We start from the raw sequence: 57671 nt of genomic DNA, 5'->3' as shown, positions 1-57671 counted from the left end.
GAACACCACCAGGGTCATGGCGTTGGGATGGAACGGCAGGTTTTCGTCGAGTAGACGCATGTCCCGTGACCATATGAACGGCACCGGCAAGCGACCGTCGAGCAACAGGGTGTCGGTTTCGCGCAGCGTGTGGATGCGCACGCCAATCTGGGACGGGTCGATTGCGTCCGGCCACTCGCCCATCAGCCCCATAATGGTGGCGGTGTCGCTGCCATGGCCGATGCCGGTGGCCGACAAGGAACCGTAGAGTTGCACTTCGACACGCCGAACCTGTTCCAACAGGCCACGTTCGCGTAACGTTTGAACGAACAACGCCGCAGCGCGCATGGGGCCGACGGTGTGAGAGCTGGAGGGCCCGATGCCGATCTTGAACAAGTCGAAAACGCTGATAGCCATTAACCTGAAACTCCTCGATAAGCGCGGCCAGGCTTGAACGAGGTGCTACGCTCAGATCGCCCAGATGGCGGCATCATCCAGCTTTTATCCGCCGTCACGGCGTCTCACACCGACGCACCCATGCTCACCAGCGTCGCTAACGTGCGATCGCCTGTTTTGGCCGTTTTTAGCGGTGCAGATGAGTAAAAACTGCAGTTTCACTGTGGTAAAAATCTGTAAGCGACGTCACCGACACTGGATGCGACCCTCCCTGTACTGGATACGACGCCCCCTGTAGGCGTCAGATTTTCACTGGTACATGATCAGTCTCGACTCGTTTGCAAGGCACCGTGCCAGAGCTGTCCGACGCATACTCCAATAGCAGCACCTATAAAGCGCGGCGAATGCCGCCAGAAAAAACACAGGAGTCTACCCCGATGAAAGGTTCACCCTCGTTGTTGTTGGCCGCCATGCTGAGTCTGCCGGTCATGGCGCACGCCGCAGAACCGGAACAATGCAAGACCGTCAACTTCTCCGATGTCGGCTGGACCGACATCACCGTCACCACCGCGACCACCAGCGAAATCCTCAAGGGCCTGGGCTACAAGCCGCGCACCACGATGATTTCGGTCCCCGTGACCTACAAGTCCCTGGCTGACGGCAAGAACATGGACATCTTCCTCGGCAACTGGATGCCGACCATGGAAAACGACATCAAGCAGTACCGCGATGCCGGCACCGTGGAAACCGTACGCGCCAACCTGGAAAACGCCAAGTACACCCTGGCGGTGCCCGAAGCGCTGTATGACAAGGGCCTGAAAGACTTCGCCGATATCGCCAAATTCAAGGATGAGCTGGGCGGCAAGATCTACGGCATCGAGCCGGGTAACGACGGCAACCGCACCATCCAGACGCTGATCGACAAGGATGCCTTCGGCCTCAAGAAAGCCGGTTTCAAAGTGGTCGAGTCCAGCGAAGCGGGGATGCTCTCCCAGGTTGAACGCGCCACCAAGCGCGGCCAGGCCATCGTGTTCCTCGGCTGGGAACCGCACCCGATGAACACGCGTTTCAAGATGAAGTACCTGACCGGGGGTGACGATTCGTTCGGCCCCAACTACGGCCAGGCCACCATCTACACCAACACCCGCAAGGGCTACACCCAGGAATGCAGCAACGTGGGCCAGTTGCTGAAAAACCTGCAGTTCACGCTGAACATGGAAAGCACCCTGATGGGCAACGTCCTGGACGACAAAATGAAGCCCGATGCTGCCGCCAAGGCCTGGCTGCAGAAGAACCCGCAAATCCTCGACACCTGGCTGGCCGGTGTCACCACCGTTGATGGCCAACCAGGTCTCGATGCCGTTAAAGCTTACCTCGCCAAATAGCACCCGCTGACCCCGGGGCGGTGCGCTGCCCCGGGATGTTTTCCTCTTCGCATGTGGACATTCACTACCATGCTGACTGAACAGAAAATCCCACTAGGCCAGTACATCGCTGCCTTCGTCGACTGGTTGACCCAACACGGTGCCAACTACTTCGACGCAATCGCATCGACACTGGAAACGATGATCCACGGCGTGACGTTTGCGCTGACCTGGTTCAATCCGCTGGCATTGATCGGTCTGATTGCGCTGCTGGCTCACTTTATCCAACGCAAATGGGGCCTGACCGTCTTTGTCATCGCCTCCTTCCTGCTGATCCTCAACCTGGGGTACTGGCAGGAAACCATGGAAACCCTCGCGCAGGTGCTGTTCGCCACCCTGGTCTGCGTGGTCATCGGCGTGCCGCTGGGCATTGTTGCCGCGCACAAGCCGATGTTCTACACCATGATGCGGCCGGTTCTCGATCTGATGCAGACCGTACCGACCTTCGTCTACCTCATCCCTACCCTGACCCTCTTCGGGCTGGGTGTGGTGCCCGGCTTGATTTCCACCGTGGTGTTCGCGATTGCCGCGCCGATCCGCCTGACCTACCTGGGCATCCGTGATGTACCGCAAGAGTTGATGGATGCCGGCAAGGCGTTCGGCTGCTCGCGCCGCCAGTTGCTCTCACGCATTGAACTGCCCCACGCGATGCCGAGCATTGCCGCCGGTATTACCCAATGCATCATGCTGTCGTTGTCGATGGTGGTGATCGCAGCGCTCGTCGGCGCCGATGGCCTCGGCAAGCCGGTGGTCAACGCACTCAACACCGCTGACATCGCCCTGGGCTTCGAAGCCGGGCTGGCCATTGTGTTGCTGGCCATCATGCTCGACCGTATCTGCAAACAACCCGATGCCAAAGTAGGGGGTGATGCATGAGCATTATCCGATTCGACAAAGTCGACGTGATCTTTTCCAAAGACCCACGCGAAGCGCTCAAGCTGCTGGACCAGGGCATGAGCCGTAACGAAATCCTGAAGAAAACCGGGCAGATTGTCGGCGTTGAAAACGCCAGCCTGGATGTGGAAAAAGGCGAGATCTGTGTGCTGATGGGCCTGTCGGGTTCCGGCAAGTCGAGCTTGCTGCGCTGCATCAACGGCCTCAACACCGTCAGCCGTGGCCAGCTGTTCGTGGAGCATGAAGGTCGCCAGATCGACATCGCGTCCTGCACCCCCGCCGAGCTGAAAATGATGCGCACCAAACGCATCGCCATGGTGTTCCAGAAGTTCGCCCTGATGCCCTGGCTGACGGTGCGCGAGAACATCAGCTTCGGCCTGGAAATGCAGGGCCGTCCAGAGAAAGAACGGCGCACCCTGGTCGATGAAAAACTCGAGCTGGTGGGCCTGAGCCAATGGCGCAACAAGAAGCCCGATGAGCTGTCCGGCGGCATGCAACAGCGCGTGGGCCTGGCCCGTGCGTTGGCGATGGACGCCGATATCCTGCTGATGGACGAACCCTTCTCCGCCCTCGACCCGCTGATCCGCCAGGGCCTGCAGGATGAGCTGCTGGAGCTGCAACGCAAGCTGAGCAAGACCATCGTGTTCGTCAGCCACGACCTCGACGAAGCCCTCAAGCTGGGCAGCCGCATCGCGATCATGAAAGACGGCAAGATCATCCAGTACAGCGTGCCGGAAGAAATCGTGCTGAACCCGGCGGACGACTATGTGCGCACCTTCGTCGCCCACACCAATCCACTCAACGTACTGTGCGGCCGCAGCCTGATGCGCACGCTGGATAACTGCACGCGGGTGAACGGTTCGGTATGCCTGGACCCAGGCGGAGATTCCTGGCTGGACCTGGCCGAAGGCAACACCATCCAGGGCGCACGCCAGAATGGCGTGGTAATGAACCTGCAGAACTGGGCGCCGGGCCAAGCGGTAGAAGGCCTGGACCGGGTGCCGACGCTGGTGGATTCCAATATCGGCATGCGTGATGCGCTGCAGATTCGCTATCAGACGGGAAACAAGCTGGTGTTGCATGACAACAACAAGGTGGTGGGGATCCTGGGCGACAGCGAGCTGTATCACGCCCTCCTAGGCAAAAACCTGGGCTGACCAACACCGCAAAACAACTGAAGGAACCGGGCCAATGTGGGAGGGGGCTTGCTCCCGATTGCGGTGTATCAGCATCAAATGTGCTGACTGACACACCGCAATCGGGGGCAAGCCCCCTCCCACATTTAGGGCATTGCTTGGCTTCAGCTATAAACCCGGCCAAGGAGCTGCCGATGGCTTTCGAACTGATCGAGCACGTCACGGCTGATCTGCTCCTGGGTGAAGCCCATCAGGTCGTATTCCTGCGGCCCGTTGTGCAGGTACACCTCGGCGCGGTAGTAGCGGGTGCGTTCTTCTTCGGGCAGGTCAGTGGGCGCCGAGGAATAAGCATCCAGGCTGACTTCGTAGACGAACGGGTTGCCCTCTTCCATCTCGATCCGCACACCGATGCAGCGTTTGGATTTGCCCAGCAAGGTCTGCACTTCCAATCCCTGCTCGCGCAACGCTGTGGCGGCTTCTTCCAATGCCGGCGTGACGTGCTTGTCCATAAAGCGTTGCACGGTGCCCTGGCTCGGTTGCAGGTCGAGCGCGGTCAGGCGCTCGCTGAACCCCCGGCGCCCGCGTTCAGCCAACTGCGCCTGCTCTTGTTCGATGGCCACATCCTGGCGCATGGCCTTGTGCAAACCGAACATGAACAGAATCAGCACCACCGAGAACGGCAACCCCGCCAGCACCACCATGGTCTGCATGGCTTCGAAGTTGCCGGCGAACAGCAGGCCAATGGTCACCAGGGTGATCACCGCCGACCAGAAGATCCGCAGCCAGTGCGGCGCATCTTCATCCACGTTGCCGCCTTTGCACGACAGGTTGGCCATCATCACCGCGCCGGAATCCGCAGGCGTCAAGAACAGCACGAAGCCCACGAAGATCGACACGCCAATGACGACTTTCGACGCCGGGTAATGCTCAAGCAGCTGGTAGATGGCCATGGACGGCTGTTCCAGCGCAGTCTTGCCCAGCTCCACCGCACCATGGTTCAGCACCAGGTCCAACGCCGAGTTACCGAAGATCGACAACCACGCCAGAGTGAAGCCCAGCGGGATCAGCAGCACGCCGGCGACCAGTTCGCGCACGGTGCGGCCACGGGAAATGCGCGCAATGAACATGCCCACGAATGGCGCCCAGGAAATCCACCAGGCCCAGTAGAACAGGGTCCACAGGCCCATCCAGCGCTCGGTCTTGTCGGCGTCGCCTTCGTACACATAGAGGTCGAAGGTTTTCAGAATGATGCCGTTGAGGTAGTCACCGGTGTTTTGCACCAGGCCGTTGAGCAGGTGCAGGGTGGGGCCGAACAGCAGCACGAAGATCAGCAAACCGCTGAACAACACGATGTTGAGGTTGGACAGGCGGCGAATGCCATTCTCCACACCCGACACCGCAGCGATGGTCGCCACCGTGCTCATCACAATGATCACGATCAGCAGGTTGGTGTTGCTGTGCGCCATGCCGAACAGGTTTTCCAACCCGGACGACACCTGCATCGAACCGATCCCCAGGTTGGTCACCAGGCCCAGCAGGGTCACGAACATGCCGAAACCGTCCACCGCATGGCCGGCCGCGCCCTTCACCCAACGCTCGCCCACCAGCGGGTACAGCGCCGAACGCAGGGCCAGCGGCTGGTTGTGGCGGTACGCGAAGTACGCCACGGCCAGGCCGACCAGCGCATAGATCGCCCAGCCATGCAGGCCCCAGTGCAGGAAGGTCAGTTGCAGCGCCTGACGTGCCGCGCCATTGCTGGCGGCCGTGCCTTCGGGCGGGTTGAAGTAGTGATCCAGGGGCTCAGAGGCGCCGAAGTACAGCAGCGAAATGCCGATGCCCGACGAAAACAGCATGCCGGCCCAGGCGCCGTAGCTGAAGTCCGGGGTGTCGTCCTTGCTGCCCAGTTTCAACTTGCCGTAGGACGAAAACGCCAGGCCGACCACGAACACCAGGTAGGCGGCGATGACCACCATGTAGTACCAGCCGAAGCTTTTCGACAGCCAGGCCTGGGCGACGCCGAGCATGCGCCCGGCCTCCTGCGGGGCGATGATCAGGATGGCGGTCAACAACAGAATCAGCGCGGTGGAGGTGTAGAACACCCAACCGTTGACCCGGACCTTTTCCGGCGGGGTCTTTATAAGAGAGGCAGAACTCATGGCGCAGATGCTCCGGGCAGTGCGAGAGAGAAACACAAGGCAACGGTTATCCCGGGACATCGATTTTTCGGCAGTCGACGGACGGGTGTTATAAAGACACCCCGAAAATCCTCAACCCCGCCGAAGCGGTAGCCAGGCCCTGATACGGCCTGTTTCAGGGGTTTTCGCAGGTGTCAGAGGTCGCGGCTGCCAGGTAGGAAATATCTGTAGGCAGCGACCATTTGTCGCAGAGCTTATTCTTTGTTGATTGAACGTTCAATCAAAACAAAATAGACTGGCCTTCAAGCTGATGGACGTGATCGCCCGCCAGCAGGCCTAAGGAGAGGTGCTACATGCCCAAGGTCGGTATGCAACCCATACGCCGCCAGCAGTTGATCGAAGCCACCTTGACGGCCATCGATCAGGTTGGGATGGGAGATGCCAGCATTGCGCTGATCGCCCGTCTGGCGGGTGTCTCGAATGGCATCATCAGTCACTATTTTCAGGACAAGAACGGCCTGATCGCAGCGACGATGCGTTACCTGATGAACGCGCTGATCGAGAACGTCCAGGAACGCCGGCGTGCCCTGAACGATGACAGCCCACGGGCGCATCTGCGGGTGATCATCGAAGGCAACTTCGACGCCAGCCAGGTCAACGGCCCGGCAATGAAAACCTGGTTGGCCTTCTGGGCCACCAGCATGCATCACCCGTCTTTGCACAGGTTGCAGCGGATCAACGATCACCGCCTGTATTCCAACCTGTGCTGCCAGTTCCGCCGTGCGATGCCGTTACCCGAGGCTCGCAGCGCAGCTCGAGGCCTGGCGGCCCTGATCGACGGTTTGTGGTTGCGCGGCGCCTTGTCGGGAGACGCTTTCGACACGGAGCAGGCGCAACGGATCGCTTACGACTACATGGATTTCCAATTGGCCAAGCAGGTGAGTTAGAGCCCTTATAAACGCTCAACCCCTGAACGTCCGCCGCGCAGTATTGCCACATCCACATGGCCCACTGTTCGGCGGGTAACGCCAACCACTTATGCACTTGCGAGGACTTTATGGCCCGTTTCGACCTGCAAAAACTCTACATTGACGGCGGCTACAGCGACGCTGGCAGCGATGCCACCTTCGAAGCCATCAACCCGGCTAACGGTGAAGTTCTCGCCCAAGTGCAACGCGCAACCAAGGAAGACGTCGAGCGTGCCGTGGTCAGCGCTGAAAAAGGCCAGAAGATCTGGGCCGCCATGACCGCCATGGAGCGTTCGCGCATCCTGCGTCGCGCCGTCGACATCCTGCGCGAGCGCAACGATGAGCTGGCCGCCCTGGAAACCCTGGACACCGGCAAAGCCTTCTCCGAAACCAAATACGTCGACATCGTCACCGGCGCCGACGTGCTGGAGTACTACGCCGGCCTGGTGCCAGCCATCGAAGGCGAGCAGATTCCGCTGCGCGACACGTCCTTCGTCTACACCCGCCGCGAGCCGCTGGGCGTGGTTGCTGGTATCGGCGCGTGGAACTACCCGATCCAGATCGCCCTGTGGAAATCCGCACCGGCCCTGGCCGCCGGCAACGCGATGATCTTCAAGCCGAGCGAAGTCACCTCGCTGACCACCCTGAAACTAGCCGAGATCTACACCGAAGCCGGCGTTCCAGCCGGTGTGTTCAACGTATTGACCGGCAGCGGCCGTGAAGTCGGCACCTGGCTGACCGAGCACCCGCGCATCGAGAAAGTCTCGTTCACCGGTGGCACCGACACCGGCAAAAAGGTCATGGCCAGCGCTTCGAGCTCGTCGCTCAAGGAAGTGACCATGGAACTGGGCGGCAAGTCGCCGCTGATCGTGTTCGAAGACGCCGATCTGGATCGCGCCGCCGACATCGCGATGATGGCCAACTTCTACAGCTCCGGCCAGGTCTGCACCAACGGCACCCGTGTGTTCGTGCCCAAGCACCTGCAAGCGGCGTTCGAAGCCAAGATTCTTGAACGTGTTGCGCGCATCCGTGTGGGCGACCCGCAAGATGACAACACCAACTTCGGCCCGCTGGTCAGCTTTGCGCACATGGAAAGCGTGCTGGGCTACATCGCCAAAGGCAAAGAGCAAGGCGCACGCCTGCTGTGCGGCGGCGACCGCCTGACCGACGGCGACTTGGCCAAGGGCGCGTTCGTGGCACCGACCGTGTTCACCGACTGCACCGATGACATGACTATCGTGCGTGAAGAAATCTTCGGCCCGGTGATGAGCATCCTCACCTATGAAACCGAAGAAGAAGTGATCCGCCGCGCCAACGACACCGACTTCGGTTTGGCTGCGGGCCTGGTCACTAAAGACCTGAACCGCGCGCACCGCGTGATTCACCAACTGGAAGCGGGTATCTGCTGGATCAACGCTTGGGGCGAATCCGACGCGAAGATGCCGGTCGGTGGCTACAAGCAATCCGGTGTGGGCCGTGAGAACGGGATCAGCTCGCTGAATAACTTCACGCGCATCAAATCGGTACAGGTTGAGCTGGGCGATTACGCCTCGGTGTTTTAACACCCGGGATTTGTATTGCCTTTGAGGCCGCCATCGGGGGCAAGCCCCCTCCCACACTTTGATTTGTGAATACATTCAAATGTGGGAGGGGGCTTGCCCCCGATGAGGCCCGACCTGACCACACTTCAAAGAGGGTGCATTCAATGTCCCAAGAATACGACTACATCATTGTGGGTGCCGGCTCTGCCGGTAACACCCTGGCGACCCGTCTGACCGAAGACGAAGGCGTCACCGTCCTGTTGCTGGAAGCCGGTGGCCCGGACTACCGCCTCGACTTCCGTACCCAGATGCCCGCCGCCCTGGCGTTCCCGCTGCAAGGCCGTCGCTACAACTGGGCCTACGAGACCGACCCAGAGCCACACATGGACGGTCGCCGGATGGAATGCGGTCGCGGCAAGGGCCTGGGTGGCTCTTCCCTGATCAACGGCATGTGCTACATCCGCGGCAACGCCATGGACTACGACAACTGGGCGAAATTGCCGGGCCTGGAAGACTGGACCTACCTGGACTGCCTGCCGTATTTCCGCAAAGCCGAAACCCGCGACATCGGCCCCAACGACTACCACGGTGGCGAAGGCCCGGTCAGCGTGACCACGCCCAAAGCCGGCAACAACCCGCTGTTCCACGCCATGGTTGAAGCCGGCGTGCAGGCCGGTTACCCGCGTACCGAAGACTTGAACGGTTACCAGCAAGAAGGCTTCGGCCCGATGGACCGCACCGTCACGCCGAACGGCCGTCGCGCCAGCACCGCACGCGGTTACCTGGACGTCGCCAAGAAGCGTTCGACCCTGACCATCGTTACCCACGCCCTCACCGACAAAGTGTTGTTCGAAGGCAAGCGTGCGGTCGGCGTGCGTTACCTGATCGGCGCTGCTGAAGAGCGTGTCGAAGCCCGTGCGCGTAAAGAAGTGCTGGTCTGCAGCGGCGCGATCGCTTCGCCGCAGCTGCTGCAACGCTCCGGCGTCGGCCCGGCCAAACTGCTGGAAAGCCTCGACATCCCGGTGGTCCACGACCTGCCAGGCGTCGGCGAAAACCTGCAGGACCACCTTGAGCTGTACCTGCAATATGCGTGCACTCAGCCGGTGTCGCTGTACCCCTCGCTGCTTTGGTACAACCAGCCGGCCATCGGTGCCGAGTGGCTGTTCAACGGCACGGGCATTGGCGCCAGCAACCAGTTCGAAGCCGGCGGTTTTATCCGTTCGCGTCCGGAATTCGAATGGCCGAACATCCAGTACCACTTCCTGCCGGTCGCGATTAACTACAACGGCAGCAACGGGGTGAAAGAGCACGGTTTCCAGGCACACATGGGCTCCATGCGTTCGCCGAGCCGTGGCCGTGTGCAGTTGAAGTCGAAGAACCCACGGGACTACCCGAGCATCCTCTTCAACTACATGGCCACCGAGCAGGACTGGCAGGAATTTCGCGACGGCATCCGCCTGACCCGTGAAATCATGCAGCAGCCGGCGCTGGACCCATACCGTGGCCGCGAAATCAGCCCGGGTATCGAGGTGCAAACCGATGAACAGCTCGACCAGTTCATCCGCGAGCACGCCGAGACCGCGTTCCACCCGTCCTGCTCGTGCAAGATGGGCACCGACGAGATGGCGGTGGTCGATGGCGAGGGTCGCGTGCATGGCATGCAGGGCCTGCGTGTGGTGGACGCGTCGATCATGCCGATCATCACCACCGGCAACCTGAACGCCCCGACGATCATGATCGCCGAGAAAATCGCCGACAAGATCCGTGGCCGCCAGCCGCTGCCGCGCAGCACCGCCGACTACTACGTGGCAGGCGATGCGCCGGTGCGTGGCAAGCCGCTGCGTGAAGTGGGGCCACTGCGCAATAACTGATACACCGCCAACCGATCGTTCCCACGCTCCGCGTGGGAATGCCGCCCTGGACGCTCTGCGTCTGCTCTTGAGGTCGTGACGCGGAGCGTCACAGGATGCATTCCCACGCGGAGCGTGGGAACGATCACCTCCCCCTCCTTGATCAGCCCCCCAGCCCCGGCCTACTCTGTTGGCCTGCCCCGCGCTGAGCTGCCCACAAGGAAGGCCCCATGTTCGAACACCACGCCACGCTCAAACAACACTTCAGTGCCCTGCACACCACCGCCCAATTCTTCTCCCTGCGCTATGTGCGCGAATCCGGCCGGTACCTGTCGGTGCGCAAGAACGTCGCCGAACCGCCACACCTGAGCCATGACGAAGGCGCCATGCTCACCGTGCGTCTCAACGGCGTCGAAGCTTACGCCGCGACCAATGATCTGTCCCTGGCCGGCCTGCAAGCCGCCCTCGAACGTGCCGAGCAGCAGGCCCGGCGGATCAAGCCCCACGCGCTGCTCGACCTGCGCGAGCAAGCGGTCTCGAGTGACGTTGCCGACTACCTGTCTCCCGACTTCGACCAGCCCTTCCCGTCCCTGAGCGACTGCTACCAACTGCTCGGCGATGAGTCGGCCGCCGTGCCCAGGGATGAGCGCCTGGTGAGCTGGGACGTCAGCCTCGGCCAGACCACGGTCGAACAGATCTACCTCAACACCGCTGGCGCGCAATTGCGCCAGGCCCAGCGCTTTGTGTTTCCCGGCGTCAATGTCACCGCCTTCGATGGCAGCGACAGCCAGACCCGCACCCTTGGCGGCAGCAACTTCGGCCAGCAAGGCGGTTTTGACGTGATCAGCCGCTTCGGCCTGATCGGCGCCGCGCCGCGTGTGGCCGATGAGGCCCTGCAACTGCTGCTGGCACCGAACACGCCCCAGGGTCCGCGTGACTTGTTGCTGATGCCCGACCAGATGATCCTGCAGATCCACGAGTCCATCGGCCACCCACTGGAACTGGACCGCATTCTCGGCGATGAGCGCAACTACGCCGGCACCAGCTTCGTGAAGGCCAGCGACTTCGGCCATCTGCAATACGGCTCCAACCTGCTCAACGTGACGTTCGACCCGGACATCCCCGAACAGCTCGCCAGCTACAGCCATGACGATGACGGCAGCCGCGCCAGCAAACAGTTCCTGATTCGCGAAGGGCTGCTGCTCAAGCCGTTGGGCGGCGCGCTGTCGCAATTTCGCGCGGGGCTGGGCGGTGTGGCCAACAGCCGTGCCAGCAGTTGGAATCGCCCGCCGATCGACCGCATGGCCAACCTCAATATCGAGGCAGGCGACCAGAGCCTGGCCCAACTGATTGGCGGTATCGAACACGGCATCCTGATGTCGACCAATCGCTCCTGGTCCATCGACGACGCGCGCAATAAATTCCAGTTCGGCTGCGAATGGGGCCAACTGATCGAAAACGGCGAGCTCAAGGGCGTGGTCAAGAATCCCAACTACCGCGCCATTTCCGCGCAGTTCTGGCGCAAGCTCAGCGCGGTCGGCGATGCCAGCACCTTCAAGGTGCTGGGCACACCGAACTGCGGCAAAGGCGAACCCAACCAGGTGATCCGCGTCGGCCATGCTTCGCCGGCGTGTGTGTTCAGTAACGTCGACGTATTTGGGGGAGATGCCTGATGAACGACTTCAAGGCACTGGTGGACTGGCTCAAACAGGCCATCACCGAGCAGGAACAGTTTCACCTCGGCTTTGCCGCTGAAGCGTCCGAGTTCGTGCGTTTCAACCACGCCCAGGTACGCCAGGCCGGCCAGGTGCAGCAGGCCAGCCTCAACCTCAAGCTGATCAACGCCGGTCGCCATGCCGACCTCGGCATCACCTTGGCGGGTGATCCGCAATTGGACCGCCAACGCCTCGCCACAGGCCTGCAGCAATTGCGTGAAACCTTGCCGTTGCTGCCGCCAGACCCCTACCTGCTGCTGAACCACAACGCCTGGCGAAGCCACAACGAACAACTGCGACCCTTGCCGGAACTGACCCAGGTGCTGCACGACATCAGCCAGGCCGCCGAAGGCGTGGACCTGGTCGGCTTCTATGCCGCTGGCCCGATCAGCCGTGGCTTTGCCAGCTCCGACGGCGCGTTCGGCTGGCACCAGGCCAACAGCTTCAACTTCGACTTCAGTCTGTTCCATGCCAATGGCGAAGCGGTCAAGGCCAGCTACGCCGGGCACACCTGGGACAGTGCCGAGTTCGCCCGGCGCGTCCAACAGGCCCGCGACCAGCTTGAATTCCTCGGCCGACCGTTGCACCCGCTGGCACCCGGACAATACCGCGCCTACCTCGCTCCGGCGGCGCTGGAAGAAATCATCAGCATCATTACCTGGGGCGGTTTTTCCGCGCAGGCCATCGCCAGCAAGGGCAGTTCGCTGCAACGCCTGTATGCCGGCGAACAACACCTGAGCCCGCTGGTGACGGTGACCGAGCAGATCAGCGGTTCGCTGAGCCAGGCATTTTCCACCGAAGGCTACCCGCGCAGCGACGTCACGTTGATCAACGCCGGCCAGGCCGACGGCCAATTGGTCAACTCGCGCAGCGCCGCCGAGTATGGCCTGAGCGCCAATGGCGCCAGCAGCGACGAGTCCCCCAGCGCCTTGCAAATGGCCGCCGGTAACCTGGCCCAGGCCGATATCCTCAAGCAGTTGGGCACCGGGTTGTACATCAGCAACCTGTGGTACCTGAACTACTCCGACCTGCCGGCGGCGCGCCTGACCGGAATGACCCGCTTCGCCACGTTCTGGGTGGAAGACGGCGAGATCAAGGCGCCGGTCAGCACCATGCGCTTTGACGACAGCGTGTTCAGCCTGCTGGGCTCGCAGTTGGAAGCGCTGACTGTGGATCGGGAACTGCTGCTGTCGGCGAGTACGTATGGCCAGCGCAACACTTCATCCAATTTGCTTCCCGGCGCACTGGTCAAACGCCTGACACTGACCTTGTAAACCAAGGAAATCCCCTGTGGGAGGGGGCTTGCCCCCGATGACGGTGGGTCAGCCAAGTATTTATCGACTGGCACACCGCTATCGGGGGCAAGCCCCCTCCCACATTGTCCTGTGTTGATTTCGGACACTTCGCTGAGCCCCTTCCTACCGTTCAATCCCATACTCCGGGCAGCCTGTTGTCGCCCGCAAAAAACCCCGTTATAAAAGCTAATGGCATACCGCCACACGACAGGGAGTGTTGCGATGACCCAGGCAAGTTTTGTCATAGACAAGCTGTACAAGCACTACAACGTCCACGTAGAGCAACTGGGCAACGACCCACACAGAAAAACCGTGCTGATGGTCAATGGCGCCCTGTCCACCACGCGCTCCTTTGCCCGCACCTGCAAATGCCTGGCCGAGCATTTCAATGTGCTGCTGTTCGACCTGCCCTTCTCCGGCTATTCCCGCGAGCACAACACCGACCTCGACCTGGTCACCAAAGATGACGAAGTGCAGATCCTACGGGCGCTGGTGCAGCGCTTTGCGGTCAACCATCTGGTCTCGGCCTCGTGGGGTGGCATCTCCACGCTGCTGACCCTGGCCCATAACCCGCCCTCCATCGAAAGCTCGGTGGTGATGGCCCTGGCGCCGAACCTCAACCAGGCGATGCTCGAGTATGTGGAGCGCGTACGCGTGTTGATCGAGGCCGATGACAAATCCGCCGTCGGCCATCTGCTCAACGAGACGGTCGGGAAATACTTGTCGCCCCGCCTCAAGCGCAACAACCATCGCCATCTGGCGAACATGGCCACCACCGAGTATCGCCAGGCACGCTTTCATATTCATCAGGTGCTGGCATTGGGCGACGGCAACTACCTGCCGGCGCTCAGGCAGATTGAAACGCCGGTGCACTTTCTCAACGGTACGCTGGACGAATACACCCCCGCCGCCGATGCACAACTGTTCGGCAGTTACGTGAGGCGCAGCAGTTTCGCCGTGGCCGAACATACTGGCCATTTGCTCGACCTGGAATCCCGCGAGGCGGCACTGGCAGTGCACCGCGCCTTGCTGGATTTTTTGGTCGGCGAACACGCGGCCTTGTCGGACTTAGACGAACCGCCAGTGGGAAAAGCAGCGACGGATGGCGCATAATCGCCGACACATAGCCTGCTAACAAAAGGGATCCCATGCCGAATCGTGCCCCTCTCGACGCCAAGACCGCCCGCTGGCTCCCCTGGGTGGTAGCGATTGCCTTCTTCATGCAGTCGCTGGACGGGACGATCCTCAACACGGCTTTGCCGGCCATGGCCCGGGACCTGGCGGAAAACCCGCTGCGCATGCAGGGCGTAGTCATTGCCTACATGCTCACCGTCGCCTTGCTGATCCCGGCATCCGGCTGGATCGCCGATCGCTTCGGTACCAAGAAAATCTTCTTCGGCGCCATTTTGCTATTCAGCATCGGATCATTGCTGTGCGCGCTGTCCAGCAGCTTGAGCATGCTGGTGGGTGCGCGGGTGATCCAGGGTTTGGGCGGGGCGCTGATGCTGCCGGTCGGGCGCCTGGTGGTACTGCGCGCCTATCCCCGTTCCGAGCTGGTGCGGATCATGGGTTTCATCACGATCCCCGGCCTGCTCGGCCCGTTGCTCGGCCCGACCCTGGGCGGCTGGATGGTGCAATACCTGACCTGGCACTGGATCTTCCTGCTCAACCTGCCGGTGGGCATGATCGGCTGCTATGCCGTGTGGAAATTCATTCCCGACCTGCGCGGCAGCGAGCGCACGCGCTTCGATGGCCTGGGTTTTGTGCTGTTCGGCGCGGCGATGGTGCTGATCACCATCGCCATGGAAGGCCTGGGCGAACTGCACTTGCCGCACCTGCGGGTGATGTTGCTGCTGTTCGGTGGCCTGGCGTGCCTGGCGGCATATTGGCTGCGCGCCGGGCATGTCGATAATCCGCTGTTCTCCCCGGTGCTGTTCAAGACCCGCACCTTTGCCGTGGGCATCCTCGGCAACCTGTTCGCACGCCTGGGCAGCGGCGCCCTGCCGTTTCTGGTGCCCTTGCTGCTGCAGGTGGCGCTGGGTTATTCGCCGTCGGAAGCCGGCATGAGCATGCTGCCGCTCGCGGCGGCGGCGATGTTTGCCAAGTCCATCGCCCGGCCGCTGATCGAGCGCCTGGGTTATCGCGTGGTGCTCACCGGCAATACCCTGGCCCTGGGCGCGATGCTGGCGAGCATGGGCCTGGTCAGCGAGCAGACGCCCTATCCCGTGCTGCTGGGCATGCTCGCGGTGCTGGGCGCGATCAACTCCCTGCAATTCACCGCGATGAACACCGTGACGCTGATCGACCTCGACGACGCCCAGGCCAGCAGCGGCAACAGTTTGCTGTCGGTGGTGGCGCAACTGTCCCTGAGCCTGGGCGTGGCCTGCGCCGGTGCGCTGCTCGGCGGGTTTACCTTGGAGACCGGCAACGATGGGGTGAACACGGTACTGGGCGCGTTCCAGCTGACGTTCCTCACGGTGGGCATCATGGCCATGCTGGCGGCGGCGATCTTCCTGCAATTGTCGCCAAAAGATGGCAAACGCGTGGTCAGCCGCGAGCACGACCTGGAGCATTGAACGGCGGCTCGTCTAGAACTTGCGGGGAAATTCCCACGAGACTGGTACACTGCGCGACATTTTGTTTTGCAGAGCCAGTCCCGTGACCACCATCGCCACCGCTTTTAATACTTTGCCCCTGTCCGCCGCCATGCTGGCTAACCTCGACTCGCTGGGTTATGTCGAGATGACGCAGATCCAGGCGCAGAGCTTGCCGGTGATCCTCAAGGGGCTGGACCTGATCGCCCAGGCCAAGACCGGCAGCGGCAAGACCGCCGCCTTCGGTATTGGCCTGCTGAACCCGATCAACCCGCGCTACTTCGGTTGCCAGGCCCTGGTGATGTGCCCGACGCGCGAGCTGGCCGACCAGGTTGCCAAGGAAATCCGTCGCCTGGCCCGCGCCGAAGACAACATCAAGGTGCTGACCCTGTGCGGTGGCGTGTCCCTCGGCCCACAGATCGCCTCCCTTGAGCACGGTGCCCACGTGATCGTCGGCACCCCGGGGCGTATCCAGCAGCACTTGCGCAAAGGTTCGCTGGTACTGGACGGGTTGAACACGCTGATCCTCGATGAAGCCGACCGCATGCTCGACATGGGTTTCTACGACGCCATCGAAGACATCATCAGCAAGACCCCGCCGCGCCGCCAGACCCTGCTGTTCTCGGCCACCTACCCGGTGAGCATCAAGCAGCTGGCCTCCAAGTTCATGCGCGCGCCACAACAGGTGAAAGCCGAAGCCTTCCACTCCGACGACCAGATCGAGCAGCGTTTCTACGAGATCTCGCCGGAAGAGCGCATGGACGCCGTGACCAAGGTGCTGGCGCATTTCCGCCCGGCTTCGTGCGTGGCGTTCTGCTTTACCAAGCAGCAAGTGCAGGAAACCGTCGACCACCTGACCGCCAAGGGCATCTCCGCCGTTGGCCTGCATGGCGACCTGGAGCAGCGTGACCGCGACCAGGTGCTGGCCATGTTCGCCAACCGCAGCACCTCGGTCCTGGTAGCCACCGACGTGGCCGCCCGTGGCCTGGACATCGACGCACTGGACATGGTGATCAACGTCGAACTGGCCCGCGACTCGGAAATCCATATCCACCGTGTCGGCCGTACCGGTCGCGCGGGTGAGACCGGCATCGCCATCAGCCTGGTGGCGCCGTCCGAAGCGCACCGTGCCCAAGCCATCGAGCAGTTGCAAAAGTCGCCCTTGAACTGGGACCAGCTGGACAACCTCAAGCCGCAGAGCGGCGGCCCGCTGCTGCCGCAGATGAGCACCCTGTGCATCGCCGCTGGGCGTAAAGACAAGGTTCGCCCAGGCGACATCCTTGGCGCACTGACCGGCGATGCCGGCATTCCGGGGGCCCAGGTCGGCAAGATCGCGATCTTTGACTTCCAGGCCTTCGTCGCCGTGGAGCGCGGAATCGCCAAGCAGGCGCTGCAGCGTTTGAACGACGGCAAGATCAAGGGCCGTTCGTTGCGCGTGCGGATTCTGTAACACAACCGTTGATCCAATGAAGATCCAATGTGGGAGGGGGCTTGCTCCCGATTACGGTGTGTCAGTCAGTACATCTGTTACTGACACACCGCCATCGGGAGCAAGCCCCCTCCCACATTTGACTGTATTCCAATTCAGAATTTGTATGAGGACATTGCTGTGCGCTCGACCGAAGTTGTGATCATTGGCGCCGGCGCCGCAGGCTTGATGTGCGCGCTGACCGCCGCCGGGCGGGGACGCGAGGTGATGCTGATCGACCATGCGAACAAGGCCGGCAAAAAGATCCTGATGTCCGGCGGTGGCCGCTGCAATTTCACCAACCTGTACACCGAGCCGGCCAACTTCCTCTCGCACAACGCGCACTTCTGCAAATCGGCACTGGCGCGCTATACCCAGTGGGATTTCATCGGGCTGGTAGCCAAGCACGGCGTGCCGTATCACGAAAAGAAACTCGGCCAGCTGTTCTGCGACAACAAGTCCAGCGACATCCTCGGCATGCTGCTCGACGAATGCATCCAGGCCGGCGTGAACCTGCACCTGGACACCTCGATTGAAGCCATCGCCAAGGTCGACAACGGCTACCAGTTGCAGACCACCCTGGGCGAACTGCGCTGCGAGTCCTTGGTGATCGCCACGGGCGGCCTGTCGATCCCGACCCTCGGCGCCACCGGCTTCGGTTATCAAGTGGCCAGGCAATTTGGCCATGAGCTGCTGCCGACCCGCGCGGGACTGGTGCCGTTCACCATCACCGATCAGCTCAAGGACTTGTGCGGCGAGCTGTCGGGCACCTCGGTGGACTGCCTGGTCAGCTGCAACGGCCAGAGCTTTCGCGAAAATATTCTGTTTACCCATCGCGGTCTGAGCGGGCCGGCGATCCTGCAGATTTCCTCCTACTGGGAATCCGGCGACACCGTGGAAATCAACCTGCTGCCCGACCACGACGCCCACACCTGGCTGCAACAGCAACAGGCCGAGCGCCCCAACAGCGAGCTGAAAACCCTGCTGGGCGAGATTTTCACCAAGAAGATGGCTAATCTGCTGGCGGAGACCTGGTTCGCGTCCAAGCCGATGAAGCAGTACACCCATGCCGAAATCGCCGACATCGCTTCGATGCTCGGCAGCTGGCAGTTGGTACCGGCGGGCACGGAGGGCTATCGCACCGCCGAGGTAACATTGGGCGGGGTGGACACGCGGGAAGTGTCCTCCAAGACCATGGAGTCGCTGAAAAGCCCAGGGTTGTACTTTATCGGTGAAGTGCTGGATGTAACCGGGCACTTGGGCGGGTTCAACTTCCAGTGGGCCTGGGCATCAGGCTATGCGGCTGCGCAGTACGTCTGACTCAACACGGTAAAAAATGTGGGAGGGGGCTTGCTCCCGATAGCAATGTGTCAGTCACCTGATGAGTTGACTGGTCCACTGCTATCGGGGGCAAGCCCCCTCCCACATTTGGTCTGTGGTGAGCCAGGGAAATATTTTGCGGGTGGATGTGATCACCACCCTTGCCGTGGCGTCCTTGATAGCTCAATTTAGCGGCATCGTCCCGGAAGACTCCCGACTTCATGTCATCGACCTCGTTCAAGCAGTCCCTGCGGCGCCTGTGGGCACTGGATAAATTCAGCTACAGCATTCGGGTATTCATCGCCCTCACCGGCAGCATGGCGCTGTGCTGGTATCAGGATGAAATGACGCTGTTGATCCCGCTGTTCCTGGGGATTATCGCCAGCGCCCTGGCCGAGACCGATGACAGTTGGCAAGGCCGCCTCAACGCCCTGGCGGTGACGTTGGTGTGCTTCAGCATCGCGGCGCTGTCGGTGGAACTGCTGTTCCCTTACCCCTGGATTTTCGCGGCCTCCCTGGCCCTGGCCACGTTCGGCCTGACCATGCTCGGCGCGCTCGGCGAACGCTATGGCGCGATTGCCTCGGCCACGTTGATTCTGTCGGTCTACACCATGATCGGCGTGGACCAGCGTGGCGGTGCCGTCAGTGATTTCTGGCACGAGCCGCTGCTGCTGGTGGCGGGCGCGGCCTGGTACGGCGTGCTGTCGGTGCTGTGGCAGGCGCTGTTTTCCAACCAGCCGGTGCAGCAGAGCCTGGCGCGGTTGTTCCGCGAGCTGGGGCGTTACCTCAAGCTCAAGTCGTCGCTGTTCGAACCGATTCGCCAGCTTGACGTAGAGGCGCGACGCCTGGAATTGGCCCAGCAGAATGGCCGGGTCGTCGCCGCCTTGAACGCCGCCAAGGAAATTATCCTGCACCGCGTCGGCAATGGCCGCCCGGGCTCGAAGGTCAGCCGGTACCTGAAGCTGTACTTCCTGGCGCAAGACATCCACGAGCGCGCCAGTTCGTCCCACTATCCGTATAACGCCCTGGCCGAAGCCTTCTTCCACAGCGACGTGCTGTTCCGCTGCCAACGCCTGCTGCGCCAGCAAGGCAAGGCGTGCCAGGCCCTGGCCGAGTCGATCCAGCTGCGCCAGCCGTTCATTTATGACGACAGCTTCGCCGAAGCCCTGGGCGATTTGAACGCCTCCCTGGAACACCTGCGCATCCAGAGCAACCCGGCCTGGCGCGGCTTGCTGCGCTCGTTGCGCGCCCTGGCCGCCAACTTGTCCACCCTCGACCGCCTGCTCGGCGACGCGAGCAACCCCGATGCCCTGGCCGACGCCACCGACAGCAACCTGTTGGACCGCGCCCCGCGCAACCTCAAGGAAATGTGGACGCGCCTGCGCACCCAGCTCACGCCGACCTCGCTGCTGTTTCGCCACGCCCTGCGCCTGTCCCTGGCACTGACCGTCGGCTACGCCACGCTGCATGCCATCCACGCGTCCCAAGGCTACTGGATCATCCTCACCACGCTATTTGTTTGCCAACCGAACTACGGCGCGACGCGACGCAAGCTCGGCCAGCGGATCATCGGCACCGCCATCGGCCTCACGGTGGCCTGGGCGCTGTTCGACCTGTTCCCCAGCCCGGTGGTGCAGTCGATGTTCGCCATCGCTGCCGGCCTGGTGTTCTTTATCAACCGCACCACGCGCTACACCCTGGCCACGGCAGCGATCACCCTGATGGTGCTGTTCTGCTTCAACCAAGTGGGCGATGGCTACGGACTGTTCCTGCCACGCCTGTTCGATACCCTGCTCGGCAGCCTGATCGCGGGCCTGGCGGTGTTCCTGTTCCTGCCGGACTGGCAAGGCCGGCGCCTGAACAAAGTGCTGGCCAATACCCTGACCTGCAACAGCATCTACCTGCGCCAGATCATGCAGCAGTATGCCGCTGGCAAGAGCGACGACCTGGCCTACCGCCTGGCCCGTCGCAACGCGCACAACGCCGATGCGGCGCTGTCCACCACCCTGGCGAACATGCTGATGGAGCCGGGGCATTTCCGTAAGGAAGCGGATGTGGGCTTCAGGTTCCTGGTGCTGTCGCACACCCTGCTCAGCTACTTGTCGGGCCTTGGCGCACACCGCGACACCCAGCTGCCGGCCGAGGTGCGGGAGCAGTTGATCGACGGTGCCGGGCACGCCCTGGCGTTGAGCATCGACGAGATCGCCAGTGGGCTGGCGAATAAACAGCCGATTGCGATTCAGAGTGATGAGGAGGAAGCACTGGCGGCGCAGCTTGAGCAGATGCCGGATGAGATCGACGAAGGCCAGCGGCTGGTGCAAACGCAGTTGGCGTTGATCTGTCGGCAGCTGGGGCCGTTGCGGACGTTGGCGGCGCATCTGATCAAGGATACCCGCGCGGCTTAGAACGCCATCGGGGGCAAGCCCCCTCCCACATTTTGACTGTGTTCACAAATCAAAAGTGTGGGAGGGGGCTTGCCCCCGATGAGGCCCTCACAGGCACTACATCCCATGCGCCTTCATCAACCTGGCATAACTGCCATCCGCCTTCATCCTGGCAATTTCCCGATCAAAGCCGGCCACGATCTGCGCATGCTCGGGGTTCTTCAGGCTGACCAGAATATGCAGGCTGTTCTCGCTCAGCGGCTTGCCCAGGAACTCCACGGCATTGCGCACCCTCGGCGACTCCCGCGCCAGGTAGTAACGCGCCACGTACTCGTCTTCCAGGGTCAGCCGCACACGGCCCGCCGCCAGCATGCGCACGGCCATGGCAAAGTTATGCACCGGGACTTTCTGTAACAGCGCATCCTGGTCGAACGCCGCCGAATAGGCATAACCGCGCACCACGGCGATGCTTTCGTCGTGCAACTGTTCCAGGTTCTGATAATCGATAGCGTCGTCGCGACGCTTGATAAAACGCACACGGTTGACCAAGTATTGCTCGGAAAACTGCCCCAGCTGCGTGCGGGCATCGTCGTACCACGCGTTGATCAGCACGTCGTAGCGCCCATCGCCTACACCCTTCAGCGCGCGCGCCCAAGGCACCTGCTCAAAATCACTGGCGTACCCCGCCCGAGCCAGCGCGGTGCTGACGATATCCGTGGCCAGCCCGCCGTTGACCAGGGTGACATCGGTGAACGGTGGCCAACCATCCGCCACCAGGCGCAGACGCTGCGCCACCACCGGTTGAGCCAGCAGCAACACTGCAATCAAAGCAACGGCACGAGACAATCGCGGCATGCTTAAAATCCTTGGCGGGCAGGCGATGGCCTGATAACAGTAGCTCATCAATGAGCGTGCATTGCTTATTACACAAAGAAGTCGGCCGTGCATGCACTGAATGATGGCAAATTGACGCCATTCACAAAATAGTCGGTTTTAGACAGCAGCGCCGGTCGCGCTTACTATCCCTGCCAAGCCTTTGACAAGAGCGCACATCATGACGGTTGATTGGGTCTGCAAACATCACGACGATCTGGGCAAGGAACAGCTTTACGCCATCCTGCGCCTGCGCGGCGAGGTGTTCGTCGTTGAACAGAAATGCGTTTACCAGGACATTGACGGGCAGGACCTGTCAGGCGATACCCACCACTTGATGGCCTGGAACGACAATGAGCTGGTGGCCTACCTGCGGCTGCTGGACCCAGAGACCCAGGGCGGCGATGTGGTGATCGGTCGAGTGATCGTCGCACCATCGGCACGCGGCACCGGGCTGGGGCATTTGATGATGGAAAAAGCCCTCAAGCAGATCGAGGATATCTGGCCCGAGACACCGATTTTTCTGTCAGCCCAGGCGCACTTGCAGGGGTATTACGGACGGTACGGGTTTGTGGTGGCGGGAGAGGAATACCTGGAAGACGATATTCCACATATCGGGATGCGACGGGTTTGAGGGCCTCATCGGGGGCAAGCCCCCTCCCACATTTGAATGTATTCACAAATCAAGTGTGGGAGGGGGCTTGCCCCCGATAGCGTCAGGCCAGGCACTGCAAGCCTTCAGGGATAACCCAATACCCGCTTGATCGACACCAGATTCCCCTCGATCCACCGTCGATCAATCGCCCCCCAATCACGAATCCGATAACGCCCGGCATGGTTACGGGCGCCATCCTCCTGCTCGAATTCGCACACAATATCCAGATCGGCCAACGCCGCAATCGTGTCCTGCGCCGTGCGCCGGGGCATGCCAGTGGCATCGGTCAGGGCGGGGACGCTGCTGGCCAGGCCGCTGTCGATCAGGTACGCCACATACAGGCGGCGGTAGAAGCTGCTCTTGGTCTTGCTCACATCCATGGTCAATCGCCTTGTGATTAGGGCTTGCCCTGCAGATCGCGCCAGGTGAGGTACACCCGCAGGTCGAATTCCACCTGGTGGTAGCCGGGCATCATGTATTCACAGAGTTTGTAGAACGCCTTGTTGTGGTCCGATTCCTTGAAGTGCGCCAGCTCGTGCACCACGATCATGCGCAGGAACTCGGGAGCCGCTTCCTTGAACAGCGAGGCGATGCGGATCTCCTTCTTGGACTTGAGATTGCCACCCTGCAACCGGGAAATCGTGGTGTGCAGGCCCAGGGCGCGGTGGGTCAGGTCCAGGCGGTTATCGAACAGCACCTTGTCGATCGACGGCGCATTGCGCAGGTGTTCCTGCTTCAAGGCCAGGGCGTAGCTGTACAGGGCCTTGTCGCTCTGCACGGCGTGCCGCTCGGGATAACGCTGCTCCAGGTAGGCACCCAACCGGTCCTTGGCGATCAGCTGGCGAACTTGCTCCTGAAGGGCAGCGGGATAGGCCTGGAGGTATTTCAACGCGGTCATGGGGTCTGCAACGTGGTTCGGACGGGCGCCAGTGTAGCGAATTCAAAGCGCGTGAGGGTGCGACCAACCGACAACGTCCTCGGCCATCAGCGGCGCCGCCGCCCAGGTGCCCTGGATGAACGAGCAGCCATGGGCCTTGAGCCACTGCGACTGCTCAAGGGTTTCCACGCCCTCGGCGATCACCAAAACATCGAAATGCCCGCACAGCTCGATGATGCTGCGCGCCATCGCTGCATCCCGTGCCGAGCCTGGCAGGCGGGCCACCAATTGCGGGTCCAGCTTGAGGGTGTCGAACGCCAGGTCGCGCAAATGCGCCAGGGAACAACGTCCTGAGCCAAAGTCATCCAGGGCGATACGCACCCCAAGCCCACGCAACAGCTTGAGCTGCTTGGTCGATTCCTCAAGGTTACTCATCAGGCAGTCTTCACTGATTTCCACTTCCAACTGCCGCCCCTGTAACCCGTGCCTTTCGAGGACCTGGCGCAGTTGACTGGCCAGGTTGGGCATATTGAACTGGCTGCTGCTCAGGCTCACGCTCAGCACCAGCTCTTCATCGAACGCCGCTTGCCAGGCCTGGCGTTGGGCGGCGACTTGCTGGTAAATCCAAGTGCTCAACTGGCTGATCAAGCGCGCCTCTTCCAGCAACGGCAAAAACAGACCCGGCGACACATCGCCGACGCTCGGGTGCTGCCAGCGCAGCAACGCCTCGACACCGCGCAAGCGCCCGTCCTCCAGCGACACCTGCGGCTGGTACACCAAGGTGAATTCCTTGTTTTGAATCGCGGTGCGCACACTGTCTTCCAGCATCAGGCGTGAACGGGCTCGGCCGTTCATTTCCTGGTCGTAATAGCGATACTGCTGACGGCCGGCGCGCTTGGCTTCGTACATGGCGATGTCCGCCGCGCGCAACAAACCGCTCAGGTCCGAGCCACAGTCGGGAAACGTCGCAATACCGATGCTGACCCCAAGCATCACCTCCAGACCGTCGACCTGCTGGCACACCGACACCCGTTCGATCAGTTTTTCCGCAATCTTCGCCGCCTGCTCCGGGAACTCCAGCTCCAGCAAGGCAGTGAATTCATCCCCGCCCATGCGTCCCAGAATGTCGTAGGAGCGCAGGCACGCCTGCATCTGCTCGGAAACCCAGCGCAGCACGCGATCACCGGCGTCGTGGCCCAAGGTGTCGTTGACTCGTTTGAAGCCATCCAGATCCAGGTACAGCAATACCAGCGACTGCTCATTGCGCTCGCTGCGCGACAACATGTTGCCCACTGTCTGGTAGAAGCCGCGACGATTCAGCAGCCCGGTCAACGGGTCGGTCACCGCCTGGAACTCCAGTTGCTGGTGCAAGTGACGCACCTCGGACATGTCCAGCACCGTCACCACCATCGCCTTCTGCTCTGCGGGCAAGGGCGCGCAGGACAACGCCACCGGCACCTGTTGACCACGGCTGGTGCGCAAGATGGCATCGTGCAAGCGCCACGTTTCGCCTTTGCGATAGGCCTCGTACATCGGGAACCCCAACCAGGCCGGCACATGGGGTTTTTGCAGGAAGCTCAAGAAACTCTCGCCTTGCAACTCCGCCATCGTGGCGTTGAGCAGCCTGGAGATCGCAGGGTTGGCATACTCAATCACGCTGCCCTCGCCCACCACCAGAATGCCTTCGGCGGCGTTGTCCAACACCGAGGCATTGAAGGCGCGAGCGGCCTCCAGGTCATGGCTCAACCGCTGCAGGGCGCGGCGATTATGCTGATGCTCCAACAGCGCCTGCACCTTGGGCTTGAGGATATGCGGGTCGAAGGGCTTGAACAGATAGTCGATCGCACCGCTGGCATAGCCTTTGAGCACCGCGTCGGGCGACTGTGCATCGGCGGTGAGAAAGATGATCGGCGTCATGCTCGTACGCTGGCTGCCCCGCATCAGGCGTGCCACCTCGAAGCCATCCATACCGGGCATGCGCACATCCAGCAATACCAGATCGACGTCGTGGACCAGTAGCAATTCCAGGGCCTCCATACCGGAAGCGGCGGTAATGATTCGCCAGTCTTCGCGCTGCAACACTGCACGCATGCTGACGAGATTTTCCGGGTAGTCATCGACCACCAAGAGAACTGAACTGCCGTCGCCGAGGTTTGGAGCGCAATCCATGCTACGTCTCTTCCTTAAGGAACTGCACCGGTCACTTCGGGTACTTTAAACCGGACAAATAATGAGGCCTCACTCTAGCCCCGGTTATAAAAAAGCAGAAGTAACGTCGATGCCATCATTGCGCCAAAGCCGAGGCAGCCGACTAACGGTCAGGCTCTGTAGCCCGCGTACCATGGGCAACATGGCTTTTTGGCATTCCTCTGACGCCAATAAATTGCCAGTCAGTGTTAACAACTTGGTTAACACCACCTATAAAGAACCTGTGCAGCCCTCGGGCTAAAGCTTTCACCCCTCGTAAAAGGCCAACACCATGATCGACCTTTCCACCTGGAACCTGAGCATTCCGGTCGGCTCCCCGCCCACGACCATCGAAACCCCGAAGCTGCTCACCGGCTTCAATGACCAGTATTTCCAGGCCGAAGGCAGCGATGTGCAGTTCTGGACCCCTGTCACCGGCACCCGCACGGAAAACGCCATCTACCCGCGCAGCGAACTGCGCGAAACCTACGCCGACGGGCGCTTGCGCAACTGGACCTACCCCGAAGCCGATAACTTCCTGCGCGCCACGCTCACCGTCAACCAGGTACCGTCCACCGGCAAGGTTGTGATCGGCCAGATCCACGCCTACGACAGTCAGAAACCGCTGATCAAACTGGAGTACCAATTCAAGGAAAAAACCCAGACCGGCAACATCGTCGCCAAAGTGCGCATGCGCCCGGACGAATCTGAAAGCCGGGTAATCATCGTTGCCTCCAATGTGCCACTGGAAAAGACCTTCACCTATGTGATCAACCTCAACAAAGCCGGGCTGCTCAGCGTGTACGCGGCCGACAGTGAGTGGAATGAACGCATCGGCGCAGCCTGGGCCGACAAGCCGCTGTATTTCAAGGCGGGGGTGTATGTGCAGGACAACAGTGGGGATAGCAAGGAAGGGGCAAAGGTGACGTTTGCGAAGTTGGATATTGATCATGAATAGGTGGACTGGCCTCAATGCGCGTAGGCCATGTCCGATGAGCGCGAGGGTCATTCCCCAGTAAGTGCAGACACTTGAATCCCCTGTGGGAGGGGGCTTGCTCCCGATGGCGGTGTATCAGCTTGCACATGGAGTGACTGACGCACCGCCATCGGGTCCCACATTTGCCCTGCTTGGCCTGAGGATGCGGTGCCGGTCCTACAGCACCGTTGCGGCAAGGCAACTCGCCGCTTATAGTTCGCCCCGTCGCTGGCATTGAACGGCGATAGGGTTTCGCAGCCCTAACGATACGTGTGTAACCAAGCATCATGAATACAATGATGAGCGCTTCGGCGCCCGTCGTCTGTTTTATGGTGGCTGTGTGTGGGAGACCTTCGGGTCTGCCGGGTTCCTCGTATCCTCGGTCTGCGAACCCGCACACAGCTACCACCCAATTCGTTTCGCAGCGAATGGCGGTAGTCCTTTCAGATACGAGGAATATTAGCCATGACCCAACAACTTCCACCCCGCCGTTTTAGCCCCTGCACGGAAACCGCCACCGACTACCCTGTGCTTCTTATCGACAGCGAAGCCCCACTGCTCGACCTCCACGCCTGTCTGCGCGAACGCCTCAACGTCGCATTGGAACACCTCAACCTGATCGCCTGCTCCAGCCTGCCGGACTTCGCCGAGCGCGACCTGAACAACGTGGCTAACACTGCGCGTATTTTGGTACAGGACGTAAGTGACGTGTTCCGCGTTATCGAACACCGTGGCTTCGATGCTGCCAGCGTTGCCTGATCAAATTCCAAACACAAAAAAGCCCGCATCACTGCGGGCTTCCTTTTAAACGCGGAGGCTTAATTGACCTTAGCGTTCAACTCACCTTTCAAATACCGCTGGTACATCGCTTCCAACGAGATCGGCTTGATCTTCGAAGCATTACCCGCAGTACCAAACGCTTCATAACGTGCAATACACACATCACGCATTGCAGTCACGGTAGCGCCGAAGAATTTACGCGGGTCGAACTCACTCGGGTTGGTGGCCATCAGGCGACGCATCGCGCCCGTGGAGGCCAGACGCAGGTCAGTGTCGATGTTGACCTTGCGCACGCCGTACTTGATGCCTTCGACGATTTCTTCAACCGGTACGCCGTAGGTTTCTTTGATGTCGCCGCCGTACTGGTTGATGATTGCCAGCCACTCTTGCGGTACCGAGGAAGAACCGTGCATCACCAGGTGGGTGTTGGGGATGCGTTTGTGGATTTCCTTGATGCGGTCGATGGCCAGCACGTCGCCGGTCGGTGGCTTGGTGAACTTGTAGGCGCCGTGGCTGGTGCCGATGGCGATGGCCAGGGCATCTACCTGGGTCTTCTTGACGAAGTCGGCGGCTTCTTCCGGGTCGGTCAGCATCTGGCTGTGATCCAGCACGCCTTCGGCGCCGATGCCGTCTTCTTCGCCGGCCATGCCGGTTTCCAGGGAACCCAGGCAGCCCAGCTCGCCTTCAACCGATACGCCGCAGGCGTGAGCCATGGCCACGGTTTGTTGGGTAACGCGTACGTTGTACTCGTAGTCGGTTGGGGTCTTGCCGTCCTCGCCGAGAGAGCCGTCCATCATCACCGAGCTGAAGCCCAGCTGGATCGAGCGCTGGCACACGTCAGGGCTGGTGCCGTGGTCCTGGTGCATGCACACCGGGATGTGCGGGAATTCTTCGATGGCCGCGAGGATCAGGTGGCGCAGGAACGGCGCACCGGCGTATTTGCGGGCACCAGCCGAAGCCTGGACGATCACGGGGGAGTCGGTCTTGTCAGCGGCTTCCATGATGGCGCGCATCTGCTCAAGGTTGTTGACGTTAAAGGCTGGAACGCCGTAGCCGAACTCGGCTGCGTGGTCCAGCATTTGACGCATGCTGATAAGTGCCATTGTGTTGTCTCTCCCGGTCGAGGGTCGTTAATCGTGCAAGCCTGCCGTAGCGGCGGCTGCTATTCAAGTTATTGCAGATCAAGGGGTTGAGCCTTGTGCTGCTGAATCGTTATTGCAGTGTCCGGCTCACAACCTATGTCACTTTGGAACCGGATTTAATGTGGGAGGGGGCTTGCTCCCGATAGCGTTTGCCAGACACCTGTGTGCTGGCTGACCTACCGTAATCGGGGGCAAGCCCCCTCCCACATTTGGATCTCGTCACATTCGAGACCTTATTGGGCCTTACAGCCGCGCCCAATCAAATCATCCGTGGCCGTCCAGTAAATCAGGCCTTCCTCACCCTTGGTGTGAAACGCCAGCTGATCATTGCTGTACAGCACGCCCGAAGCCGCCACGTCCTGCTTGAGGCGATAAACCTGGTCGGAACCTCCGAGGCGTACATCCACCTCAGTGCGGGCTGGGTTGGCGAAGCGCCAATTGACCTCGGCCTTGCTGTCGCAGGTCCACGTCGTCCATTTACCTTCCGGCCCAGCCTTGTCGAACATGTTCATGCTGCTGCAACCGGCCAACAAGGCCAGGGTTGCCAGGGCGATAGCGCCTTTCATTGCCAATCCTCGCAGGGCGACACAAGGCCGCCATTGCTGTGGGTTAGTGGATCAGACCCGTCAAGGGCAACCCTGTTCCTGACCGTTGGGCGCGGAGTCGTATTTCTCCAGCCGGTCATTGCCCATGCGCTTGTTGATCACCGGCATGGTCTCGGCTTGCCAGTCGGCCTGGTAGCAGTTTTTTTTCAGCGGTGCCGTGGCTTTATCCGCCTCGGGCGCCGCGCTTGGCGTGCTGCTGCAGCCAGCCAACAGGCCCACTGCTATCACCAGTGCCAACGACTTGATCATGGGACGCTCCTTTTTCCTGATCACGCGCGCCTTAACCTTTGGCTCGGGTTTCCAGCACTTCAACGGCCGGCAGTACTTTGCCCTCGACGAACTCGAGGAACGCACCGCCACCGGTAGAAATGTAGGAGATCTGATCAGCAACGCCATATTTATCGATAGCCGCCAGAGTGTCGCCACCCCCCGCGATGGAGAATGCCGAGCTTTCAGCGATGGCTTTGGCCAACACCTTGGTGCCATTGCCGAATTGGTCGAACTCGAATACGCCGACCGGGCCGTTCCACAGGATGGTCTGGGAGGCTTTCAACAGCTCAGCGAAGTTGGCTGCGGTTTGCGGGCCGATATCCAGGATCATGTCGTCGGCGGCCACGTCAGCGATGAGCTTGACGGTGGCTTCGGCGCTTTCGGCGAATTCCTTGGCGACCACCACGTCCACCGGCAGCGGCACGCTGACTTTGGCGGCGATGGCGCGGGCAGTGTCGAGCAGGTCCGGCTCGTACAGGGACTTGCCCACCGGGTGGCCGGCTGCGGCCAGGAAGGTGTTGGCAATGCCGCCGCCGACGATCAGCTGATTGCAGATCTGGCTAAGGCTGTTGAGTACGTCCAGCTTGGTGGAGACCTTGGAACCGGCGACGATGGCGGCCATCGGTTGTGCCGGAGCGCCCAGGGCCTTGCCCAGCGCATCCAGCTCAGCGGCCAGCAGCGGGCCGGCAGCGGCGACCTTGGCGAACTTGGCCACGCCGTGGGTCGAGCCTTCGGCGCGGTGGGCGGTGCCGAAGGCGTCCATCACGAATACGTCGCACAGCGCCGCGTATTGCTGGGCCAGCTCGTCGCTGTTCTTTTTCTCGCCCTTGTTGAAGCGCACGTTTTCGAACAGCACGATCTCGCCAGGCTTGACGTCAACGCCGCCCAGGTAGTCAGCCACCAACGGTACGTCGCGGCCCAGGGCCTTGCTCAGGTATTCGGCCACCGGCTTGAGGCTGTTTTCGGCGGAGAACTCACCTTCGGTCGGGCGACCCAGGTGGGAGCAGACCATCACGGCCGCGCCTTTTTCCAGGGCCAGCTTGATGGTCGGCAGCGAGGCCAGGATTCGCGCATCGCTGGTGACAACACCGTCCTTGACTGGGACGTTGAGGTCTTCGCGAATCAGTACGCGCTTACCTTGCAGATCGAGGTCGGTCATCTTCAACACGGTCATGGGTCGCAGTTCCTGAATTACTGTTGAGGTTGTTTGGAAGCCACTTGCAGATAGTGTTCTGCAACATCGAGCATTCGGTTGGCAAAGCCCCATTCGTTGTCGAACCAGGCCAGGATGTTCACCAGCCTCGGGCCGGAAACGCGGGTCTGGCTGGCATCGACAATCGCCGAATGCGGGTCATGGTTGAAATCGCAGCTGGCGTGGGGCAACTCGGTGTAGGCCAGCAAGCCTTTGAGCGGGCCGCTGGTGGCGGCGTCGCGCAATATCCGGTTGACCTCGGCCGCATCGGTGTCGCTCACGGTTTGCATGGTGATGTCCAGACAGGACACGTTCACCGTCGGCACCCGTACCGCTTTGGCCTGGATTCGCCCGGCAAGTTCCGGCAGCAATCGCTCGATACCACGCGCCAGGCCGGTGGACACCGGAATCACTGACTGGAACGCCGAGCGCGTGCGGCGCAGGTCCTCGTGGTGATAGGCGTCGATCACCGGTTGGTCGTTCATGGCCGAGTGGATCGTGGTGATCGACACGTAGTCCAGGCCGATCGCCTGGTCCAGCAGGCGCAACAACGGCACGCTGCAGTTGGTGGTACACGAGGCGTTGGACACCAGCAGCTCGGCGCCGGTCAGGCAATCCTGGTTGATGCCGTAGACGACGGTGGCGTCCACATCCGCTTCGCTGGCCATCGGCTGGGAAAACAGCACGCGCGGAGCGCCGGCATCGAGAAAACGCTGGCCGTCGGCACGAGTATGGTAGGCACCGGAGCATTCCAACACCAGGTCGACGCCCAGCGCCGCCCAGTCGATGCCCTCGGGGGTGGCACTGCGCAGTACTTTTACGCAGTCGCCATTGATATGCAGACAATCGCCCTCGACCCGCACTTCGCCAGGGAAGCGGCCATGGGTGGAGTCGAAGCGTGTCAGGTATTCGATGCTGGCCATGTCGGCCAAGTCGTTGATCGCGACAATTTCAAACCCTGCCGTCGCCCCTCGCTCGAACAGAGCACGCAAGACGCAACGACCAATGCGGCCGTAGCCGTTGAGTGCAACTTTGTAGGGACGCGGTTGGGGCATGGGGTTCTCGATCAAGGTTAGTTCGGTGTTGAATGTTCTGACGCCATCGCGGGCAAGCCCCCTCCCACATTGGACCGCAATCCAAATGTGGGAGTGGGCTTGCCCGCGATGGCGTCAGTGCAGACAACGCAGACTGGCTTAGTCTTCCAACAACTCTTCAGCCTGGCCCAGGATGTTTTCCAGGGTGAAACCGAACTCTTCGAACAAGGCGGGCGCCGGCGCCGACTCACCGTAGGTGGTCATGCCGATCACGCGGCCTTCCAGGCCTACGTACTTGTACCAGTAGTCGGCGTGAGCCGCCTCAATGGCGATACGCGCGCTGACCTGCAACGGCAATACCGATTGCTTGTAGCCGGCGTCCTGGGCTTCGAACACGCTGGTGCACGGCATGGACACCACGCGAACGTTGCGGCCCTGCGCGGTCAGCTTGTCGTACGCCTGAACGGTCAGGCCCACTTCGGAACCGGTAGAGATCAGGATCAGCTCCGGCTCGCCGATGCAGTCCTTGAGCACGTAGCCACCACGGCTGATGTCGGCGATCTGTGCGTCGGTACGCACCTGGTGTTGCAAGTTCTGGCGCGAGAAGATCAGCGCCGAAGGGCCGTCCTTGCGCTCGATCGCGTGCTTCCAGGCCACGGCGGATTCCACCGCGTCGGCAGGGCGCCAGCAATCCAGGTTCGGCGTGGTGCGCAGGCTGGTCAATTGCTCGACCGGCTGGTGCGTCGGGCCGTCTTCGCCCAGGCCGATGGAGTCGTGGGTGTACACATGGATCACGCGCTTCTTCATCAGCGCGGCCATGCGTACCGCGTTACGTGCGTACTCCATGAACATCAGAAAGGTCGCGCCGTAAGGCACCAGGCCGCCGTGCAGGGACACGCCGTTCATGATGGCGCTCATGCCGAACTCGCGCACGCCGTAGTACATGTAGTTGCCGCTGGCGTCTTCGGCCGACACGCCTTTGCAGCCTTTCCACAACGTCAGGTTGGAACCGGCCAGGTCGGCCGAACCGCCGAGGAACTCAGGCAGCAGAGGGCCAAAGGCGTTCAGGGTGTTCTGGCTGGCTTTACGGCTGGCGATGGTCTCGCCCTTGGCCGCGACTTCGGCGATGTAGGCCGAGGCTTTTTCCGAGAAATCGGCCGGCAGGTCACCGGCCAGGCGGCGTACCAGCTCATTGGCAAGCTCAGGGAACTCGGCGGAGTAGGCAGCGAAGCGCTGGTCCCACTCGGCTTCGGTGGCCAGGCCTTTTTCCTTGGCGTCCCACTCGGCGTAGATGTCGGCCGGGATCTCGAACGGGCCGTGGTTCCACTTCAGCGCTTCGCGAGTCAGGGCGATTTCCGCGTCACCCAGCGGGGCGCCGTGGCAGTCTTCCTTGCCTTGCTTGTTCGGCGAACCGAAGCCGATGGTGGTCTTGCAGCAGATCAGGGTCGGCTGCGCGCTCTTGCGAGCGGTGTCGATGGCGATCTTGATTTCTTCCGGATCGTGGCCGTCGACGTTGCGGATCACCTGCCAGTTGTAGGCTTCGAAACGCTTGGGGGTGTCATCGGTGAACCAGCCTTCGACTTCGCCGTCGATGGAAATGCCGTTGTCATCGTAGAAGGCAATCAGCTTGCCCAGGCCCAGGGTGCCGGCCAGGGAAGCGACTTCGTGGGAAATGCCTTCCATCATGCAGCCATCACCCAAAAATACGTAGGTGTGGTGATCGACGATATCGTGGCCGGGGCGGTTGAACTGCGCGCCCAAGACTTTTTCAGCCAGCGCGAAGCCAACCGCGTTAGCGAGGCCCTGGCCCAGGGGACCGGTGGTGGTCTCGACGCCTGGGGTGTAGCCGAATTCCGGGTGGCCCGGGGTGCGGCTGTGCAACTGGCGGAAGCTCTTGAGGTCATCGATGGTGACGTCGTAGCCGCTCAGGTGCAGCAGCGAGTAGATCAGCATCGAGCCGTGGCCGTTGGACAGTACGAAACGGTCACGGTCGGCGAACGACGGGTTGCTCGGGTTGTGCTTCAGGTAGTCACGCCAAAGTACTTCGGCGATATCCGCCATGCCCATCGGGGCACCGGGATGGCCGCTGTTGGCTTTTTGCACGGCATCCATGCTGAGGGCACGAATGGCGTTGGCACGCTCACGACGGCTGGGCATCGCTGATCTCCTGGGGGCTTGAACAAAGAAACGGAAAAAAGGACCGGCATTTTCCCTCAGCCACCGCCTGCGGGCAATGACAGATAGTCACTTGAAGCGGTTTTTCCTGTGGTTTGCCCGCCAATCCCTTGCAGAACTCGGATGCCGGTTCGTCCAAAGGTTATAGCGCCCGCTTATAACTGCCACTTATCGATCAATATCAAAACTTTTTGATATTGGCCTTGCGGCGATTACCACCCGTCACTAGACTGCTGGCCTTATGAACCTACCCGTGCCCTCCCTGCGTCCTGACGACGGCGATGAACTGGCTGCCCTTTGCAAGGCTGCAGGTGATCCGCTGCGCTTGAACGTCTTGCGCGCACTGGCCAACGATTCCTTCGGCGTATTGGAACTGGCGCAGATCTTCGCCATCGGCCAGTCCGGCATGAGCCATCATCTGAAGGTACTGGCCCAGGCCGACCTGGTGGCGACCCGCCGCGAAGGCAATGCAATTTTTTACCGTCGCGCCCTGCCCCACACCGAACTGCTCGGCGGCAAACTGCACGCCGCCCTGCTCGACGAAGTGGACAGCCTGGACCTGCCGAGCGACGTACAGTCACGCGTCAGTCAGGTTCACGGACAACGCGCCGCTGCCAGCCAGGATTTTTTCGCACGGGTTGCCGAGAAATTTCGTGCTCAGCAAGACCTGATCGCCGGCTTGCCCCAGTACCGCGAAAGCGTACTGGCGCTGCTGGACAAGCTGAGCTTCAGCAATGAGGCCACGGCCCTGGAAGTCGGCCCTGGCGACGGCGGTTTCCTGCCGGACCTGGCGCGGCGCTTTGGCCAGGTGACGGCGCTGGACAACAGCCCGGCGATGCTTGAACTGGCGCGCCAGCTGTGTGAACGCGAGGCGTTGGGCAATGTCCGCCTGCAACTGGCCGACGCCTTGAGCGACACCCGCCTGCGGGCCGATTGCGTGGTGCTGAACATGGTCTTGCACCACTTTGCCGTCCCCGCCGACGCGCTCAAGCAAATGGCCGGGTTGCTGCACCCCGGCGGCAGCCTGCTGGTAACGGATTTATGCAGCCACAACCAGAATTGGGCCAGGGAGGCCTGCGGTGATCTCTGGTTGGGTTTTGAACAGGACGATCTGGCCCGTTGGGCCACCGCTGCGGGACTCGTTCCCGGGGAAAGCCTCTATGTAGGTTTACGTAATGGTTTCCAGATTCAGGTCCGCCATTTTCAGCGACCGGCTGGCGACACTCACCATCGGTAAATATCAGGAAAACATCGAGATGAGCGAATACTCCCTTTTCACCTCCGAGTCCGTGTCTGAAGGGCATCCGGACAAAATCGCCGACCAGATTTCTGACGCGGTGCTGGACGCCATCATTGCTGAAGACAAGTTCGCCCGTGTGGCGTGCGAGACTCTGGTGAAAACGGGCGTGGCGATCATCGCCGGCGAAGTCACCACCACGGCCTGGGTCGACCTGGAACAGATCGTGCGCGACGTGATCACCGACATCGGCTACAACAGCTCCGACGTCGGCTTTGACGGCGCGACCTGCGGCGTGATGAACATCATCGGCAAGCAGTCCCCCGACATCAACCAGGGCGTCGACCGCGCCAAGCCTGAAGATCAAGGCGCTGGCGACCAGGGCCTGATGTTCGGCTACGCCAGCAACGAAACCGAGGTGCTGATGCCCGCACCGATCACCTTCTCTCACCAGTTGGTACAGCGCCAAGCCGAAGCACGTAAATCCGGCCTGCTGCCGTGGCTGCGCCCGGACGCCAAGTCCCAGGTCACCTGCCGCTACGAAGGCGGCAAAGTGGTGGGTATCGACGCCGTCGTACTGTCCACCCAGCACAACCAGGATGTCTCCTACAAAGACCTGCGCGAAGGCGTAATGGAGCTGATCGTCAAGCACGTACTGCCTGCCGAGCTGCTGAGCAAGGACACCCAGTTCCACATCAACCCGACCGGCCAGTTCATCATCGGCGGCCCGGTGGGCGACTGCGGCCTGACCGGTCGCAAGATCATCGTCGACAGCTACGGCGGCATGGCCCGTCACGGTGGTGGCGCGTTCTCCGGCAAGGATCCATCCAAGGTCGACCGTTCCGCAGCCTACGCCGGTCGTTACGTGGCCAAGAACATCGTCGCCGCCGGCCTGGCTGAACGTTGCGAGATTCAGGTGTCCTACGCCATCGGCGTGGCCCAGCCTACTTCGATCTCGCTGAATACCTTTGGTACCGGCAAGATCAGCGATGACAAGATCGTCAAGCTGGTGCGCGAGATCTTCGACCTGCGCCCTTACGCGATCACCACCATGCTCGACCTGCTGCACCCGATGTACCAGGAAACCGCAGCCTACGGCCACTTCGGTCGTACCCCTGCGCAGAAGACGGTCGGCGACGACACCTTCACTACCTTCACCTGGGAAAAAACCGACCGCGCCAACGACCTGCGTACCGCTGCCGGTCTGTAATCGTTCGCGGCTGCCAAAGCCCCGCCAGGTTCGCCCGGCGGGGCTTTTTGATTTTCAAAGGTTGCAACAAAATCGTTGAAACCGAGGCCGAAGTCGACGCGGGCCAGCAAATCGGGCGGCCGAGGCTGATAACCACGACGCGCCGGACACGTTGGACGGCTGGTTCAAGCACGCAGAAACACCCGGTAAAAAGCCCCGCTCGGTCAGGGCTTTTTTGTGGCCGTGCGGATCACTTAGGCTGAACGCCCTTTTCGAGCAAGGATGCTCCCGATGCGCGCGTTAATGGTTCTCCTGATCGGCTTTCTACCGTGCTGGGCCTGGGCCGATGACTGTCCCGAGGACGCCCGATCCCAAATCGACACGTTGTCCAGGCAGGTCAGCCAGTGGGATGACGTCTACCATCGACAGGGTCAATCCCCCATCAGCGATGAACTGTACGACCAGGCCCGCCAACGCCTGACTCATTGGCGCAAATGTGACCTTCAACCCACACCCAGGGCTGACAACCCGCTGGCAAGCTCACGCGGCACACTACGCCACCCGGTCGCGCATACCGGCCTGGAGAAGCTGCTGGACGCGTCCGATGTGGGTGAGTGGCTCAGCACCCGCCAGGACGTCTGGATTCAACCCAAGGTCGACGGGGTAGCCGTGACCCTGGTGTATCGCAAGGGCCAGCTGCACCAACTCATCAGCCGCGGCGATGGCCTGCTCGGTCACGATTGGACAGCTTCCGCGCGCAAGATGCCGGGTATCGTCCAGCAACTGCCGGAGCCCGTCGACGCCGTGCTGCAAGGCGAGCTCTACTGGCGCCTCGACGGTCACGTACAGTCGGCAAACGGCGGGCTCAACGCGCGTAGCAAAGTGGCCGGCTTGATGAACCGACGCCAATTGAGCGACACCGAGGCGGGCGGGATCGGGTTGTTCGTCTGGGCCTGGCCCGAAGGCCCGGCGAGCTTCACCGAGCGCCTGGCCACGCTGGCACGTTGGGGGTTCACCGACAGCCAGCGGTATAGCCAGTCCATCGACAGCATCAGCGATGCCACGCGCTGGCGTACACATTGGTACAACCATCCGTTGCCGTTCGCCAGCGACGGGGTGGTGTTGCACCAGGCTGCGCGCGCACCCGCCAAACGTTGGCAAGCCAGCGCACCTTACTGGGCGGTGGCCTGGAAGTACCCTGCGACCAAAGCGCTGGCACTGGTACGCAAAGTGCAGTTCAGGATCGGGCGTACCGGGCGTATCACACCGATTCTCGAACTGGAACCGGTGCGACTGGATGACCGGCAAATCAGCCGAGTCAGCGCGGGTTCGTTGAGAAACTGGCAGGCCCTCGACATCCGGCCCGGCGATCAGGTATCCATCAGCCTTGCCGGCCAGGTCATTCCCCGGCTCGACGAGGTGATCCTGCGCAACAACACCCGAGTGGAAGTGCCAGTACCCGATACTCGAGACTTTCACGCCTTGAGCTGCTGGCAGCTGGACCCTGGCTGCGAGGAGCAACTGCTCTCGCGCCTCACCTGGCTGAGCAGCAACCAGGGCCTGGCCTTGCCACATATGGGGCGGGAAACCTGGAACGTATTGATCCAGGCCGGTCTAATCGCAGGCTTTCTCGATTGGTTGACCCTGGATGCGGCAGAGCTTGCTAACATTGATGGCTTCGGCGAACGCACCCGCGCGCGGGTGCTCGACAGTATTCACAGCGCCCGGCAACGCCCGTTTGCACAGTGGCTCAAAGCCCTGGGCGTACCGCCTGCGGCGCGCAACAACCTGGAGGGCGACTGGCATACCCTGGTCGCCAAAGACACCCAAGCCTGGCTGGCCTCAGACGGCATCGGCCCGGGCCGCGCAGCGCAACTGAGCGCCTTTTTCCGCGACCCGCAGGTCCAGGCATTGGCTGAAACATTACGTGAAGCCGGTATAGACGGTTTCTGAGTCCGGCCCGACCCTCTGAATGCTACTTGGAGTCCTTATATGAAATTTCTTGCCCCTCTTGCCTTACTGACTGTCGCAAGCTTCATGGCCACGCCGCTGCTGGCCGCCGACGAAGCGCCCGAACTGACCGGCTGCGCCGCCAAGCGCCAGGCCATCAGCACCCAGATCGAACAGGCCAAGGCCCATGGCAACAGCGCCCAACAGGCCGGCCTGGAAAAAGCCCTGAGCGAGGTCACCGCCAACTGCACTGACGCATCGCTGAAGAAAGAACGCGAAAACAAGGTGCTGGATGCCAAGCACGAAGTCAGCCGCCGTCAGGCCGACCTCGACAAGGCCATGAAAAAAGGCGATCCGGACAAGATCAACAAGCGCAAGGACAAGCTCGCCGAATCGCGCAAAGAACTGCAGGATGCGGTGGAAGAACTCGACCAGTAAACCGCTCAGTGGTCCCGAAACTGCTTATGGCAGGCGCTGCAGGCATCTTCAACCTTCTGCACTGCAGGTTGCAGATTGCTGGCCTTATAGGGCTGGACCCGGCTTGCGATCACCAATTCACCGGTGGCCGCTTCAAGGTCGCGGGCCATTTGCTGGAATTGCGCCTGCTTTTGCCACACCTCGTCCCTGGCACTGGTGTGGTCCGCTTCACGCACGTTCGGGAAGTGCTGCCACGGTTGATGGGACAACGCGTCCAGCTTGACCGCGCCGTCGGCGAACTGGGCGCCGTCGAAAGGGATGCGCCCGCGCAACATGCCGCCCAGGCCTTCGGCGGTCTTGAGCATCTGTTTGAAGATCGCCTTGCGCTGGCCCAGGGGGGAATTGGGGTCAACCCCGCCGCAGGCGGACAAGGCCAGGCAGGCCAACACTACAACGGTCATATTTTTTAAAGTCATGGTGGCTCAGGGTCACGGAAACGGCGGTCAGTATCCCCGCCCCCTCCGCAAAGGCCAATAGCCCTATTAATAACAAGGTTGCCCAAGCGCGATAAAGCACGGGCAATCGCTTCAGGAATTACGTGCATGAATGTCAATTGGAAACCCTGGAGCCGCCTGGCGTGGGCTCTACCGATGATCGCGCTGCTGGCCGGCTGCGACGTGGGCAAAGACGCTGGCAAAGAGACAGCCAAAGAAGAGGCGCCCAAACCCCATGCCGTCGCCACTTACGTGAGCGCTCCGTGGGAAGCGCTGCCGGCGGTTTCCGACAGCGACTTGCTGGCGGGCTTCGAATCCTGGCGCAGTGCCTGTCAGCGCCTCAAGGCCGACCCGATCTGGAGCGCGACCTGCGCAGCGGCAGCCAGCGTACCGGGCAATGCCATGGCGGTTCGCGGGTTTCTTAAAGAGCGCCTGGATGTATTCGGCCTGCGTTCAGCCGACAACACCCCGAACGGCCTGATCACCGGCTACTACGAGCCGGTCTACCCCGGCAGCCTGACCGAAACCGCCACCGCGCATGTGCCGGTGTACGGCGTGCCGGACGACCTTATTATCGTCAACCTGGAAGCAATCTACCCGGAACTCAAGGGCAAACGCCTGCGCGGCCGCCTGGAAGGCCGCGTGCTCAAGCCGTATGACGATGCCAGCACCATCACCGGCCAAGGCTCGACCGCCAAGCCGATAGCCTGGCTGACCGATCCGATGGACCTGCAATTCCTGCAGATCCAGGGCTCTGGCCGTATTCAACTGGCCGGTGGACGTCAACTGCGCGTGGGGTATGGCGACCAGAACGGCTATCCCTACCGCCCTATCGGCCGCTGGCTGGTCGAGCAAGGCGAACTGAAAAAAGAAGAGGTGAGCATGGGTGCCATCAGCGCCTGGGCCAAGGCGCATCCGCAGCGTATTCCAGAGTTGTTGGCGAGCAACCCCAGCTATGTATTCTTCAGCGCCCGCCCCGACAGCAACGAAGGGCCGCGCGGGTCGCTGAATGTGCCATTGACGGCGGGGTACAGCGTGGCGGTGGACCGCAAGGTGATTCCGCTGGGCAGCCTGTTGTGGCTGTCGACCACCAAACCTGACGGTTCAGCCATCACCAGACCCGTCGCAGCCCAGGACACCGGGGGCGCAATCACCGGCGAAGTGCGGGCAGACTTGTTCTGGGGCACAGGCGAGGCAGCGGGCGAGTTGGCGGGCAACATGAAGCAACAGGGGCAGATCTGGATGTTGTGGCCCAAGGGTGCGGCGCTGCCTCAGGCGCCTGTCACGGACGCTCTATGATGATCGGGGCAAGCCTCCTCCCCCAGTGAATCGGTGGCGCTACAGAATCCCGTGCACATGCCGATAGCCTGTGAATAAGTCCAAGCCTTGTTCCAGGGGAGTTCGCAGCATGTATCGTTGGTCGGCCGAAAAGCTCGGAAATGTGAGCGTCAAAACCAAACTGGGCGTAGGCTTCGGCCTGGTGTTGCTGCTTACGTTAATCATCACACTCACCGGCTGGACCGGGCTTTCCAGCGTGATAAGCCGTGGCGACAAACTGGGCTACATCGCCAGCCTCAACGACTTGAGCAAGGACCTGCGCATCGCGCGACTGGACTTTGAAATGCGTCGTGGCGAACAGGGCCCGGCAACCGTCAATGGCCTTCTCGGCCAACTGGAAAGCGGCCTGAAAACTGCGCGGGCGCTGATTGAACAGCCCGCCGATATCGCGTTGGTCGATGACCAACTTGCGGCGGTTGACCAGTACAAGCGTGCATTCGACGCCATGGTCCAGGCAGGTGCCAATCGCGAAAACGCGCGCAGCAAACTCGGCGATACCGCCGACAACGCGGTGCTCAAAGTCGGCGAAGTGGAAAAGGCCCTGTTACAGGGCGACAGCGTCAGCCAGTTCAACAGCATCGTCGACCTGAGCAAGCTGATCCAGCAGGCGCGGTTCCAGGTTCGCGGTTACACCTACGGTGGCAAAGTCGAGGCCGAGCAGCCTGCGCTGGATGCCATCGACAATACGCTGAAGAAAATCGCCGCCCTTGACGGCCAGCTACCTGACCAATTCTCGACCAACCTGCAACAGGCCAGCGCCTCGCTGCAAGCCTACCGCGCCGCGGTCAGCCAGTACCGCGACTCGCAGGTGGCCAGCGCCGCTGCGCTGAAACTCATGAACGTCCAAGGCGACATTCTGCTGGACCGCAGCAGCACACTCACCGCCTCGCAAACCGTGGTCCGCGACAGTGATGCCGCGCAAGCCAAACGGCTGTTGCTGCTGGCTGCCCTGCTGGCACTGAGTTTTGGTCTCTTCGCCGCCTGGGCCATCACTCGCCAGATCATCATTCCGCTCAATCAAACCCTCAAGGTCGCCGAACGCGTAGCCTCGGGCGACCTGAGCCACAACCTGGAATCTGCCCGCCAGGATGAACTCGGCCAACTGCAACGCGCCATGCAAAGCATGACCGTGGGCCTGCGCGAGTTGATTGGCGGCATCAGCGATGGCGTCACGCAAATCGCCAGCGCCGCCGAGCAGTTGTCGGCAGTAACCGAACAGACCAGCGCCGGGGTCAACAGTCAGAAGATCGAGACCGACCAGGTAGCCACGGCCATGAACGAGATGGCCGCTACCGTGCAGGAAGTTGCGCGCAATGCCGAAGAAGCCTCGGAAGCCGCCGTGGCCGCCGACCTGCAGGCCCGTGAAGGCGACAAGGTGGTTGGCGAAGCCATCGCCCAGATCGAGCGCCTGGCCACCGAAGTCGGCAATTCGACGATCGCCATGGCAGACCTGAAGCGCGAAAGCGACAAAATCGGCAGCGTGCTCGACGTGATCAAGTCCGTGGCCCAGCAAACCAACCTGCTGGCGCTGAACGCGGCCATTGAAGCGGCGCGTGCCGGTGAAGCCGGGCGTGGCTTCGCCGTGGTAGCCGACGAAGTGCGCAGCCTGGCCCAGCGCACACAGAAGTCCACCGAGGAGATCGAGGAACTGATCGTCGGCCTGCAAAACGGTACCCAGCAGGTGGCGACCATCATGGACAATAGCCGCGGCCTGACCGACAGCAGTGTCGAACTGACCCGCCGCGCCGGCAGCGCATTGGAGAACATCACACGTACCGTTTCGACCATCCAGGCGATGAACTCGCAGATCGCCACGGCCGCCGAGCAGCAAAGCGCGGTGGCCGAAGAGATCAACCGCAGCGTGTTGAATGTGCGCGATGTCTCCGAACAAACCTCTTCAGCCAGCGAAGAAACGGCGGCGTCCAGCGCAGAGCTGGCACGCCTGGGCATCTACCTGCAAACCCTGGTCGGGCGCTTCCGCATCTGACTGACTTGAGCGGCGGCCGATTGAGGCCGCCGCATCTTGTGAAATTTCCTACACAGTTATCAGCCAGCCCTCACCTCGAATCGGATTAGCGTTCATCTGTCGCGAAACGCTTTTTCTGATTGGGAGGTGTGCCATGTTTTCTCGGCTGACCCGCATACTGGTTAACGCCAGTGTTCGCCTCAAGCTGGCTCTGGGTTTTGGCCAAGTGCTGATCCTCAGTTTCATGATCGCCGCAGCGGGCTGGCAAGCCCTGAACGCCGTGCTTTATCGGTCCAATAGCCTGACGAGTCTGGGCGAACTGGCCGTGTACGCGGAGGCCATGCGCGCCGACCGCACCGTCTACCGCACCCTTGCGGACGAAGCCAGCCTGGCTCAGATGACGCAGAAGACCGAGAAAATCGACCAGCTCCTGGCAGACCTTTCGCATCGATTGGTAGACCCGATCGATGTGCAACGCAATGAGGAGGCGACACGCCTGGTGGCTGGCTTGAAGGCCGCGCTGGCGGAGCTGCCCGCGTTGATCGAGCAGCGAGAGAGTGTCCGGCCAGCGCTCAAAAAATCCGCCCTGCAAGCCAGTGACACCCTTGCCCAATTCGCCAGCGACTTGCCCGACCAGAATGACGAAAAGGCGCTCGACGCCATTGAGCAACTGCGCCAAGCCATGGAGCAGGCCGAGGATCGCGCCCAGAATCCCGCCTGGGCCGCCGAGTCGTTGCAAGCCTATGCCGAGGCAGCAAGCCAGGCGCTGGATGCGCTGGACATCGCACAGAAGGCAGTGTTCATGCTGCCCGTGGACTCAGCACTGCTCAAAACCGACCTGAACGACTACCGTGCACAACTGCTCAAGCTCAAGCAAGCCCAGCTCAACGTCGAAACCGTGCAAAACCGCTTCGAACAGCAGCTCAATGAGTTGCGCGAGAACAGTAGCTTGCTGAGCCAGAGCCAGAACACCAAGCGCAATGACGAGGCCGACCACACGCGCACGCTGCTGATTGGCGTCACGGCGGCTGCACTAGTGCTGGGCGCCCTGGCCGCGTGGTGGATTGCCAGCCAGATCGCCTCGCCGTTGCGTGACATCCTCGTTGCCGCCAACCGTGTCGCTCAAGGCGACCTGAGCCACGACACCCACGTGGAGCGCCGCGACGAACTGGGCCAGCTGCAACAAAGCATCGGGCAAATGACCCGCAGCCTGCGCAGCCTGATCAGCAGCATCGGTGACAGCGCTCGGCAGATTGCCGGTGCGGCGACGCAGTTATCCACCGTGACCGAACAGACCCGCAACGGGCTGAACAATCAGAAAGATGAAACCGACCAAGTGGCCACGGCGATGAATGAAATGCTCGCCACCGCCCAGGAAGTGGCGCGCCATGCCGAACGCGCGTCCGTTGCAGCGAACGAAGCAGACCAGCAGGCCGGTGCCGGCGAGCAGGTCGTCATCCATGCGGTTGAGCAAATCGGCAACCTGGCCAGTGAAATGGCCTTATCCGGCCGCGCGATGATGGCTCTGCAAAAAGAGAGCGAAAAGATCGCCAGCGTGCTGGACGTTATCAAGTCCGTGTCCCAGCAGACCAACCTGCTCGCCCTGAACGCCGCCATCGAAGCGGCGCGCGCAGGCACTGCCGGGCGAGGGTTTGCCGTGGTCGCCGATGAAGTGCGCAGCCTGGCCCAGCGCACACAGGAATCGGCTGAAGAGATTGAAGGGCTGATCCTGGGGTTGCATAACGGCACCCAGCAGGTCGCGGACATCATGGACAGCAGTCGCAACCTGACCGACAACAGCGTTGCCCTGACTCGCGACGCCGGCGAGGCCTTGGCAGCGATTGCCCGCACGGTATCGGTCATCCAGGAAATGAACCCGCAGATTGCCGCCGCCGCCGAACAGCAAAGCGCGGTGGCCGAGGAAATCAATCGCAGTGTCTTGAAGGTGCGGGATGTGTCGGAACAGACCGCCGCCGCCAGCGAGGAAACGGCGGCCGCGAGTGTTCAGTTGACGAGGTTGAGCCTGGATCTGCAGACGCTGATCGGCAAATTCAGGCTCTGAAAACGCCGCCATCCTATGTGGGAGGGGGCTTGTTCCCACATAGGCGCCCGAACCTATAGGACCTGGCGCAGGAAAGCCTGGGCCCGCGGGTCCTTCGGCGCCGCGAAGAATTCGGCCGGCGCCGCGTCTTCCAGCAATTTGCCGTGATCGAAGAACAACACCCGGTCTGCCACCTCGCGGGCAAAGCCCATCTCGTGGGTAACGCACACCATGGTCATGCCTTCCAGTGCCAGGGTCTTCATGACGTCGAGCACTTCACCGACCATTTCCGGGTCGAGGGCCGAGGTGGGTTCGTCGAACAGCATCACCTTGGGTTCCATCGCCAGGGCACGGGCAATCGCAACGCGTTGCTGCTGACCGCCGGAAAGGCGTGACGGGAACTCATTGGCTTTCTGCGCAATACCCACCTTTTCCAGGAGTGCCAAGGCCTTGGCCTCACGCTCTTGCTTGCCGCGTTTGCGCACGACCTTTTGCGCCAGGCACAGGTTTTCCAGCACGGTCATGTGGGGGAACAGATTGAAATGCTGGAACACCATGCCGACTTCACGGCGATAGGCATTCACATCGGTCTTCGGGTCGGCCAGCTGCAAACCGTCAATGCTGACCGAACCTGAGTCGAATTCCTCCAGCCCATTGAGGCAGCGCAGGAAGGTGGATTTGCCGGAGCCGGACGGACCGATCACCACCAGCACTTCGCCCTTGGCCACCTGGGTGGTGACATGGTCCACCGCACGCACCACATGACCACGGGTGTCGAAGACTTTTACCAGATCGCGGACTTCAATCACTTTGCGCGAGCCTCCGCTCAAGCCGGCTGGCCATTTTCGACAGCGGCAGGTTGATCAGCAGGTACAGGCCTGCCACACAGAACAGAATTTCAAACGGCGAAAACGAGGTAGTGATCACTTCGCGTCCACTCTTGAGCAACTCGGTGATCGCGATCACCGAGACCAGCGAGGTGTCTTTCACCAGGCTGATGAATTGCCCGGCCAGCGGCGGCAGCACGCGTTTGAACGCCTGAGGCAACACTACATGGCGCATCGACTGGCTGGCGCTCAAGCCCAGGGAGCGCGCGGCCTCGTTCTGGCCACGGGTGATCGACTGCACACCGGCACGCACGATTTCCGCTACATAGGCGCCGGTGAACAGCGACAGTGCGGCGATCCCGGCAAACTCCCGTGACAGGTTGAGCACCGTGCCGATAAAGAAATAGAAAATGAAGATCTGCACCAGCAGCGGTGTACCGCGCACCAGTTCGACGTAGAGCGTCGACAGATCGCGCAAGGTCGGGTTGCTGGAGAGGCGGCACAAGCCGGTGGCCAGGCCAATCGCCAGGCCCAGGACGCCGGACACCACCGACAACCACAGCGTGGTCCACAGGCCCCACATCAGCGGCCCCAACGCCCAATGACGGGTGACACCGATGACGTCACCTTCAGCCACATCATCGCCGCGCGCCACCTGCAGGCTGTTGTCGGCAACCGTCAGCGTTTGTTCGGTGCCGGCGTCATTGCGCAGGGTAACCTCGGCCACGTCGCCTTTGCGTACCAGTTCAATGACCGTCGAAATATCCGCCGCACGCTGCGCTTCCTCAGCCTGATAGGCGAAGTACTGCGGCACGCGGTTCCAGCGCCATTCGTAGGACATCAGCGAGGTGGCGTAGTACAAGGCGCCAGCCAGGCCGACCAGTACGAGCACCGTCAGCAGGTGCCAGGGCCATTGGGCTTTTTTCTGTTTCATTTCACTGTCCGCATAGGTGTTGCCTGGTAGGCCGCCATCGGGGGCAAGCCCCCTCCCACAGGGAAACGCGTTCCAAATGTGGGAGGGGGCTTGCCCGCGATACAGGCAACTCGGTCTTAAGCCTTATTCCATGTCCTTGAGCCACTCGGAGCTCTTGAACCACTTGTCATGGATGCGATCGTAGGTGCCGTCGTGCTTGATCTGGTGCAGGAAGTTGTTGATGAAGTTGACGCTGTCGTAATCGCCTTTCTTCAGGCCGAACGCCAGGGGTTCGAAGGTGAAGGGTTCGTCAAGGAACACCAGCTTGCCGTTGCCGACTTTCTTCTCGGCCACCACGTTGTACGGTGCGTCGTAGACAAACGCGTCAGCCTTGCCATTGACCACGTCGAGCACGCCTTCCTGCTCGTTGTCGTAGCCGTGGTACTTGGCTTTGGCGATCAGCTTTTTGGCAACCATTTCACCGGTGGTGCCAAGCTTGGAGGTCAGGCGGTACTTTTCGTCATTCAGGTCTTTGTAGGACTTGATGGTGCCTTCCAGGTCCTTGCGAATCAGCAGGGTCTGGCCGACCACGATGAACGGTTCGCTGAAGTTCAGGCGCAGATTGCGTTCCTGGGTCAGGGTCATGCCGCTGCCGATCATGTCGAACTTGCCGGTCAGGAAGGCCGGGATGATACCGTCGTAACCGGTAGACACCAGTTCCAGCTTGACGCCCATGGACTTGGCGAGAGCCTTGAGGATGTCCACTTCGAAACCGATGATGTCACCACGCTTGTCGGTCATTTCGAACGGCATGTAGGTCGGGTCCATGCCGACTTTCAGCGTGCCGCGCTTGGCCGCATCATCGATGGCGCCGGCCTGGGCCGCAGTGGCCGCCACCAGCGCGGTGACGCCGAGCATCAGCATCGAAAGATACTTTTTCATCATCAAGTCCCCTGAACGGTTCTTATAAAGTGGGCGCACAAAAGGGCTGCGCCATTTCGGGGTGCGATCCTAACCCACTCGTTGCCCGTCACAAAGGTTTCACGGCTAAATGTTATCGGCGTGTGTAAGAGAAACCCTACGGCGCCGCGCATGACCGCAGGCCTGGGCCGGTCAGCGCCTGGGTTCACTAATGGGTTGATGTGTAAGCAGTTATGACGACAAGTCAATTTCCGCGATCCAGGCAGTGTCCTTGAACCACTTATCATGCAATTGATCGTAGGTCCCGTCCTGAGCCACTTGGTTGAGAAAATGATTGATCCAGTTGAGGCTGTCGTAATCACCTTTTTTCAGGCCGAACGCCAGAGGCTCAAAGGTAAACGGCTGCTCCAGCGTCAGTAATGCGCTGTTCTCGGGCCGGGCCATCGCGATCAGGTTATAGGGCGCATCATAAATAAAAGCGTCGGCCCTGCCCTCCACCACCTCGCGCACACCCTCCTCCGGCGTTACGAAACTCATCAGCCGGGCCGCCCCCAGGAAGCGCTGCGCCGCCGCCTCGCCGGTGGTGCCTTCGGTGACCGCGATCCGATAGCTCGCCTCGTCCAGGTCTTCGATGCTCGACACCGTGCCGGCCAGGCGCGGATGCAGCAGGACGGTCTGGCCCACCACGATAAAAGAATCACTGAAATTGAGCTTGAGGTTGCGCTCCTGGGTGACCGTCATACCGCTGCCGATCAAGTCGAACTTCTTCGTGATCAGCCCCGACAGCAACTCCGTATAGGGCACCGTGACCAGTTCGAGTTCAACCCCCAGCGCCCGACTCATGGCGTGGAGCAAATCGATCTCGAAGCCGACGACGCGCCCCTGCCTGTCCGTCATTTCGAACGGTACGTAAGTCGGCGTGGTGCCGACTTTCAGCACTCCACGGCGAACGGCGTCGTCAATTGCCCCGGCGTTGAGCAAGCCTGTGTGAATCAATGCGACAACACCCATCAGCAGTGCCGAACCATACCTTTTGAACATATGTGCCCCCATGGCGAGTCAGATTGGGGGGCGATGCTACCCCAGCCACAGACACGGCAATACGCTTCGAACGAAGGTGTTTTGTTTCGAAATAACAAGGGGTTAGCAAACAAAGGAAGGGGCGGTAAACGCTGTAGGACAAGCACTTGGAACACCCCCGAGGTGAGCCCTCGGGGGCGTCTGAATCAGGCCGGTAGAGCCTGGGACGACTGCGGTTGCAGGGGTAGCAATGGTGCGTGCGGGTCAGCCTTGATCGAAGCACGCCAAGCGTCCAGCCACTCGGCATGGCCTTCGCTCCACACCTGTTCATGCAAGCGAGCCAGGGCCACCGGATCGCTGAGCAAGGCCAGGCGTTCGCCGTTGTTGAGGCCGGCCGGGCCGACTTTCAACGCGTGGCGAACACGCTCCCCACGCAGGTACTCGATCGGCTCCGCCTCGCGGTGACGTGAAGTCGCCAGGGCGCAAGCCAGGGCGTTCTGCTGCGGGTCGACCACCGAACGCACGAACCCGTCGTTAAGCGCGTGCCAACGGTTTTCGTGGGTGTACTTCTCGGTCGACAGCAACGCCTGCGGTGGATTGTATTCCTCGGGGATCAGGAACAGGCTCTCATCGCGAGACTTGAGGCCCAGCTTGACCCGACTGGAAATCACCGACACCGGGATCGACAGCATCAGCGAACCGACGATGGGGATCAGCCACCACAAGAAGCTTGGATTCAGCCACACCACCAGCAGTGCCCACAAGAAGCCCAGCACAGTCTGCGGACCGTGGCGCTTGACCGCTTCGCTCCAAGGCGTGGAGTCGTCATCGCGTTGCGGCGAGTTCCAGGTCGCAGCCCAGCCGAGGAACGCGGCCAGTACGAAACGGGTGTGGAAGATCATGCGCACCGGCGCCAGCAGCATGGAGAACAGCATCTCCAGCAGCATCGACAGGGTCACCTTGAACTTGCCGCCAAATTCTTTCGCACCCTTGGCCCAGATCAGGATGATGCTGAGCAATTTAGGCAGGAACAGCAACACGATGGTGGTGGAGAACAGCGCCACCGCCTTGTCCGGGTGCCATTGTGGCCACAGCGGGTACAACTGGCGTGGCGCCATGAAGTACTGCGGCTCCATCAGGGTGTTCACCGCCAGCAACGCAGTGGACAGCACCAGGAAGAAGAACCACAACGGCGCCGACAGGTAGGACATCACGCCAGTCAGGAACACCGCACGGTGCACCGGGTGCATGCCTTTGACCAGAAACAGGCGGAAGTTCATCAGGTTACCGTGGCACCAGCGACGGTCACGCTTGAGTTCGTCGAGCAGGTTCGGCGGCAGTTCTTCGTAGCTGCCCGGCAGGTCGTAGGCAATCCACACGCCCCAGCCGGCACGGCGCATCAGCGCGGCTTCGACGAAGTCGTGGGAGAGAATCGCACCGGCGAACGCGCCTTTGCCCGGCAACGGCGCCAGGGCGCAGTGCTCGATGAACGGCTTCATGCGGATGATTGCGTTGTGGCCCCAGTAATGGGATTCACCCAACTGCCAGAAGTGCAGGCCGGCGGTGAACAGCGGGCCGTAGACGCGGGTGGCGAACTGCTGCATGCGCGCATACAGGGTGTCCATGCCTGACGCACGCGGCGCGGTCTGGATAATCCCGGCATCCGGCGTGGCTTCCATCAGGCGTACCAGGCTGGTCAGGCATTCGCCGCTCATCACGCTGTCGGCGTCGAGCACCACCATGTACTTGTAGTCCCCGCCCCAGCGACGGCAGAAGTCGTCGAGGTTACCGCTCTTGCGCTTGACGCGACGGCGACGGCGGCGATAGAAAATCTTGCCGAAACCACCGGCTTCGCGGCACACGTCGAGCCAGGCTTGCTGTTCGGCAATGCAGATATCGGCGTCGTTACTGTCGCTGAGCACGAAGAAGTCGAAGCGGTCCAGGTCACCGGTAGCCGCCACCGATTCGAACGTCGCACGCAAACCGGCGAATACCCGAGGCACGTCTTCGTTACAGATCGGCATGACCAACGCGGTGCGGGCATCCTTCGGAATCGGCTCATTACCAGCACTTTTACCGGAGATACGGTACTTATCGTGGCCGGTCAGCAGTTCGAGGAAGCCCATCAGCGCGGTCCAGAAACCGGCCGACACCCAGCAGAACAGAATCCCGAACATGATCAGGATGCTGGTCTGCAGTGCATAAGGCAGAACCTGGGTAGCGGTTTGCAGCAGGGTCTGGTTGCGGATTTCGTCGAAGTCGACCAGCGACCAGCCCTGGTACGGCATGATGCCTTTCATGTACCAGCCGGCCACGATGGTCTGGCCAAGCATCAGCACCAGCAGGATATAGCGACGGATCGAACCTACGGTACGCCAGCGCGCCGCCGGCAGTACCCGCTCGTCTTTCGGCGGCTTGGGCGGGTTGGTGCGACCGGTCATCCGGCGCCAGCCGCGTACCAGAATATTGGTGCGCCAAGGCTCGGGCACGACTTTGGTGCGCCGGATCGGCGGCGTGGCCTTCAGGCAGACGCGACCGCTGGCGTCGAGCGCCAGCATCTCGGCGTCCTGCAGCTCTTCGGCCGTGCTGAGGGTCAGCCTGCGGCCCACCGACGCTTGGGCGGCGTCGGTAGGTGCGTCGAAGGTTGTGGACGACAGGCGTTCGTGCAATTCGCTGAAGGAGCTGCAGCCCGCCAGTTCGGCACGCTGCTCAGCGGTCATGGGCAGATGCGCCAGGTACTCGGTCAGAGTCTCTGGCTTGACTTGTGAATTACTCATCGGCGGGCAACTGGTAGCTCCAGGTTTCGGTCAGGACTTGTTCGGTCTTGGCCGGCTCCGGCGTGACAGGCGCCGGGGCAGCTTCTGGCTGCTTGGCGTCCTTGTCCTTCGCCTCTTTGGCGTCTTTCTTGGCCTGTTTCTCGTGTTGCTTGGCCAAGACCTTGTCAGCCTTGAGCACGTGGGTCGAAACCTGTTCTGGCTCGGCCTGTGCGATCTCCTGCACCAGCGCGGCGCGCATTTCAGTCGGCTTGCTCGCGTCCTTGATCTTCATGCGCAGGGTCAGGCGCCAGCCTTTGGTGTGCTCGTTGTAGCGCACGCTGTTTTCAACCAGCTCGGCGTTGTCGCCAACACTCACCTGGCTGCGCACCGGGGCGTCCGGCAGCAGTTTTTTCAGGGCCGGGCCTTCGAAGTCCACCAAGTAAGCCACGCTGCCGTCCGGCTGACGGATCAGGTTGGATTGCTTCACGTCACCGGTGGAACGCAGGGTCTGCTTGACCCAGGCACTGTCAGGCGAATGGAAGGCAGCATCGTCCAGCGTCCAGTGCAGGCGGTAGGACACATCCAGCGGCTTGCCGACTTCCGGCAGTTCGGCCGGGCTCCAGAAGGCAACGATATTGTCGTTGGTTTCGTCGGCGGTCGGAATCTCTACCAGGTCGACGGTGCCTTTGCCCCAGTCACCTTCAGGTTCGATCCAGGCGCTCGGGCGCTTGTCGTAGTTGTCGTCCAAGTCTTCGTAATGGCTGAAGTTGCGGCCACGTTGCAGCAGGCCGAACCCACGCGGGTTTTCGACGCTGAAGTTGCTGACCGACAGATGTTTAGGGTTGTTCAACGGGCGCCAGATCCACTCGCCATTGCCGGCATGGATCGACAGGCCGCTGGAATCATGCAGCTCGCGACGGTAGTTGAGGACCTTGGACGGCTGGTTGGCGCCGAACAGGAACATCGAGGTCAACGGGGCCACGCCCAGCTTGCTGACCTTGTCGCGCAGGTACATCTGGGATTTGACGTCGACCACGGTGTCGGTGCCCGGACGCAGAATCAGGCGGTAGGCGCCCGTCGCACGGGGGGAGTCCAGCAGGGCGAAGATCACCAGGTGCTTGTCGCCCGGCTTCGGACGCTCGATCCAGAATTCGGTGAAACGCGGGAATTCTTCGCCGGACGGCAGCGCGGTGTCGATCGCCATGCCACGGGCCGACAGGCCATACACCTGATCCTTGCCGACGACGCGGAAATAGCTGGCGCCGAGCATGGTCATGATTTCGTCTTGCTTGTCAGCCTTGTTGATCGGGAACAGCACACGGAAGCCGGCATAACCCAACTGTTCGGTGGCTTTTGGATCAAACTTTACGTCGCCGAAATCGAAACGATTGGGGTCGTATTTGATTTCCTGGACGCTGTCAGCGGTGACTTCATTGATTTTCACCGGTGTATCGAAGTGCATACCCTGGTGATAGAAGGACAGCTTGAACGGGGTGTTCTGATCGGCCCACTCGGCTTTTTCGTTGCGGAAACGAATCTTCTGGTAGTCAGCGAATTTCATTTCGCGGAATTCGTTCGGCAGATTGCTGCGCGGAGCTTCGTATTTCTGCCCAGCCAGTTCTTTTGCCTTGGCCGACACATCGTCCAGACTGAATGCCCACAGTTGACCCGCGCCGAACAGGCAAAACAGGGCAGAGCCCGTCACCAGTGCGTTTCGTAACCGTTTGGCAGACAATTTTGGTGCATTACAGGGACTAACAATCACGAGCAACCCTCGCCGAAAACAGATCAAAAAACCAACGGCCAGCTATCTATATGCCAGGTTGGCGAGCATTGTTCCGACTCCTCAGGGGCAAAATGATTCCCCACTGGTTTGTCGGACAAGTCTCTACCTAAGTCAAAAATGGACCAAACAACGCTGATCCCCGTAGCGCGCGATTATCTAGTAGCCCGCGAGACAACGCATCAGGGACAACGAAGTATTTGTAGCGAAACCCTGCGTTTTTAGGCATTAACGTCGCTTTTCATACATTCAGGTCTGTAAGAGGAAGGTCACAGGGCCATCATTGACCAGATGCACCTGCATATCCGCGCCAAAACGCCCTGACGCCACCTTGCCATGCAATTGTTGCGCTTGTAACAACAAGTGATCAAACAGCGCCGCTCCCAGGGCCGGCGGGGCCGCTGTGGAGAAGCTTGGCCGCAGCCCGCTTTTGGTGTCCGCCGCCAGCGTGAACTGCGACACCAGCAGCAAACCGCCGCCGAGGTCCTTCAACGACAGGTTCATCTTGCCCTCGTCGTCGCTGAACACCCGATAGTTAAGCAGCTTATGCAGCAGTTTATCGGCGCTCTCGGGGGTATCTGAAGGTTCGACGGCCACCAGCACCAGCAAACCCTGCTCAATCACCCCGACGACTTCGCCGGCAACCTCGACCCGGGCGCCTCGCACCCGTTGCAACAGGCCCTTCATGCTTCTTCAGGCGGTAAATCAAGCAGGCGTCGTGCCATTTCGCCGGTTGCGCGTACCAGCGCATCGGTAATCCCAGGCTCGGACGCCGCATGGCCCGCTTCGCGGATCACCTGCAGTTCGCTGTTCGGCCAGGCCTGATGCAGCTCCCAGGCGTTATCCAGCGTACAGATCATATCGTAGCGGCCATGGATGATGACGCCAGGCAGATGGGCGATCTTGTGCATGTCGCGAATCAGCTGGTTGGGCTCCAGGAACGAGTTGTTGGTGAAGTAATGGCATTCGATGCGGGCAATGGACAAGGCACGCTGCGGCTCGGAGAAGCGCTCGACATGCTGCGGGCTCGGGCACAGGCCCAGCATGCGCCCTTCCCAACCCGACCAGGCCTTGGCCGCGTGCATCTGGGCGATCTGGTCGTTGCCGGTCAGGCGCTTGTGGTAGGCCGCGATCATGTCGTGACGCTCATCCACAGGAATTGGCGCGAGGTAGTCCTGCCAGTAGTCCGGGAACAGGCGGCTCGCACCGGCCTGGTAGAACCATTCGATGTCCTGTGGGCGCGCGAGGAAAATGCCGCGCACGATCAGGCCATGCACGCGCTCGGGGTGGGTTTGCGCGTAGGCCAGGGCCAGCGTCGAACCCCAGGAGCCACCGAACAGCACCCATTTGTCGATGCCCAGGTGCTCGCGGATGCGCTCAAGGTCGGCGACCAGATCCCAGGTGGTGTTGTTTTCCAGACTGGCGCGCGGGGTGGAGCGCCCGCAGCCGCGCTGGTCGAAGGTGACGATGCGGTACAGGTTCGGATCGAAGTAGCACCGGCTCTGGGCATCACAACCGGAACCGGGACCGCCATGGATGAAAACCACGGGCAGCCCTTCGGGGGAGCCGCTTTCATCGACGTACAGGGTGTGAACATCATCGACTGCCAGATCGTGCCGGGCATAGGGTTTGATCTGCGGGTACCAAGTCTGCATTGCGCGCTCCGTAGGGTGTCGGGTTCATCCCTGGGGGGACGTCTATTATTTTTGCCGTCTGGCATCATAAACCCGAATTGTGCAATGAGCATGCCCTTGAGCGCTTGTACCGGTGTCAGCCATTATCGATAGCGGGTTTGCCCCCATGCCAGCAATGCTTGCAGCAATTGTTTCAGCACCACCTGGGTCGGCTCGGCCAGGTCGGGGCGATAGCGGAACGGCTCGACCTCTTCCATATAGGTGCTCTGGCACAACTCCAACTGCACCGCATGAATATCCTGCGCCGGGTCGCCGTAGTGCCGGGTGATATGGCCACCCTTGAAGCGCCCGTTCAGCACATGGGTGTATTGCGGGTGATTGGCGCAGATGGCTTCGAGCTGGCTGGCCAGTTGCGGATCGCACGCGGCGCCGTTGAAGGTGCCGAGGTTGAAGTCGGGCAGTTTGCCGTCGAACAGGTGCGGGATCACCGAGCGGATCGAATGCGCGTCGAACAACAACGCATAGCCGAACTCGGCCTTGAGGCGGGCGAGTTCCTCTTGCAGTGTGCGGTGATACGGGCCCCAGATTTTTTGCAGATAGGTAGCGCGCTCGGTCTCGGAGGGTGTTTGCCCTTCGCGGAACAACGGCACGCCATCGAACAGCGTCTCCGGGAACAGGCCGGTGGTAGCGCCCGCGTAGAGCGGCTTGTTATCGGATGGCCGATTCAAGTCGATGACGAACCGCGAATACTCGGCCGACAAGGTGCTGGCGCCCAGTTCATCGGCAAAGTCGTACAGGGTGGGGATGTGCCAATCGGTGTCCGGCAGGCTTTGTGCTTCAAGGATCAACCCGGCCTCGACCGCCGGGGTAAGCCGCAGGCCGGCGTGGGGCATGCTGATCAGCAGCGGTGTGTTGCCTTGTTTGAACGTCAGAACTTTATCCACAACGCGACTCCTTACACAGTGACGTCGACGCCATGGCGTACGACGCGTTTATCCAGTTCGCCACCCAGCCAATAGGCCAGGTCGGCGGGGCGATCGATCTGCCAGGCGACAAAATCCGCGACCTTGCCCACTTCCAGGGAACCATGGGTATCGCCCATGCCCAGGGCGGTGGCCGCATGCTGCGTGGCGCCGGCCAGGGCTTCTTCCGGGGTCATGCGGAACAGGGTGCAGGCCATGTTCAGCATCAGGCGCACCGACAGTGCCGGTGAGGTGCCGGGGTTGAGGTCGCTGGCAATGGCAATCTTCACGCCGTGTTTGCGCAAGGCCTCCATGGGCGGCAACTGGGTTTCACGCAGGAAGTAGAACGCGCCCGGCAACAACACGGCGACCGTGCCGGCAGCAGCCATGGCGATGGCATCCTCTTCGGTCATGAATTCCAGGTGATCCGCCGACAACGCCTGATAGCGCGCCGCCAGGCTGGAGCCGTGCAGGGAAGACAGTTGCTCGGCGTGCAATTTCACCGGCAGGCCGAGTTGCTGGGCCACTTTGAACACACGTTCCACCTGCTCGGTGGAAAACGCCAGGTATTCACAGAAGGCATCTACCGCGTCCACCAGCCCTTCGGCCGCCAGGGCCGGCAGCATGTCGTTGCAGATGTGCTCGATGTAGTCATCGGCGCGGTCTTTGTACTCCGGCGGCAACGCGTGGGCCGCCAGGCAGGTGGCGCGCACGCTCACCGGCAGCGCTTGCCCAAGGCGTCGCGCCACGCGCAGCATCTTGCGTTCGTTGGCCAGGTCCAGGCCGTAGCCGGACTTGATCTCCACCGTGGTCACGCCGTCGCGCAACAGACTGCGCAAGCGTTTTTCCGCGCTGACGAACAACTCATCTTCCGTCGCCGCACGAGTAGCGCGCACGGTGCTGGCGATACCGCCGCCCTTGGCCGCGATGTCCGCATAGCTGACACCTTCGAGGCGCTGCTCGAATTCGCCGCTGCGGTTACCGCCAAACACCGTGTGGGTATGGCAGTCGATCAGCCCGGGGGTGACCCATGCGCCTTGCAGGTCGTGGACCTGGGCGTAATCCGCCGTCGGCACTTGGCTGCGTGGGCCGATCCACTCGATGAGCGAATGTGCGGTGACCATGGCGGCGTCCTCGATGATCGAGTATTTGCCATGAGCCATGGTCGCTATGTGGCAGTGTTGCCAAAGGGTTTTCATCAACGCCTCCCTCAGTTATCGATGAGACATTCTTATGAGGAGAAGATCGTTCCCACGCTCTGCGTGGGAATGCATCCTGCGACGCTCCGCGTCACCACTCTAAAAGCGGACGCAGAGCGTCCAGGGCGGCATTCCCACGCAGAGCGCGGGAACGATCGGTGGGTTACAGGCTCGGCAGCAACTTGGCCGGCACCAGTTCATTCAGGCAGCGGCTGGCGAGCAGTTCGCTGGCGGCGATGATGTCCGGGGCGAAGAAGCGGTCCTTGTCATAGAACGCCACTTTGTCACGCAACAGGCCACGGGCTTTTTCCAGTGTTGGCGAGGTTTTCAAGCCGTCGCGCAGATCCAGGCCCTGGCAGGCGGCCAGCCACTCGACAGCCAGGATGCCACGGGTGTTCTCGGCCATTTCCCACAGGCGCTTGCCCGCAGCCGGGGCCATGGACACGTGGTCTTCCTGGTTGGCCGACGTCGGCAGGCTGTCGACGCTATGGGGATGGGCCAGTGCCTTGTTCTCGCTGGCGAGGGCCGCAGCCGTGACCTGGGCGATCATGAAGCCGGAGTTGACCCCGCCATTGCCCACCAGGAACGGCGGCAATTGCGACATGTGCTTGTCCATCATCAACGAGGTACGGCGCTCACTGAGGGAGCCGATTTCGGCGATGGCCAGGGCCATATTGTCAGCGGCCATGGCCACCGGCTCGGCGTGAAAGTTACCGCCGGAAATCACATCGCCTTCTGCGGCAAACACCAGCGGGTTATCCGACACGGCGTTGGCTTCAACGACCAACACGTCGGCAGCCTGGCGGAACTGGGTCAGGCAGGCGCCCATCACTTGTGGCTGGCAACGCAGGGAATACGGGTCTTGCACCTTGTCGCAGTTCTGGTGCGACTGGGACACCTGGCTGCTTTCGCCGAGCAGGTCACGATAGGCCGCCGCCGAATCGATCTGCCCACGTTGGCCGCGCGCGGCATGAATACGCGCGTCGAAGGGTGAGCGCGAGCCGAGCACCGCTTCCACGGTCAGGCCGCCACAGACCAGCGCTCCGGCGAACAGGTCTTCGCCCTCGAACAGGCCGCGCAAGGCATAGGCGGTGGACACCTGGGTACCATTGAGCAGGGCCAGGCCTTCTTTGGCGGCCAGGGTCAGCGGCGTGAGGCC

Annotated in this window: 46 protein-coding genes and 2 pseudogenes (2 of these 48 only partly in view); 24 read left to right on the top strand and 24 right to left on the bottom strand. The window is 61.4% G+C overall.

What is annotated here, in order from left to right:
• Nucleotides 1–396: the beginning of an L-serine ammonia-lyase gene (locus C4J86_RS02190; RefSeq protein ID WP_124369313.1), read on the bottom strand. Its footprint begins 981 nt before the window's first position; the window shows 396 of its 1377 coding nt (coding positions 1–396); its start codon is at nucleotides 394–396; its stop codon lies beyond the left edge, outside the window.
• A 416-nt stretch (nucleotides 397–812) separates the two neighbouring features.
• On the opposite strand from C4J86_RS02190, the gene C4J86_RS02185 reads away from it, so the two are divergent.
• From C4J86_RS02185 to choV, 3 genes are all read left to right on the top strand, one after another.
• Nucleotides 813–1760 (top strand): choline ABC transporter substrate-binding protein, encoded by a 948-nt coding sequence (locus C4J86_RS02185; protein ID WP_124365538.1) that lies wholly within the window; start codon nucleotides 813–815, stop codon nucleotides 1758–1760.
• Between the two features lie 69 nt (nucleotides 1761–1829).
• On the top strand, nucleotides 1830–2675 hold the full coding sequence (choW, locus tag C4J86_RS02180; RefSeq protein ID WP_003194913.1) for a choline ABC transporter permease subunit: 846 nt from the start codon (nucleotides 1830–1832) through the stop codon (nucleotides 2673–2675).
• Entirely contained in the window at nucleotides 2672–3850 is a 1179-nt protein-coding gene (gene choV, locus C4J86_RS02175; RefSeq protein ID WP_124369312.1) for a choline ABC transporter ATP-binding protein, read from the top strand. Before choW ends, choV begins: the two co-directional genes overlap by 4 nt.
• Nucleotides 3851–3993: 143 nt before the next feature.
• On the opposite strand, the gene C4J86_RS02170 is transcribed toward choV, so the two are convergent.
• Nucleotides 3994–5928 carry a BCCT family transporter gene (locus C4J86_RS02170; RefSeq protein WP_256660181.1) on the bottom strand — a complete coding sequence of 645 codons (1935 nt, stop codon included), beginning with the start codon at nucleotides 5926–5928 and terminating at the stop codon, nucleotides 3994–3996.
• 389 nt (nucleotides 5929–6317) lie between these two features.
• Between C4J86_RS02170 and betI the strand changes: the two genes are divergently transcribed.
• The 10 genes from betI to yccS all read left to right on the top strand — a co-directional run bounded on the left by betI (nucleotide 6318) and on the right by yccS (nucleotide 21120).
• Nucleotides 6318–6911, top strand: coding sequence for a transcriptional regulator BetI (gene betI / locus C4J86_RS02165; RefSeq protein ID WP_124360922.1), 594 nt, complete (start codon nucleotides 6318–6320; stop codon nucleotides 6909–6911).
• A 110-nt stretch (nucleotides 6912–7021) separates the two neighbouring features.
• Nucleotides 7022–8494, top strand: coding sequence for a betaine-aldehyde dehydrogenase (betB, locus tag C4J86_RS02160; RefSeq protein ID WP_124369310.1), 1473 nt, complete (start codon nucleotides 7022–7024; stop codon nucleotides 8492–8494).
• A gap of 143 nt (nucleotides 8495–8637) precedes the next feature.
• A complete protein-coding gene (gene betA / locus C4J86_RS02155; RefSeq protein ID WP_124365535.1) occupies nucleotides 8638–10344 on the top strand; it encodes a choline dehydrogenase in 1707 nt (568 codons plus the stop codon).
• A gap of 209 nt (nucleotides 10345–10553) precedes the next feature.
• The gene (locus C4J86_RS02150; protein ID WP_124369309.1) at nucleotides 10554–11996 is read left to right on the top strand and encodes a TldD/PmbA family protein; all 1443 of its coding nucleotides are present in this window, start codon (nucleotides 10554–10556) and stop codon (nucleotides 11994–11996) included.
• Nucleotides 11996–13312: a TldD/PmbA family protein gene (locus C4J86_RS02145; RefSeq protein ID WP_124369308.1), complete on the top strand. Its 1317-nt coding sequence runs from the start codon at nucleotides 11996–11998 to the stop codon at nucleotides 13310–13312. Before C4J86_RS02150 ends, C4J86_RS02145 begins: the two co-directional genes overlap by 1 nt.
• Nucleotides 13313–13555: 243 nt before the next feature.
• Complete coding sequence (locus C4J86_RS02140) at nucleotides 13556–14446, top strand: alpha/beta fold hydrolase (RefSeq protein ID WP_124369307.1); 891 nt, start codon at nucleotides 13556–13558, stop codon at nucleotides 14444–14446.
• Between the two features lie 35 nt (nucleotides 14447–14481).
• The gene (gene mdtD / locus C4J86_RS02135) at nucleotides 14482–15909 is read left to right on the top strand and encodes a multidrug transporter subunit MdtD (RefSeq protein WP_124365531.1); all 1428 of its coding nucleotides are present in this window, start codon (nucleotides 14482–14484) and stop codon (nucleotides 15907–15909) included.
• A 130-nt stretch (nucleotides 15910–16039) separates the two neighbouring features.
• Nucleotides 16040–17377, top strand: a complete 1338-nt coding sequence (gene dbpA, locus C4J86_RS02130; protein ID WP_256681411.1) for an ATP-dependent RNA helicase DbpA — start codon at nucleotides 16040–16042, stop codon at nucleotides 17375–17377.
• Nucleotides 17378–17536: 159 nt separating this feature from the next.
• Complete coding sequence (locus C4J86_RS02125) at nucleotides 17537–18715, top strand: NAD(P)/FAD-dependent oxidoreductase (RefSeq protein ID WP_124369305.1); 1179 nt, start codon at nucleotides 17537–17539, stop codon at nucleotides 18713–18715.
• 221 nt (nucleotides 18716–18936) lie between these two features.
• Nucleotides 18937–21120, top strand: coding sequence for a YccS family putative transporter (yccS, locus tag C4J86_RS02120; protein WP_124369304.1), 2184 nt, complete (start codon nucleotides 18937–18939; stop codon nucleotides 21118–21120).
• Between the two features lie 96 nt (nucleotides 21121–21216).
• On the opposite strand, the gene C4J86_RS02115 is transcribed toward yccS, so the two are convergent.
• The gene (locus tag C4J86_RS02115) at nucleotides 21217–21954 is read right to left on the bottom strand and encodes an ABC transporter substrate-binding protein (RefSeq protein ID WP_124369303.1); all 738 of its coding nucleotides are present in this window, start codon (nucleotides 21952–21954) and stop codon (nucleotides 21217–21219) included.
• A gap of 199 nt (nucleotides 21955–22153) precedes the next feature.
• Between C4J86_RS02115 and C4J86_RS02110 the strand changes: the two genes are divergently transcribed.
• Nucleotides 22154–22606 carry a GNAT family N-acetyltransferase gene (locus C4J86_RS02110; protein WP_124369302.1) on the top strand — a complete coding sequence of 151 codons (453 nt, stop codon included), beginning with the start codon at nucleotides 22154–22156 and terminating at the stop codon, nucleotides 22604–22606.
• A 104-nt stretch (nucleotides 22607–22710) separates the two neighbouring features.
• On the opposite strand, the gene C4J86_RS02105 is transcribed toward C4J86_RS02110, so the two are convergent.
• Genes C4J86_RS02105 through C4J86_RS02095 form a run of 3 tightly spaced genes read right to left on the bottom strand, consistent with a single transcriptional unit; the run spans nucleotide 22711 to nucleotide 25673 of the window.
• A complete protein-coding gene (locus C4J86_RS02105; RefSeq protein WP_124369301.1) occupies nucleotides 22711–23007 on the bottom strand; it encodes a helix-turn-helix domain-containing protein in 297 nt (98 codons plus the stop codon).
• Between the two features lie 17 nt (nucleotides 23008–23024).
• Complete coding sequence (locus tag C4J86_RS02100) at nucleotides 23025–23525, bottom strand: M48 family metallopeptidase (protein WP_124369300.1); 501 nt, start codon at nucleotides 23523–23525, stop codon at nucleotides 23025–23027.
• 42 nt (nucleotides 23526–23567) lie between these two features.
• Nucleotides 23568–25673, bottom strand: a complete 2106-nt coding sequence (locus C4J86_RS02095) for a bifunctional diguanylate cyclase/phosphodiesterase (protein ID WP_124369299.1) — start codon at nucleotides 25671–25673, stop codon at nucleotides 23568–23570.
• A 310-nt stretch (nucleotides 25674–25983) separates the two neighbouring features.
• On the opposite strand from C4J86_RS02095, the gene C4J86_RS02090 reads away from it, so the two are divergent.
• Both C4J86_RS02090 and C4J86_RS02085 read left to right on the top strand, forming a co-directional pair.
• Nucleotides 25984–26649 carry a polysaccharide lyase family 7 protein gene (locus C4J86_RS02090; RefSeq protein WP_124369298.1) on the top strand — a complete coding sequence of 222 codons (666 nt, stop codon included), beginning with the start codon at nucleotides 25984–25986 and terminating at the stop codon, nucleotides 26647–26649.
• A 483-nt stretch (nucleotides 26650–27132) separates the two neighbouring features.
• Complete coding sequence (locus tag C4J86_RS02085) at nucleotides 27133–27426, top strand: fructose-bisphosphate aldolase (protein WP_124369297.1); 294 nt, start codon at nucleotides 27133–27135, stop codon at nucleotides 27424–27426.
• Between the two features lie 59 nt (nucleotides 27427–27485).
• Here the strand turns inward: C4J86_RS02085 and fba are convergent, their stop codons facing one another.
• The 6 genes from fba to tkt all read right to left on the bottom strand — a co-directional run bounded on the left by fba (nucleotide 27486) and on the right by tkt (nucleotide 33847).
• Nucleotides 27486–28550 (bottom strand): class II fructose-bisphosphate aldolase, encoded by a 1065-nt coding sequence (gene fba, locus C4J86_RS02080; RefSeq protein ID WP_003177554.1) that lies wholly within the window; start codon nucleotides 28548–28550, stop codon nucleotides 27486–27488.
• A gap of 272 nt (nucleotides 28551–28822) precedes the next feature.
• Nucleotides 28823–29155, bottom strand: coding sequence for an MliC family protein (locus C4J86_RS02075; protein ID WP_124369296.1), 333 nt, complete (start codon nucleotides 29153–29155; stop codon nucleotides 28823–28825).
• A gap of 60 nt (nucleotides 29156–29215) precedes the next feature.
• Complete coding sequence (locus tag C4J86_RS02070; RefSeq protein ID WP_124369295.1) at nucleotides 29216–29443, bottom strand: hypothetical protein; 228 nt, start codon at nucleotides 29441–29443, stop codon at nucleotides 29216–29218.
• 31 nt (nucleotides 29444–29474) lie between these two features.
• Nucleotides 29475–30638, bottom strand: a complete 1164-nt coding sequence (locus C4J86_RS02065) for a phosphoglycerate kinase (protein ID WP_124369294.1) — start codon at nucleotides 30636–30638, stop codon at nucleotides 29475–29477.
• A gap of 17 nt (nucleotides 30639–30655) precedes the next feature.
• Nucleotides 30656–31711: an erythrose-4-phosphate dehydrogenase gene (gene epd / locus C4J86_RS02060; protein ID WP_124369293.1), complete on the bottom strand. Its 1056-nt coding sequence runs from the start codon at nucleotides 31709–31711 to the stop codon at nucleotides 30656–30658.
• Between the two features lie 138 nt (nucleotides 31712–31849).
• Nucleotides 31850–33847: a transketolase gene (tkt, locus tag C4J86_RS02055; RefSeq protein WP_124360904.1), complete on the bottom strand. Its 1998-nt coding sequence runs from the start codon at nucleotides 33845–33847 to the stop codon at nucleotides 31850–31852.
• Between the two features lie 259 nt (nucleotides 33848–34106).
• Here tkt and C4J86_RS02050 point away from each other — a divergent pair, with 259 nt between their 5' ends.
• The 4 genes from C4J86_RS02050 to C4J86_RS02035 all read left to right on the top strand — a co-directional run bounded on the left by C4J86_RS02050 (nucleotide 34107) and on the right by C4J86_RS02035 (nucleotide 38679).
• Nucleotides 34107–35102 (top strand): metalloregulator ArsR/SmtB family transcription factor, encoded by a 996-nt coding sequence (locus tag C4J86_RS02050; protein ID WP_124360903.1) that lies wholly within the window; start codon nucleotides 34107–34109, stop codon nucleotides 35100–35102.
• A gap of 19 nt (nucleotides 35103–35121) precedes the next feature.
• Nucleotides 35122–36312 carry a methionine adenosyltransferase gene (metK, locus tag C4J86_RS02045; RefSeq protein ID WP_124369292.1) on the top strand — a complete coding sequence of 397 codons (1191 nt, stop codon included), beginning with the start codon at nucleotides 35122–35124 and terminating at the stop codon, nucleotides 36310–36312.
• A 270-nt stretch (nucleotides 36313–36582) separates the two neighbouring features.
• Complete coding sequence (ligB, locus tag C4J86_RS02040) at nucleotides 36583–38244, top strand: NAD-dependent DNA ligase LigB (protein ID WP_124369291.1); 1662 nt, start codon at nucleotides 36583–36585, stop codon at nucleotides 38242–38244.
• A gap of 39 nt (nucleotides 38245–38283) precedes the next feature.
• Nucleotides 38284–38679 (top strand): DUF1090 domain-containing protein, encoded by a 396-nt coding sequence (locus C4J86_RS02035; RefSeq protein WP_124360899.1) that lies wholly within the window; start codon nucleotides 38284–38286, stop codon nucleotides 38677–38679.
• Between the two features lie 5 nt (nucleotides 38680–38684).
• Here C4J86_RS02035 and C4J86_RS02030 read toward each other — a convergent pair whose 3' ends face one another.
• A complete protein-coding gene (locus C4J86_RS02030; RefSeq protein ID WP_124369290.1) occupies nucleotides 38685–39134 on the bottom strand; it encodes a cytochrome c in 450 nt (149 codons plus the stop codon).
• A gap of 126 nt (nucleotides 39135–39260) precedes the next feature.
• On the opposite strand from C4J86_RS02030, the gene C4J86_RS02025 reads away from it, so the two are divergent.
• From C4J86_RS02025 to C4J86_RS02015, 4 genes and pseudogenes are all read left to right on the top strand, one after another.
• Nucleotides 39261–40451 (top strand): murein transglycosylase A, encoded by a 1191-nt coding sequence (locus tag C4J86_RS02025; protein WP_124369289.1) that lies wholly within the window; start codon nucleotides 39261–39263, stop codon nucleotides 40449–40451.
• 109 nt (nucleotides 40452–40560) lie between these two features.
• A pseudogene (locus C4J86_RS27290) lies at nucleotides 40561–41619 on the top strand (methyl-accepting chemotaxis protein); the annotation flags it as partial.
• On the top strand, nucleotides 41605–42477 hold the full coding sequence (locus C4J86_RS27285; RefSeq protein WP_372237489.1) for a methyl-accepting chemotaxis protein: 873 nt from the start codon (nucleotides 41605–41607) through the stop codon (nucleotides 42475–42477). The pseudogene C4J86_RS27290 and the gene C4J86_RS27285, both read left to right, overlap by 15 nt.
• 133 nt (nucleotides 42478–42610) lie before the next feature.
• Nucleotides 42611–44518: a methyl-accepting chemotaxis protein gene (locus tag C4J86_RS02015; RefSeq protein ID WP_124369287.1), complete on the top strand. Its 1908-nt coding sequence runs from the start codon at nucleotides 42611–42613 to the stop codon at nucleotides 44516–44518.
• Nucleotides 44519–44571: 53 nt separating this feature from the next.
• Here C4J86_RS02015 and C4J86_RS02010 read toward each other — a convergent pair whose 3' ends face one another.
• The 11 genes and pseudogenes from C4J86_RS02010 to hutH all read right to left on the bottom strand — a co-directional run.
• Complete coding sequence (locus tag C4J86_RS02010; RefSeq protein WP_124360894.1) at nucleotides 44572–45306, bottom strand: amino acid ABC transporter ATP-binding protein; 735 nt, start codon at nucleotides 45304–45306, stop codon at nucleotides 44572–44574.
• Nucleotides 45299–46258 carry an amino acid ABC transporter permease gene (locus C4J86_RS02005; protein WP_124369286.1) on the bottom strand — a complete coding sequence of 320 codons (960 nt, stop codon included), beginning with the start codon at nucleotides 46256–46258 and terminating at the stop codon, nucleotides 45299–45301. Before C4J86_RS02005 ends, C4J86_RS02010 begins: the two co-directional genes overlap by 8 nt.
• A 123-nt stretch (nucleotides 46259–46381) precedes the next feature.
• The gene (locus C4J86_RS02000; RefSeq protein ID WP_124369285.1) at nucleotides 46382–47179 is read right to left on the bottom strand and encodes a transporter substrate-binding domain-containing protein; all 798 of its coding nucleotides are present in this window, start codon (nucleotides 47177–47179) and stop codon (nucleotides 46382–46384) included.
• Nucleotides 47180–47389: 210 nt separating this feature from the next.
• A complete protein-coding gene (locus C4J86_RS01995) occupies nucleotides 47390–48199 on the bottom strand; it encodes a transporter substrate-binding domain-containing protein (protein ID WP_124372381.1) in 810 nt (269 codons plus the stop codon).
• 183 nt (nucleotides 48200–48382) lie between these two features.
• A pseudogene (gene mdoH, locus C4J86_RS01990) lies at nucleotides 48383–50955 on the bottom strand (glucans biosynthesis glucosyltransferase MdoH); the annotation flags it as partial.
• A complete protein-coding gene (locus C4J86_RS01985) occupies nucleotides 50948–52699 on the bottom strand; it encodes a glucan biosynthesis protein G (protein ID WP_124365510.1) in 1752 nt (583 codons plus the stop codon). The gene C4J86_RS01985 and the pseudogene mdoH, both read right to left, overlap by 8 nt.
• Nucleotides 52700–52966: 267 nt before the next feature.
• Nucleotides 52967–53404, bottom strand: coding sequence for a D-aminoacyl-tRNA deacylase (gene dtd, locus C4J86_RS01980; protein WP_124369283.1), 438 nt, complete (start codon nucleotides 53402–53404; stop codon nucleotides 52967–52969).
• Nucleotides 53401–54372 (bottom strand): prolyl aminopeptidase, encoded by a 972-nt coding sequence (pip, locus tag C4J86_RS01975; RefSeq protein WP_124369282.1) that lies wholly within the window; start codon nucleotides 54370–54372, stop codon nucleotides 53401–53403. The genes dtd and pip overlap by 4 nt, the downstream gene beginning before the upstream one ends.
• A 122-nt stretch (nucleotides 54373–54494) precedes the next feature.
• Entirely contained in the window at nucleotides 54495–55295 is an 801-nt protein-coding gene (gene hutG / locus C4J86_RS01970) for an N-formylglutamate deformylase (protein ID WP_124369281.1), read from the bottom strand.
• An 11-nt stretch (nucleotides 55296–55306) separates the two neighbouring features.
• A complete protein-coding gene (gene hutI, locus C4J86_RS01965) occupies nucleotides 55307–56512 on the bottom strand; it encodes an imidazolonepropionase (RefSeq protein WP_124369280.1) in 1206 nt (401 codons plus the stop codon).
• A gap of 163 nt (nucleotides 56513–56675) precedes the next feature.
• On the bottom strand, nucleotides 56676–57671 hold the 3' portion of the coding sequence (gene hutH, locus C4J86_RS01955) for a histidine ammonia-lyase (RefSeq protein WP_124369279.1). The gene runs 537 nt beyond the window's last position; only the last 996 of its 1533 coding nucleotides appear in the window; its start codon lies beyond the right edge, outside the window — the gene reads right to left on this strand; its stop codon occupies nucleotides 56676–56678.

Origin of the sequence: Pseudomonas sp. R2-7-07 (genome assembly GCF_003852355.1) — a bacterium.
GTDB lineage: Bacteria > Pseudomonadota > Gammaproteobacteria > Pseudomonadales > Pseudomonadaceae > Aquipseudomonas.
The sequence above is the reverse complement of the archived record's forward strand: the minus strand, read 5'-3'. Positions and strand labels throughout refer to the sequence as shown.

Coding starts and splice junctions, on each gene's coding strand:
- yccS (WP_124369304.1), top strand. CDS start 18,937: ATGTCATCGACCTCGTTCAAGCAGTCCCTGCGGCGCCTGTGGGCACTG.
- metK (WP_124369292.1), top strand. CDS start 35,122: ATGAGCGAATACTCCCTTTTCACCTCCGAGTCCGTGTCTGAAGGGCAT.
- C4J86_RS02015 (WP_124369287.1), top strand. CDS start 42,611: ATGTTTTCTCGGCTGACCCGCATACTGGTTAACGCCAGTGTTCGCCTC.
- betI (WP_124360922.1), top strand. CDS start 6,318: ATGCCCAAGGTCGGTATGCAACCCATACGCCGCCAGCAGTTGATCGAA.
- betA (WP_124365535.1), top strand. CDS start 8,638: ATGTCCCAAGAATACGACTACATCATTGTGGGTGCCGGCTCTGCCGGT.
- C4J86_RS02150 (WP_124369309.1), top strand. CDS start 10,554: ATGTTCGAACACCACGCCACGCTCAAACAACACTTCAGTGCCCTGCAC.
- fba (WP_003177554.1), bottom strand. CDS start 28,550: ATGGCACTTATCAGCATGCGTCAAATGCTGGACCACGCAGCCGAGTTC.
- pip (WP_124369282.1), bottom strand. CDS start 54,372: ATGCAGACTTGGTACCCGCAGATCAAACCCTATGCCCGGCACGATCTG.
- dtd (WP_124369283.1), bottom strand. CDS start 53,404: ATGAAGGGCCTGTTGCAACGGGTGCGAGGCGCCCGGGTCGAGGTTGCC.
- C4J86_RS02005 (WP_124369286.1), bottom strand. CDS start 46,258: ATGAAACAGAAAAAAGCCCAATGGCCCTGGCACCTGCTGACGGTGCTC.
- tkt (WP_124360904.1), bottom strand. CDS start 33,847: ATGCCCAGCCGTCGTGAGCGTGCCAACGCCATTCGTGCCCTCAGCATG.
- C4J86_RS02075 (WP_124369296.1), bottom strand. CDS start 29,155: ATGAAAGGCGCTATCGCCCTGGCAACCCTGGCCTTGTTGGCCGGTTGC.
- C4J86_RS02095 (WP_124369299.1), bottom strand. CDS start 25,673: ATGGATTGCGCTCCAAACCTCGGCGACGGCAGTTCAGTTCTCTTGGTG.
- C4J86_RS02000 (WP_124369285.1), bottom strand. CDS start 47,179: ATGAAAAAGTATCTTTCGATGCTGATGCTCGGCGTCACCGCGCTGGTG.
- C4J86_RS02025 (WP_124369289.1), top strand. CDS start 39,261: ATGAATGTCAATTGGAAACCCTGGAGCCGCCTGGCGTGGGCTCTACCG.
- C4J86_RS02140 (WP_124369307.1), top strand. CDS start 13,556: ATGACCCAGGCAAGTTTTGTCATAGACAAGCTGTACAAGCACTACAAC.
- C4J86_RS02090 (WP_124369298.1), top strand. CDS start 25,984: ATGATCGACCTTTCCACCTGGAACCTGAGCATTCCGGTCGGCTCCCCG.
- dbpA (WP_256681411.1), top strand. CDS start 16,040: ATGCTGGCTAACCTCGACTCGCTGGGTTATGTCGAGATGACGCAGATC.
- C4J86_RS02035 (WP_124360899.1), top strand. CDS start 38,284: ATGAAATTTCTTGCCCCTCTTGCCTTACTGACTGTCGCAAGCTTCATG.
- betB (WP_124369310.1), top strand. CDS start 7,022: ATGGCCCGTTTCGACCTGCAAAAACTCTACATTGACGGCGGCTACAGC.
- ligB (WP_124369291.1), top strand. CDS start 36,583: ATGCGCGCGTTAATGGTTCTCCTGATCGGCTTTCTACCGTGCTGGGCC.
- choW (WP_003194913.1), top strand. CDS start 1,830: ATGCTGACTGAACAGAAAATCCCACTAGGCCAGTACATCGCTGCCTTC.
- C4J86_RS02070 (WP_124369295.1), bottom strand. CDS start 29,443: ATGATCAAGTCGTTGGCACTGGTGATAGCAGTGGGCCTGTTGGCTGGC.
- C4J86_RS02050 (WP_124360903.1), top strand. CDS start 34,107: ATGAACCTACCCGTGCCCTCCCTGCGTCCTGACGACGGCGATGAACTG.
- C4J86_RS01995 (WP_124372381.1), bottom strand. CDS start 48,199: ATGTTCAAAAGGTATGGTTCGGCACTGCTGATGGGTGTTGTCGCATTG.
- C4J86_RS02065 (WP_124369294.1), bottom strand. CDS start 30,638: ATGACCGTGTTGAAGATGACCGACCTCGATCTGCAAGGTAAGCGCGTA.
- C4J86_RS02145 (WP_124369308.1), top strand. CDS start 11,996: ATGAACGACTTCAAGGCACTGGTGGACTGGCTCAAACAGGCCATCACC.
- choV (WP_124369312.1), top strand. CDS start 2,672: ATGAGCATTATCCGATTCGACAAAGTCGACGTGATCTTTTCCAAAGAC.
- mdtD (WP_124365531.1), top strand. CDS start 14,482: ATGCCGAATCGTGCCCCTCTCGACGCCAAGACCGCCCGCTGGCTCCCC.
- C4J86_RS02030 (WP_124369290.1), bottom strand. CDS start 39,134: ATGACTTTAAAAAATATGACCGTTGTAGTGTTGGCCTGCCTGGCCTTG.
- hutI (WP_124369280.1), bottom strand. CDS start 56,512: ATGAAAACCCTTTGGCAACACTGCCACATAGCGACCATGGCTCATGGC.
- C4J86_RS02100 (WP_124369300.1), bottom strand. CDS start 23,525: ATGACCGCGTTGAAATACCTCCAGGCCTATCCCGCTGCCCTTCAGGAG.
- C4J86_RS27285 (WP_372237489.1), top strand. CDS start 41,605: ATGCAAAGCATGACCGTGGGCCTGCGCGAGTTGATTGGCGGCATCAGC.
- C4J86_RS02115 (WP_124369303.1), bottom strand. CDS start 21,954: ATGCCGCGATTGTCTCGTGCCGTTGCTTTGATTGCAGTGTTGCTGCTG.
- epd (WP_124369293.1), bottom strand. CDS start 31,711: ATGCCCCAACCGCGTCCCTACAAAGTTGCACTCAACGGCTACGGCCGC.
- C4J86_RS02085 (WP_124369297.1), top strand. CDS start 27,133: ATGACCCAACAACTTCCACCCCGCCGTTTTAGCCCCTGCACGGAAACC.
- C4J86_RS02110 (WP_124369302.1), top strand. CDS start 22,154: ATGACGGTTGATTGGGTCTGCAAACATCACGACGATCTGGGCAAGGAA.
- C4J86_RS02105 (WP_124369301.1), bottom strand. CDS start 23,007: ATGGATGTGAGCAAGACCAAGAGCAGCTTCTACCGCCGCCTGTATGTG.
- C4J86_RS02185 (WP_124365538.1), top strand. CDS start 813: ATGAAAGGTTCACCCTCGTTGTTGTTGGCCGCCATGCTGAGTCTGCCG.